At 64.1% G+C, this 55,981-nt stretch carries 58 protein-coding genes and 1 pseudogene (2 of these 59 only partly in view); 12 read left to right on the top strand and 47 right to left on the bottom strand.

Annotated features, from left to right (window positions below; all coding sequences use genetic code 11):
* Window positions 1-443, top strand: partial view of a class I SAM-dependent methyltransferase gene (locus ACWA13_RS07220; protein WP_463937464.1) — the 3' portion only. 172 nt of this gene lie to the left of the window's left edge; only the last 443 of its 615 coding nucleotides appear in the window; its start codon lies beyond the left edge, outside the window; the stop codon is at window positions 441-443.
* Here the strand turns inward: ACWA13_RS07220 and dapF are convergent.
* The 6 genes from dapF to ACWA13_RS07190 all read right to left on the bottom strand — a co-directional run bounded on the left by dapF (window position 424) and on the right by ACWA13_RS07190 (window position 6,054).
* Window positions 424-1,368, bottom strand: a complete 945-nt coding sequence (gene dapF / locus ACWA13_RS07215; protein ID WP_463937463.1) for a diaminopimelate epimerase — start codon at window positions 1,366-1,368, stop codon at window positions 424-426. The genes ACWA13_RS07220 and dapF overlap by 20 nt on opposite strands.
* Window positions 1,369-1,434: 66 nt before the next feature.
* Window positions 1,435-2,376 carry a tRNA (adenosine(37)-N6)-dimethylallyltransferase MiaA gene (gene miaA, locus ACWA13_RS07210; RefSeq protein WP_463937462.1) on the bottom strand — a complete coding sequence of 314 codons (942 nt, stop codon included), beginning with the start codon at window positions 2,374-2,376 and terminating at the stop codon, window positions 1,435-1,437.
* A gap of 5 nt (window positions 2,377-2,381) precedes the next feature.
* Window positions 2,382-3,953, bottom strand: a complete 1,572-nt coding sequence (gene miaB, locus ACWA13_RS07205; protein ID WP_463937461.1) for a tRNA (N6-isopentenyl adenosine(37)-C2)-methylthiotransferase MiaB — start codon at window positions 3,951-3,953, stop codon at window positions 2,382-2,384.
* Between the two features lie 61 nt (window positions 3,954-4,014).
* Window positions 4,015-4,494 carry a regulatory protein RecX gene (locus tag ACWA13_RS07200; protein WP_463937864.1) on the bottom strand — a complete coding sequence of 160 codons (480 nt, stop codon included), beginning with the start codon at window positions 4,492-4,494 and terminating at the stop codon, window positions 4,015-4,017.
* Between the two features lie 85 nt (window positions 4,495-4,579).
* Window positions 4,580-5,635, bottom strand: coding sequence for a recombinase RecA (gene recA / locus ACWA13_RS07195; RefSeq protein ID WP_463937460.1), 1,056 nt, complete (start codon window positions 5,633-5,635; stop codon window positions 4,580-4,582).
* A gap of 188 nt (window positions 5,636-5,823) precedes the next feature.
* The gene (locus tag ACWA13_RS07190) at window positions 5,824-6,054 is read right to left on the bottom strand and encodes a DUF3046 domain-containing protein (RefSeq protein WP_463937459.1); all 231 of its coding nucleotides are present in this window, start codon (window positions 6,052-6,054) and stop codon (window positions 5,824-5,826) included.
* A 66-nt stretch (window positions 6,055-6,120) separates the two neighbouring features.
* Between ACWA13_RS07190 and ACWA13_RS07185 the strand changes: the two genes are divergently transcribed.
* A complete protein-coding gene (locus ACWA13_RS07185; protein ID WP_463937458.1) occupies window positions 6,121-6,561 on the top strand; it encodes a MarR family winged helix-turn-helix transcriptional regulator in 441 nt (146 codons plus the stop codon).
* A gap of 100 nt (window positions 6,562-6,661) precedes the next feature.
* Here ACWA13_RS07185 and ACWA13_RS07180 read toward each other — a convergent pair whose 3' ends face one another.
* The 7 genes from ACWA13_RS07180 to ACWA13_RS07150 form a co-directional block, all read right to left on the bottom strand.
* Window positions 6,662-7,102, bottom strand: coding sequence for a helix-turn-helix domain-containing protein (locus ACWA13_RS07180; RefSeq protein WP_463937457.1), 441 nt, complete (start codon window positions 7,100-7,102; stop codon window positions 6,662-6,664).
* Between the two features lie 134 nt (window positions 7,103-7,236).
* Window positions 7,237-7,731, bottom strand: a complete 495-nt coding sequence (locus ACWA13_RS07175) for a CinA family protein (protein ID WP_463937456.1) — start codon at window positions 7,729-7,731, stop codon at window positions 7,237-7,239.
* Window positions 7,728-8,360 carry a CDP-diacylglycerol--glycerol-3-phosphate 3-phosphatidyltransferase gene (gene pgsA / locus ACWA13_RS07170; protein ID WP_463937455.1) on the bottom strand — a complete coding sequence of 211 codons (633 nt, stop codon included), beginning with the start codon at window positions 8,358-8,360 and terminating at the stop codon, window positions 7,728-7,730. Before pgsA ends, ACWA13_RS07175 begins: the two co-directional genes overlap by 4 nt.
* A 30-nt stretch (window positions 8,361-8,390) precedes the next feature.
* A complete protein-coding gene (locus tag ACWA13_RS07165; RefSeq protein ID WP_463937454.1) occupies window positions 8,391-11,252 on the bottom strand; it encodes an FtsK/SpoIIIE family DNA translocase in 2,862 nt (953 codons plus the stop codon).
* Between the two features lie 104 nt (window positions 11,253-11,356).
* Window positions 11,357-13,048 carry a ribonuclease J gene (locus tag ACWA13_RS07160; RefSeq protein ID WP_463937453.1) on the bottom strand — a complete coding sequence of 564 codons (1,692 nt, stop codon included), beginning with the start codon at window positions 13,046-13,048 and terminating at the stop codon, window positions 11,357-11,359.
* Between the two features lie 40 nt (window positions 13,049-13,088).
* Complete coding sequence (gene dapA, locus ACWA13_RS07155) at window positions 13,089-13,997, bottom strand: 4-hydroxy-tetrahydrodipicolinate synthase (RefSeq protein WP_463937452.1); 909 nt, start codon at window positions 13,995-13,997, stop codon at window positions 13,089-13,091.
* A 131-nt stretch (window positions 13,998-14,128) separates the two neighbouring features.
* The gene (locus ACWA13_RS07150; RefSeq protein WP_463937862.1) at window positions 14,129-14,473 is read right to left on the bottom strand and encodes a hypothetical protein; all 345 of its coding nucleotides are present in this window, start codon (window positions 14,471-14,473) and stop codon (window positions 14,129-14,131) included.
* Between the two features lie 221 nt (window positions 14,474-14,694).
* On the opposite strand from ACWA13_RS07150, the gene ACWA13_RS07145 reads away from it, so the two are divergent.
* The gene (locus ACWA13_RS07145; protein ID WP_463937451.1) at window positions 14,695-15,921 is read left to right on the top strand and encodes a heparan-alpha-glucosaminide N-acetyltransferase domain-containing protein; all 1,227 of its coding nucleotides are present in this window, start codon (window positions 14,695-14,697) and stop codon (window positions 15,919-15,921) included.
* 34 nt (window positions 15,922-15,955) lie between these two features.
* Here the strand turns inward: ACWA13_RS07145 and ACWA13_RS07140 are convergent, their stop codons facing one another.
* From ACWA13_RS07140 to ACWA13_RS07115, 6 genes are read right to left on the bottom strand one after another with little or no spacing between them, the layout of a single operon-like run.
* Window positions 15,956-16,438 (bottom strand): hypothetical protein, encoded by a 483-nt coding sequence (locus ACWA13_RS07140; RefSeq protein WP_463937450.1) that lies wholly within the window; start codon window positions 16,436-16,438, stop codon window positions 15,956-15,958.
* A gap of 2 nt (window positions 16,439-16,440) precedes the next feature.
* Window positions 16,441-17,199, bottom strand: coding sequence for a 4-hydroxy-tetrahydrodipicolinate reductase (dapB, locus tag ACWA13_RS07135; protein ID WP_463937449.1), 759 nt, complete (start codon window positions 17,197-17,199; stop codon window positions 16,441-16,443).
* 58 nt (window positions 17,200-17,257) lie between these two features.
* The gene (locus tag ACWA13_RS07130) at window positions 17,258-17,722 is read right to left on the bottom strand and encodes a molybdenum cofactor biosynthesis protein MoaE (RefSeq protein WP_463937448.1); all 465 of its coding nucleotides are present in this window, start codon (window positions 17,720-17,722) and stop codon (window positions 17,258-17,260) included.
* Window positions 17,712-18,242 (bottom strand): MogA/MoaB family molybdenum cofactor biosynthesis protein, encoded by a 531-nt coding sequence (locus tag ACWA13_RS07125; protein ID WP_463937447.1) that lies wholly within the window; start codon window positions 18,240-18,242, stop codon window positions 17,712-17,714. The genes ACWA13_RS07130 and ACWA13_RS07125 overlap by 11 nt, the downstream gene beginning before the upstream one ends.
* Complete coding sequence (gene moaC, locus ACWA13_RS07120) at window positions 18,239-18,763, bottom strand: cyclic pyranopterin monophosphate synthase MoaC (RefSeq protein WP_463937446.1); 525 nt, start codon at window positions 18,761-18,763, stop codon at window positions 18,239-18,241. Before moaC ends, ACWA13_RS07125 begins: the two co-directional genes overlap by 4 nt.
* Window positions 18,751-19,983 (bottom strand): molybdopterin molybdotransferase MoeA, encoded by a 1,233-nt coding sequence (locus ACWA13_RS07115; protein ID WP_463937445.1) that lies wholly within the window; start codon window positions 19,981-19,983, stop codon window positions 18,751-18,753. The genes moaC and ACWA13_RS07115 overlap by 13 nt, the downstream gene beginning before the upstream one ends.
* 136 nt (window positions 19,984-20,119) lie before the next feature.
* Between ACWA13_RS07115 and moaA the strand changes: the two genes are divergently transcribed.
* The 3 genes from moaA (at window position 20,120) to ACWA13_RS07100 (ending at window position 23,277) form a co-directional block, all read left to right on the top strand.
* Window positions 20,120-21,283, top strand: coding sequence for a GTP 3',8-cyclase MoaA (gene moaA / locus ACWA13_RS07110; RefSeq protein ID WP_463937444.1), 1,164 nt, complete (start codon window positions 20,120-20,122; stop codon window positions 21,281-21,283).
* Between the two features lie 5 nt (window positions 21,284-21,288).
* Complete coding sequence (locus ACWA13_RS07105) at window positions 21,289-21,555, top strand: MoaD/ThiS family protein (protein ID WP_463937443.1); 267 nt, start codon at window positions 21,289-21,291, stop codon at window positions 21,553-21,555.
* A 126-nt stretch (window positions 21,556-21,681) separates the two neighbouring features.
* Window positions 21,682-23,277 carry an ABC-F family ATP-binding cassette domain-containing protein gene (locus tag ACWA13_RS07100; protein ID WP_463937442.1) on the top strand — a complete coding sequence of 532 codons (1,596 nt, stop codon included), beginning with the start codon at window positions 21,682-21,684 and terminating at the stop codon, window positions 23,275-23,277.
* Between the two features lie 16 nt (window positions 23,278-23,293).
* Here ACWA13_RS07100 and ACWA13_RS07095 read toward each other — a convergent pair whose 3' ends face one another.
* The 7 genes from ACWA13_RS07095 to truB form a co-directional block, all read right to left on the bottom strand.
* Entirely contained in the window at window positions 23,294-24,637 is a 1,344-nt protein-coding gene (locus ACWA13_RS07095) for a M16 family metallopeptidase (RefSeq protein ID WP_463937441.1), read from the bottom strand.
* Window positions 24,638-24,749: 112 nt separating this feature from the next.
* Window positions 24,750-27,014, bottom strand: a complete 2,265-nt coding sequence (locus ACWA13_RS07090) for a polyribonucleotide nucleotidyltransferase (RefSeq protein WP_463937861.1) — start codon at window positions 27,012-27,014, stop codon at window positions 24,750-24,752.
* Window positions 27,015-27,260: 246 nt separating this feature from the next.
* A complete protein-coding gene (rpsO, locus tag ACWA13_RS07085) occupies window positions 27,261-27,530 on the bottom strand; it encodes a 30S ribosomal protein S15 (RefSeq protein ID WP_463937439.1) in 270 nt (89 codons plus the stop codon).
* Window positions 27,531-27,711: 181 nt separating this feature from the next.
* The gene (locus ACWA13_RS07080; RefSeq protein WP_463937438.1) at window positions 27,712-28,695 is read right to left on the bottom strand and encodes a bifunctional riboflavin kinase/FAD synthetase; all 984 of its coding nucleotides are present in this window, start codon (window positions 28,693-28,695) and stop codon (window positions 27,712-27,714) included.
* A gap of 194 nt (window positions 28,696-28,889) precedes the next feature.
* A complete protein-coding gene (locus tag ACWA13_RS07075) occupies window positions 28,890-29,339 on the bottom strand; it encodes a hypothetical protein (protein WP_463937437.1) in 450 nt (149 codons plus the stop codon).
* Window positions 29,340-29,378: 39 nt separating this feature from the next.
* Entirely contained in the window at window positions 29,379-29,732 is a 354-nt protein-coding gene (locus ACWA13_RS07070; RefSeq protein ID WP_463937436.1) for a hypothetical protein, read from the bottom strand.
* A gap of 2 nt (window positions 29,733-29,734) precedes the next feature.
* Window positions 29,735-30,667, bottom strand: a complete 933-nt coding sequence (gene truB / locus ACWA13_RS07065; protein ID WP_463937435.1) for a tRNA pseudouridine(55) synthase TruB — start codon at window positions 30,665-30,667, stop codon at window positions 29,735-29,737.
* A gap of 58 nt (window positions 30,668-30,725) precedes the next feature.
* Here truB and ACWA13_RS07060 point away from each other — a divergent pair, with 58 nt between their 5' ends.
* Window positions 30,726-31,889: a pyridoxal phosphate-dependent aminotransferase gene (locus ACWA13_RS07060; protein ID WP_463937434.1), complete on the top strand. Its 1,164-nt coding sequence runs from the start codon at window positions 30,726-30,728 to the stop codon at window positions 31,887-31,889.
* Between the two features lie 23 nt (window positions 31,890-31,912).
* Here ACWA13_RS07060 and ACWA13_RS07055 read toward each other — a convergent pair whose 3' ends face one another.
* The 6 genes from ACWA13_RS07055 to ACWA13_RS07030 form a co-directional block, all read right to left on the bottom strand.
* The gene (locus tag ACWA13_RS07055) at window positions 31,913-32,398 is read right to left on the bottom strand and encodes a nucleoside deaminase (protein WP_463937433.1); all 486 of its coding nucleotides are present in this window, start codon (window positions 32,396-32,398) and stop codon (window positions 31,913-31,915) included.
* 82 nt (window positions 32,399-32,480) lie between these two features.
* Window positions 32,481-32,936: a 30S ribosome-binding factor RbfA gene (gene rbfA / locus ACWA13_RS07050; RefSeq protein WP_463937432.1), complete on the bottom strand. Its 456-nt coding sequence runs from the start codon at window positions 32,934-32,936 to the stop codon at window positions 32,481-32,483.
* Between the two features lie 236 nt (window positions 32,937-33,172).
* On the bottom strand, window positions 33,173-36,103 hold the full coding sequence (infB, locus tag ACWA13_RS07045) for a translation initiation factor IF-2 (RefSeq protein ID WP_463937431.1): 2,931 nt from the start codon (window positions 36,101-36,103) through the stop codon (window positions 33,173-33,175).
* A 152-nt stretch (window positions 36,104-36,255) separates the two neighbouring features.
* Complete coding sequence (locus ACWA13_RS07040; RefSeq protein WP_463937860.1) at window positions 36,256-36,552, bottom strand: YlxR family protein; 297 nt, start codon at window positions 36,550-36,552, stop codon at window positions 36,256-36,258.
* A 237-nt stretch (window positions 36,553-36,789) separates the two neighbouring features.
* The gene (gene nusA, locus ACWA13_RS07035; protein WP_463937430.1) at window positions 36,790-37,779 is read right to left on the bottom strand and encodes a transcription termination factor NusA; all 990 of its coding nucleotides are present in this window, start codon (window positions 37,777-37,779) and stop codon (window positions 36,790-36,792) included.
* A complete protein-coding gene (locus ACWA13_RS07030) occupies window positions 37,779-38,396 on the bottom strand; it encodes a ribosome maturation factor RimP (protein ID WP_463937429.1) in 618 nt (205 codons plus the stop codon). The genes nusA and ACWA13_RS07030 overlap by 1 nt, the downstream gene beginning before the upstream one ends.
* Window positions 38,397-38,484: 88 nt before the next feature.
* Here ACWA13_RS07030 and ACWA13_RS07025 point away from each other — a divergent pair, with 88 nt between their 5' ends.
* Window positions 38,485-39,645 (top strand): DUF4439 domain-containing protein, encoded by a 1,161-nt coding sequence (locus tag ACWA13_RS07025; protein ID WP_463937428.1) that lies wholly within the window; start codon window positions 38,485-38,487, stop codon window positions 39,643-39,645.
* A gap of 118 nt (window positions 39,646-39,763) precedes the next feature.
* Window positions 39,764-40,782, top strand: a pseudogene (locus tag ACWA13_RS07020) (aminoglycoside phosphotransferase family protein).
* 34 nt (window positions 40,783-40,816) lie between these two features.
* Here the strand turns inward: ACWA13_RS07020 and ACWA13_RS07015 are convergent.
* Window positions 40,817-41,611, bottom strand: a complete 795-nt coding sequence (locus ACWA13_RS07015; RefSeq protein ID WP_463937427.1) for a sulfite exporter TauE/SafE family protein — start codon at window positions 41,609-41,611, stop codon at window positions 40,817-40,819.
* Entirely contained in the window at window positions 41,608-43,419 is a 1,812-nt protein-coding gene (locus ACWA13_RS07010) for a proline--tRNA ligase (RefSeq protein WP_463937426.1), read from the bottom strand. Before ACWA13_RS07010 ends, ACWA13_RS07015 begins: the two co-directional genes overlap by 4 nt.
* Before the next feature lie 204 nt (window positions 43,420-43,623).
* Here ACWA13_RS07010 and ACWA13_RS07005 point away from each other — a divergent pair, with 204 nt between their 5' ends.
* Genes ACWA13_RS07005 through ACWA13_RS06995 form a run of 3 tightly spaced genes read left to right on the top strand, consistent with a single transcriptional unit; the run spans window position 43,624 to window position 45,814 of the window.
* Window positions 43,624-44,424 (top strand): ABC transporter ATP-binding protein, encoded by an 801-nt coding sequence (locus ACWA13_RS07005; protein WP_463937425.1) that lies wholly within the window; start codon window positions 43,624-43,626, stop codon window positions 44,422-44,424.
* The gene (locus ACWA13_RS07000; protein WP_463937424.1) at window positions 44,421-45,176 is read left to right on the top strand and encodes an ABC transporter permease; all 756 of its coding nucleotides are present in this window, start codon (window positions 44,421-44,423) and stop codon (window positions 45,174-45,176) included. Before ACWA13_RS07005 ends, ACWA13_RS07000 begins: the two co-directional genes overlap by 4 nt.
* Entirely contained in the window at window positions 45,173-45,814 is a 642-nt protein-coding gene (locus ACWA13_RS06995; protein ID WP_463937423.1) for a TetR/AcrR family transcriptional regulator, read from the top strand. Before ACWA13_RS07000 ends, ACWA13_RS06995 begins: the two co-directional genes overlap by 4 nt.
* Window positions 45,815-45,835: 21 nt before the next feature.
* On the opposite strand, the gene ACWA13_RS06990 is transcribed toward ACWA13_RS06995, so the two are convergent.
* From ACWA13_RS06990 to ACWA13_RS06930, 13 genes are all read right to left on the bottom strand, one after another.
* Window positions 45,836-46,564, bottom strand: a complete 729-nt coding sequence (locus tag ACWA13_RS06990) for a hypothetical protein (RefSeq protein WP_463937422.1) — start codon at window positions 46,562-46,564, stop codon at window positions 45,836-45,838.
* 56 nt (window positions 46,565-46,620) lie between these two features.
* Window positions 46,621-47,511 carry a GNAT family N-acetyltransferase gene (locus ACWA13_RS06985; RefSeq protein WP_463937859.1) on the bottom strand — a complete coding sequence of 297 codons (891 nt, stop codon included), beginning with the start codon at window positions 47,509-47,511 and terminating at the stop codon, window positions 46,621-46,623.
* The gene (gene ispG, locus ACWA13_RS06980) at window positions 47,474-48,640 is read right to left on the bottom strand and encodes a flavodoxin-dependent (E)-4-hydroxy-3-methylbut-2-enyl-diphosphate synthase (RefSeq protein ID WP_463937421.1); all 1,167 of its coding nucleotides are present in this window, start codon (window positions 48,638-48,640) and stop codon (window positions 47,474-47,476) included. Before ispG ends, ACWA13_RS06985 begins: the two co-directional genes overlap by 38 nt.
* A 43-nt stretch (window positions 48,641-48,683) precedes the next feature.
* The gene (locus ACWA13_RS06975) at window positions 48,684-48,977 is read right to left on the bottom strand and encodes a YciI family protein (protein WP_463937420.1); all 294 of its coding nucleotides are present in this window, start codon (window positions 48,975-48,977) and stop codon (window positions 48,684-48,686) included.
* A 100-nt stretch (window positions 48,978-49,077) separates the two neighbouring features.
* Window positions 49,078-49,596 (bottom strand): hypothetical protein, encoded by a 519-nt coding sequence (locus ACWA13_RS06970; protein WP_463937419.1) that lies wholly within the window; start codon window positions 49,594-49,596, stop codon window positions 49,078-49,080.
* Complete coding sequence (locus ACWA13_RS06965) at window positions 49,596-50,291, bottom strand: MarR family transcriptional regulator (RefSeq protein WP_463937418.1); 696 nt, start codon at window positions 50,289-50,291, stop codon at window positions 49,596-49,598. Before ACWA13_RS06965 ends, ACWA13_RS06970 begins: the two co-directional genes overlap by 1 nt.
* 79 nt (window positions 50,292-50,370) lie before the next feature.
* Entirely contained in the window at window positions 50,371-51,702 is a 1,332-nt protein-coding gene (locus ACWA13_RS06960; RefSeq protein WP_463937417.1) for a M50 family metallopeptidase, read from the bottom strand.
* A gap of 19 nt (window positions 51,703-51,721) precedes the next feature.
* Window positions 51,722-52,906 (bottom strand): 1-deoxy-D-xylulose-5-phosphate reductoisomerase, encoded by a 1,185-nt coding sequence (dxr, locus tag ACWA13_RS06955; protein ID WP_463937416.1) that lies wholly within the window; start codon window positions 52,904-52,906, stop codon window positions 51,722-51,724.
* 35 nt (window positions 52,907-52,941) lie between these two features.
* On the bottom strand, window positions 52,942-53,796 hold the full coding sequence (locus tag ACWA13_RS06950; protein ID WP_463937415.1) for an HpcH/HpaI aldolase/citrate lyase family protein: 855 nt from the start codon (window positions 53,794-53,796) through the stop codon (window positions 52,942-52,944).
* Window positions 53,797-53,812: 16 nt separating this feature from the next.
* Window positions 53,813-54,304, bottom strand: a complete 492-nt coding sequence (locus ACWA13_RS06945) for a MaoC family dehydratase (RefSeq protein WP_463937414.1) — start codon at window positions 54,302-54,304, stop codon at window positions 53,813-53,815.
* The gene (locus ACWA13_RS06940; RefSeq protein ID WP_463937413.1) at window positions 54,301-55,053 is read right to left on the bottom strand and encodes a CoA transferase subunit B; all 753 of its coding nucleotides are present in this window, start codon (window positions 55,051-55,053) and stop codon (window positions 54,301-54,303) included. The genes ACWA13_RS06945 and ACWA13_RS06940 overlap by 4 nt, the downstream gene beginning before the upstream one ends.
* A gap of 2 nt (window positions 55,054-55,055) precedes the next feature.
* Entirely contained in the window at window positions 55,056-55,838 is a 783-nt protein-coding gene (locus ACWA13_RS06935) for a CoA transferase subunit A (RefSeq protein ID WP_463937412.1), read from the bottom strand.
* A gap of 46 nt (window positions 55,839-55,884) precedes the next feature.
* A protein-coding gene (locus ACWA13_RS06930) for an acyl-CoA dehydrogenase family protein (protein ID WP_463937411.1) crosses the window boundary here: on the bottom strand, window positions 55,885-55,981 show its final stretch. It continues 1,067 nt past the right edge of the window; only the last 97 of its 1,164 coding nucleotides appear in the window; its start codon lies beyond the right edge, outside the window; its stop codon occupies window positions 55,885-55,887.

Below are 55,981 nucleotides of genomic sequence, written 5' to 3'. Positions count from 1 at the left end.
CACCGACGGGCAACCTGCTGGACATCGGCTGTGGCTGGGGACCCATAGCCCTCACCATGGCCCTCCAGGCACCCCACGCCCGCGTCTATGCCGTAGACGTCAACGAACGCTGCGTCATCTTGACCAATGAGAACGCTGCACGGCTGGGCCTGGAAAACGTCATCGCAGGAACTCCGGAATCGGTGGACCCGGAGCTTCGCTTTGACACCATCTGGTCCAACCCACCGATCCGGATCGGCAAGGACGGCCTGCATGCCCTGCTCGTGCAATGGCTGCCCAGGCTCGCCCCAGGGGGCGCGGCCTGGCTGGTGGTCCAGAAGAATCTTGGTGCGGATTCACTGCAGCGCTGGCTGGCCGAGACCTTGGACGCCAGCTACTCCGTAACCCGGGAAAGCACGGCAAAATCGTTCCGCATCCTGCGGGTCAGGAAAGCTGCCCTCTAGCCACAATCACGGCAGGTCCGCTGAGTTCGACGTGTTCGTGCCCTTCGGGGCCGGCGAAGAACTTGACCCCTACAACTCCGCCCGGAACATGGACGTTCCAGGCGTCCGGTGCGCCCGCGCCTGCCCAGTGCCGAATGGCTACCGCTGCGGCGCAAGCACCCGTGCCGCAGGACTGCGTCTCCCCCACGCCGCGCTCATGGACACGCATGGTGATGCTGCCGACACCGTCGTGGACCAGTGGTTCCGAAGGCACCACGAACTCAACATTCGTGCCCTGGCCTGGAACAGGTTCAACAACGGGGGCCTCATACAGCCTGGTAGCGGACAGCTCTGCAAGTTCAGCCAGGGCAACCACGGTGTGCGGGTTTCCCATACTCACAGAAAGCGCTGGGCGGGGAACGGAAAGACCATCAGCCGTGACGGTCGAGTCCATGGCTTTAGCGGCAGCCTCGCCGGGGTAGATGAACGACCAGGGACCCATGTCCACCGCATAGTTCCCGCCGGTGCGCACGACAGTCTTGAGACCACCGCGGGTTCCGATGGTGATCGACTCCCCGTCGGCGAGACTGATGAAGCCCTCAGTCCGAAGGAAGTGTACGAATACCCGGACACCGTTGCCGCACATTTCGGAAAGCGAGCCGTCCCCGTTCCGGTAATCCATAAACCATTCCACGTGCGGGTTGGCAGCGAGCAATTCCTGCCCCTCGGGAAGGAACCGCGACGGGACGGCACGGATCAGGCCGTCAGCGCCAATCCCCCGGTGCCGGTCGCAAATCACGGCAACTTGCTCCGGGGTGATGGTCCGGGCACCGTCGGGATCTGCGATCAGCACAAAGTCGTTCCCGGTTCCGTGGCCCTTGGCGAAGTCAAGGCCCGCCAGCTGCGGCTTTACGGACTCACGGGTCACTGCGGCTGTTGCATCCATAATTCCAGCCTACCGGGGAGCCTGCACGTTGACTAAACGGCCGGGGGCACCCGGAACCGGCGGCACTTACCGTTGTTCCGGCGTCGGAAGTTCCTGGGTGGAGAGTTTCACGGCCGCTTCCAGAAGTGCGGGATGCTGCCAGTCCAACCAGGTGATCCGGTGGTCGGCGCGGAACCACGTGAGCTGCCGCCTGGCGAACTGCCTCGTTGCCACGATGGTTTCCTCCGCGGCGGCCGCCACGACAGACTCCCCGTCCAGGACACGCAGGAACTGGGCATAACCCAGCGCGCGTGCTGCGGTCCGGCCACGGCGCAGACCGGCCGCATCGAGGCGCTGGACTTCTTCGAGGAGTCCGGCTTCCACCATGCGATGCACCCGGTCCGCCAACCGTTGCCTGAGTTGCCCACGGTCTACTTCCAGTCCGATCTGGATCGCTGGACGGAAATACTCACGGGTGGGCATGAAGGAGCTGAAGGGCCGACCCGTCAGTTCGTGGACCTCCAGTGCGCGGACAATCCTCCGCTCATCACCCAAACGTGCGGCGGACACCGGATCGATCGTACGAAGGCGTTCCAGCAGGGTTGCAACGCCGTGGGCGGCCAGGTCCGATTCGATCCTGCCTCTGACGACCGGGTCGGTTCCTGGAAATTCCAATGTATCCAGTGCCGCGCGGACGTAGAGACCCGAACCGCCCACGAGGATGGCGCGTTTGCCGCGACGATGCATATCCTCCACGCAAGTTCGGGCCAGCTGCTGGAAATCCGCGACGCTGGCTTCCTCGGTAACATCCAGAATGTCCAGCAGGTGGTGCGGAACGCCGTGGCGTTCGGCAGGTGTAATTTTGGCGGTGCCGATGTCCATCCCGCGATAAAACTGCATGGCGTCGGCATTAATCACCTCACCACCCAGTGCCAGGGCAAGCCCTACGGCCAGGTCTGATTTCCCGGAACCGGTAGGGCCGACGACGGCGATCACCGGCGGATGGGGAACGTTTCCGTCAACTGCCACCCGGGTCAGCCCAAGCGGGGAGGCAGGGTGGGCATCCCCAGGGAAACGCCGGCTGTACCGCGCGCCTTGTTTGCTGCGCTGGCGTCCGATGCGGCCGGCACACCGCAGGAATCTGCCTGGGAACGATCCCAGGCGTCGCCGGCACGCGAGCGGCGCAGACTGTAGTCCGCAAGGTCCGGATCAGCCACCAGGTGGAAGGCTGCCGCTTCAGTGATGGTGACGGTGACGAGGTCTCCGGGGCGGGGGGCCTGCGCGCCTTCCGGCACCGAGAAATGAACCAGTCGCTGGTCCTGGGCACGGCCGGACAGGCGGTGAGTCTCCTCTGACTTCCGGCCTGACCGGGCGGTGACCATGACCTCAACCCGGCGTCCCAACTGTTTGGCGTTTTCCTCGGCAGCAATCCGGTCCTGCAGTCCGGTGAGGCGTTCAAAGCGCTCCTGGACTACGGCCTTCGGCAACTGCTCCGCCAGCTCGGCGGCCGGTGTACCAGGCCGCTTGGAGTACTGGAACGTGAAGGCGGTGGCGAACCTGGATCGGGACACAACGTCCAGGGTGGCTTGGAAGTCCTCTTCAGTCTCGCCAGGGAACCCGACAATGATGTCCGTGGAAATAGCCGCGTGGGGAATGCGCTCGCGGACCTTGTCCAGAATTCCCAGGAACTTGGTGGAGCGGTAGGAACGCTTCATTGCCTTGAGAATGGAATCGGACCCCGACTGCAAAGGCATGTGCAGCTGAGGCATCACGTTGGGCGTTTCGGCCATGGCATCAATGACGTCGTCCGTGAAGGCCGCCGGATGCGGGCTGGTGAACCGGACGCGTTCGAGGCCACGGATTTCTCCGCAGGCGCGCAGCAGCTTGGAAAAAGCCTGCCGGTCGCCAAATTCCACACCATAGGAGTTAACGTTCTGGCCCAGGAGGGTTACCTCGATGGCACCATCATCCACCAACGCCTGGACTTCAGCGAGGATATCGCCGGGCCGCCTGTCCTTCTCCTTGCCCCGGAGCGCCGGAACGATGCAGAAGGTGCAGGTGTTGTTGCAGCCGACGGAGATGGAAACCCAGCCCGAATACACCGAGTCCCGCTTGGTGGGCAACGTGGAAGGAAAGACGTCCAGGGATTCCAGGATCTCCAACTGGGCTTCATTGTTGTGCCGGGCACGTTCCAGCAAAGCGGGCAACGCACCGACATTGTGGGTTCCGAACACCGCGTCCACCCAGGGCGCCTTGCGGAGGATCGTGTCCCGGTCCTTCTGCGCGAGGCAGCCGCCGACAGCAATCTGCATGCCGGGGTTGGCTGCCTTGATCGGGGCAAGCATGCCCAGGTTGCCATAGAGTTTGTTGTCAGCATTCTCCCGGACGGCACAAGTGTTGAACACCACGACATCAGCGTGGGCACCTTCCGCGGGCACGAGTCCGGCGCCCTCCAGAAGCCCTGCCATGCGCTCGGAATCATGGACGTTCATCTGGCAGCCGAAGGTCCGCACCTGGTAGGTACGCGGCGGGACAGCTCCGGTTTTTTCCTCCCCGAACTCAGGGGAAGACGGGCTGGCTGCGGGGGAAGAAATGGTCAAACTCACCCATTAAGGGTAACGGCTCGCCGCCTTGGGCGCGTCCGATCAGCCCGCACCGGATTTACGGTCAGTCACCGGGCAGCAAATCAGCGACATCGAATTCTTCGCCCACGATCCTGAAGGCTAAAGAGGGCTGATAGCCCTTACGGGCTAGCATTCCCGCCAGCCGGCGGGTGACCTTTCCGCGTTCAGCCGGGTCTGTGGGCAGCGGTTTCCCGCGAAGCTTCTTGCGGACAAGGTCCCGTGCTGCGGATTCCTCGTCCGAATCGGAAAGCTGCGCCAGCGCTGTCTCCGCCTGCTCAGGGGCGATGCCTTTTTCGGACAGCTCACGCCGCAGCGCGCCCTTGGCCAGCTTCCGGCTCGAGGCACGGTTCCGGACCCACCCCTCAGCAAACTCTGCATCATCCACCAACCGGACTTCTTCGAAGCGGTCCAGGACAGCTTCCGCGACGTCCTCGGGGATCCCGCGTTCGGCCAGTTTGCGGGCAAGTTGCAGCCTGCTCTTGGCAGAAACAGTCAATTGCCGCAGCACAATGTTCCGTGCCATGGCGGCCGGATCTGCGTCCGGGTCCAGTTCCGGTGCAGGCCCGGACGCCGCCCCCCGCGGCCGTGATCCCGTCAAGCCTGCCATCCTAGAACCCGTCGACGGCCTTCAGCTTGGGAGTGTCTGCCTTTTCAGCTGCCGCGGCGGTCGCGCCCACTCCAAGTTTTTCCTTGATCAGGCGTTCCAGCTCAGCGGACAATTCCGGGTTGTCCCGCAGGAAACGCCTCGAGTTCTCCATGCCTTGGCCCAGCTGGTCACCGTCGTAGGTAAACCACGAGCCGGACTTTTTGATGATGCCGTGCTCCACGCCCATGTCGATGATGCCGCCCTCGCGGGAGATACCCTGACCATAGATGATGTCGAATTCGGCAACCTTGAAGGGCGGGGCCATCTTGTTCTTCACAATCTTGGCCTTGGTACGGTTGCCCACCGAATCCGAACCTTCCTTGAGCGTCTGGATACGGCGGACGTCAATACGGATGGATGCATAGAACTTCAGCGCTTTACCGCCGGTGGTGGTCTCCGGTGAGCCGAAGAACACACCGATCTTCTCGCGCAGCTGGTTGATGAAGATGGCGGTGGTCTTGGTCTGGCTGAGCCGGCCGGTGATCTTACGCAGTGCCTGGCTCATAAGCCTTGCCTGGAGGCCAACATGGCTGTCACCCATGTCGCCTTCGATTTCAGCGCGGGGCACCAGCGCAGCCACGGAGTCGATGACAATGACGTCAAGGGACCCGGAGCCAATCAGCATGTCCATGATTTCCAGGGCCTGCTCGCCGGTGTCCGGCTGGGAAACCAGCAGCGCATCCGTGTCCACGCCGAGCTTTGCAGCGTATTCAGGATCCAGGGCGTGCTCGGCGTCAATAAACGCCGCAATGCCGCCCTGCCGCTGCGCGTTGGCTACGGCGTGAAGCGCCACGGTGGTTTTACCGGAGGATTCAGGACCGTAAATCTCCACCACGCGGCCGCGGGGCAGGCCACCAATTCCCAGCGCAACATCCAGCGCGATGGAACCGGTAGGAATGATTTCGATCGGAGCACGGACTTCATCCCCCAGGCGCATCACCGATCCCTTGCCGAACTGCTTGTCGATCTGGGCCAATGCTGCTTCCAGCGCTTTTTCACGATCCGGGGCTGCCGCCATGGTTCACACCTCTAATTTTTCTCGCTGTGGAGCGGCCTCACCGGCCGACTGTCTGGTCATCTCTGACGCTAACGTCACCCTCTGACATTCACCCGGGATGGCTTTGCGTATGTGGATAAGTCTTGGGAAAATCATAGCTTTATCCGAACAGGTATTCGAACACTTTGCAGGGCGTGTCAGTCTGTCTGTCAGTCTTTGGGCTTGATGTCGCGGCCCAGCCGCCGCTCAGGAGGAACGTCCTGGATGTCGCAGACGGCAAGCCACACGTCCCGGGGATGGGCTCCTGCGGCAAGCGCCTCCTGCGCCGTCCGCCCCGCCACGCGGGCCCCTCCCGCCAAAACCAGGGATGAACCCAGCACGCGGGAATAGCCGGCACCGAATTCGTCGTCCATCAGGCGCCAAAAGTCACTGATCCTCACACAACGAGTCTCTCACGGGCCCCGGCCACGCCGGACTGCCGCCGGGCCGGAACTAGAATAGTTGCCATGAGCAACCGCGACCCGCATGACGAGGCATTGAACTCGGTCGAACACCAGCTGAGCCTTTTCTTTCGGCGGGCCCGGTCGGTCTCGGCGCAGCTTTCCCGCCAGGTGCATCCGGATATGGAACCGGCCGCCTACGGCCTGCTGAGCGTGTTACGGCGTGAAGGACCCATCCGGCTCACCGAACTGGCATCATGCCTGGGCGTGGGCAAGCCGTCAGTGAGCCGCCAGGTGGCCTTCCTGGAGAACATCGGGCTGGTGTACAAAGAAGCGGATCCGCTGGACGGCAGGGCCTCCTCCATCAGGCTTACCGCCGAAGGCGAGGCCAAGATCAGCGAGGTTCAGGACGCCCGCCGGCAGGCTTTCCGTGAGCGGCTCAATGAATGGCCGGATGAGGAACTGGAAACTCTTGCCGGCTTCCTCGCCCGGATTAATGAAATCTAGCTGGGAAGACAATCCTGGTCCTAACGCAAAGGAAGGGCCCCGCGCGCTGGTTTCCAGCAGGCGGAGGCCCTTCCGTTGACATTTACAGGGCTGTCCCGGTTTAGCGGGCTCCGGAGAGCAGACCCTTGGAGAGTTCGTCGTTCAGGTCCGTACCAAGGTCGCGGCCGTAGCGCTGTGCAAATTCCTGGGGAACGGTGTCAGGCACTGCGACACCTTCAGCGACAGCGACCCGATCGCTGACCTCGCGGAGCATGCTGGACAATGGCACGTCCAGTGCGGTGCAGATCGATGACAGCAGTTCGGAAGATGCTTCTTTCTGTCCACGCTCTACTTCGCTCAGGTAACCAAGCGAGACCCGGGCGCTGTGGGAAACTTCGCGGAGCGTGCGCCCCTGACGCTGGCGGACGTCGCGCAGGACATCACCGATTTCATGACGAAGTACAACCATTTTGCGCTCCTTCTGATCGCTCTTGCCCTGATTGGCGATGCCCACATCCTTCCAGCGGACAACGCCGTTTACGGATACGGGCTGCTTTACCATCTGTATCGCCTTGCTCCCTCTTCGATCCGGCACCGCTGGGGTAAACCGGTTGTTTAATCATCCTAGGCGCCCCGGTTGATCAGGGACGACACAAAGTAACAACTATTGGCCGCCATATTTTGTTCCCGGCAGCTTTACCTCTGGTAAAGAACGGAGCGGATTTCTGCCAGGAGCCGCTCCATCGCAGCCTCACAGGCCTGCGAACGGATGACGGGCCTGCTGCCGCTGAAGGCGTATTCAAAGGCTCTTGCACCCGTCGCACCGGCCACCCCGATGAAGACGGTTCCGACAGCTTTTCCATCATGCGGTTCAGGACCGGCGACGCCGGTGGTGGAAACACCTATGTCCGCGCCACAGGTATTCCGCGCACCGGCAGCCATGGCAGCGGCGACCTCGCCGTCTACTGATCCGGCACGGGCAAGCAGATCCTCCGGAACATCAAGCACCTCGGCTTTAACTGAGTTCCGGTAGGCCACTACGCCGCCCTGAAGCATTCCGGACGCTCCAGGAATGTCGGCGATTGCGGCCGAGACGAGTCCCGCGGTAAGTGATTCTGCGGTGCCAACCGTCAGCCCGGCGTCGAGCGCGGCCTGAACCACCTGCGCTGAGAGTTCGTGCAGCTTGCTCATGGCGCTTTGGTGCCCTTAGCTGCCCGCCCGGAATTACGGAGCTTCACGGCCTCCACCACATAATCGACGCCGGTCCAGACGGTGATTGCCACTGCGGCCAGCATCACGGCCAGGGCCACGGCGCCCAACCATGGGACAGAGACAGTGAACGGGAAAAGGTAGAGCAGGATGGCTGCTGTCTGCACAACGGTCTTGAGCTTGCCGCCCTTCGATGCGGGAATGACTCCGTACCGGATCACAAAGAAGCGCAGCGCCGTGATACCCCATTCGCGGACAAGGATCACAAGGGTGATCCACCACGGCAACTCACCCAATACCGACAGCATGACCAGAGCCGAGCCGGTCAGCAGCTTGTCCGCAATGGGGTCTGCGATTTTTCCGAAGTCAGTAACCAGTCCCCTGCTGCGGGCGATGTCGCCGTCGAGCTTGTCCGTGTAGATCGCGACGGCGAAGCAGGCGAAGGCCGCCCACCGCCAGAGTCCGGAGGTACTTTCCAGTCCGGGCGCGTCAAGGACCAGGAACCACACGAAGAACGGGACCAGGACGATGCGGAGCATGGTCAGGACATTGGGGAGGTTCCAGATGCCGGAGGCGCTGGAGCTGGAAGCGGTCACGTCGGAGCTAGTCACCTACCTAGGCTATCGCCTTCACCTGACACGCTAGCGCCCGGTGAGGGACCAGGCATCCTCCGAGCCGTCATCGTCGTCGTCTGGCGTGCCGTCTGCGCCGTCGTAATACTCAACACCCTGGGCGCGTCGGTCAAGATCGGCAGCCACAAGGTCCTCCGCGTACCCGCCCTGCGGAATGTTGGCGTTGGCGTTGTCGCTGAGTGCCGCCGTTTGTGAATCGGCAACGGCAGGACCTTCCTGGCCCTTCATGGCTGCCAGCACGGCAGCGAGGTCATCGGGCTTCACCAGCACGTCCCGGGCCTTGGAGCCTTCAGACGGACCCACCACTCCCCTGGACTCAAGAAGGTCCATGAGCCGGCCCGCCTTGGCAAAACCGACCCGGAGCTTGCGCTGCAGCATGGAGGTGGACCCGAACTGCGTGGTGACCACAAGTTCTGTGGCCTGCAACAGGACTTCGAGATCGTCCCCGATGTCGTCGTCGATCTGCTTCTTGGTGGCCTCGACTGCAACGTCCTCGCGGTAGACCGCCTGAAGCTGGCCCTTGACGTGCTCCACTACCTTGTGGATTTCCGATTCAGTGACCCAGGCACCCTGAACACGCATCGCCTTGTTGGCACCCATGGGCAGGAAAAGGGCGTCGCCTTGGCCGATCAGCTTTTCGGCTCCCGGCTGGTCCAGGACGACGCGGGAATCGGTGACGGACGAGGTTGCGAACGCCATGCGGGACGGCACGTTGGCCTTGATCAGGCCGGTGACGACGTCAACCGAAGGGCGCTGGGTGGCCAGCACCAAGTGGATGCCGGCGGCACGAGCCAGCTGGGTGATGCGGACAATGGAATCCTCGACGTCCCGGGGCGCCACCATCATGAGGTCGGCGAGCTCGTCCACAATCACCAACAGGTACGGGTAGGGCTTGATAACCCTCTTGGAATCCGGCGGCGGAACAACCTTGCCGGCCCGGACGGCCTTGTTGAAATCGTCAATGTGCTTGTAGCCGTAGTTGGCGAGATCGTCATAGCGGGCGTCCATCTCACGGACCACCCACTGCAGAGCCTCGGCGGCCTTCTTGGGGTTGGTGATGATGGGCGTGATCAGGTGCGGGACGCCCTCGTAGGCGGTTAATTCAACCCGTTTGGGGTCCACCATGACCATCCGGACCTCATCAGGGGTGGCCCGCATCAGGATGGAGGTGATCATGGAGTTCACGAACGAGGATTTACCGGCACCGGTGGCACCGGCCACCAGCAGGTGAGGCATCTTGGCAAGGTTGGCCACCACGTAACCGCCCTCCACGTCCTTGCCGACGCCCATGACCATAGGGTGGTCCGTGCGGCGGGCGTTCTGGCTGCGCAACACATCGCCGAGGGAGACCGTCTCACGGTCAGTGTTGGGGATCTCAATGCCAATGGCGGATTTCCCGGGAATGGGGCTCAGGATACGGACGTCGCTGGAGGCAACGGCGTAGGAAATGTTCTTGGACAACGCCGTAACCCGTTCCACCTTGGTGCCGGAGGAAAGCTCGATCTCGTAACGTGTCACGGTTGGTCCCCGGCTGAACCCCGTCACCGCGGCGTCCACGTTGAACTGCTGCAGGGTATCGGTCAGGGCGGCTACGACGGCGTCATTGGCTTCCGTGCGTTCCTTCGGGATGGATCCAGGAGTGAGGAAGTCCGAGGGTGGAAGCGTGTACGTCACGTCGCCGGCCAGGGACAGCTGTTCGGTCCGCTGCGGAATGGGTGTGGGCAGCGGGGCCGGCACCACCGGTTTGGCGGGAACGTAGGGCGCCGCGGCCGGTGCCGCAGGAGCGCTCAGGCCGGGCGTGACCAGCGGAATCGCCTCGGTCGCGCCTTCAGGGGCCTTGCCCAGGCCCTGGGCCGCCTTGATCTTCTCGACGGCGATCTCCGCCTGGGTAGGCCGGCGAACGCCCGGTGCGGGACTGCCACTGCCCGCCTCGGCAGCGTCGTCGTCAATGACGGCGTGCTCGAAGGCTTCGTCGCCAACATAGCCTTCGAGGCCCGGATCGCTGTCCTGGTCCTTACCGAACAGGCGACGCCGTTTTTTCCTGGGAGCCTGTGCCGCCCCGTTGCCCTCAAAGAGGTAGCTGCGGTCATGGGAGCTGCCGGCCTCACGGGGTTCCTGGAGATCCAGGCCCACGAGGTGCTCGTAGCCTCGGCGGAGCCGGCGCGGGATGGCTCCGAAGGGCGTGGCGGTGACGATCAGCAGGGATACAAAAGCCAGCAGCGAGTACAGCACGATGGGCACTGCGGGATGAATGGCGGCAAGCGGCGCAGCAGCCAGCAGGCCCAGCATGCCTCCGGCCTGCCGAAGGCCATCGAACCCTTCGGCAACCGTGGGCTGCCCACCGAGGACGTGACCGAGCGCGGATCCGGACCAGGCCATGATCAGGAAGCCGATGCCGACGCGGTTGTTTCCCCGGCTGTCGGCAGGCTGGCGGAAGAGGCGCAAGGCACAGATGCCCAGCATCAAGGGCAGCAAGAGTGATACCCAGCCGAATGTCCCGTTGACCACGCTGTAGACGGCGTCGGGGAACCACCCCGTGAAGCCCCACCAGGCGAACGTGGCGATAAAAACGGCCAGCACGAGGTTGAACAGCGCGGCACCATCCCGGCGGTCCTCGGGATCCAGGCCGCTGACATCGTGGCCAATGCGTCGCACACCACCGCCCACCAGATGTCCCAGCCCCTGCCACGCGCCGCCGATGACCCGGCCCAGCCACGGCTGGCGGTGTTCGACGGTGGGAAGCGGGCGGGTGCGGGCAGAACCTGACCCCGCCTTGGATGTCCGGGACGCGGTGGCTGAGGATCCCCGGGCAGAACCACCGGATTTACTGGTGGATCTGCCTTTGGGCGCGGAAGTAGTGCGTGTGGCCATACCGCCACGCTACCTCAGCCGAGCCGTAATTCCGCGGATTTCCGGGCCGGGGGCAGCTGTGTTCAGCACCCGCAGCGGCCGGGAAACCTACGGTTATGCAGTGCCTAAGCCTCGAGCACCACGGGGATGATCATGGGTTTGCGGCGCAGCTTGCGGTTGACCCAGGTACCTACGACGCGGCGGACAACCTGCTGCAGCTGGTGACTTGTGTGGTCCGCGTGATTCAGTACGGCTTCTTCCAGCGCAGCGTTGATCTTGGGGATGATCTCGTCAAAGACTGCGTCGTCCTCTGCCACACCACGGGCGTGGATCTCGGGGCCGGAGACCACCTTGCCGGTGGTGCGGTTGACCACAATGATGATCGAGATAAAGCCCTCATCGCCGAGGATCCGGCGGTCTTTGAGGTCAGCATCTGTGATTTCGCCGACGCTGGAACCGTCCACATAGACGAAACCGACTTCCACCTGGCCGACGATGTCCGCGCGGTGGTTCTTGAGGTCAACCACGGTGCCGTTGTCCGCGAGGATCACGCTGGCTTCCGGCACACCTGATTCGATCGCGATCTTGCCGTTGGCGATCAGGTGTCGGGTTTCGCCGTGGACCGGCATGGCGTTGAGCGGCTCAAGGATGTTGTAGCAGTACAGGAGTTCACCGGCGGCAGCGTGGCCGGAAACGTGCACCTTGGCGTTGCCCTTGTGGATGACGTCCGCGCCGAGCTTCAGCAGCCCGTTGATGATTCTGAAGACAGCATTTTCGTTGCCGGGAATCAGGCTGGAGGCCAGGATGACGGTGTCACCTTCGCCGACCACCACGCGGTGATCGCCGTTGGCCATCCGGGACAGTGCCGCCATGGGCTCGCCCTGGGAACCGGTGGACATCAGCACTACGCGGTTGTCCGCGAGCTGATCAATGTTCTTCAGGTCAACCAGCAGGCCGTCCGGCACGTCCAGGTAGCCCAGCTTGGCGGCGATGGCCATGTTTCGCACCATGGAGCGGCCCACGAAGGCCACCTTGCGGTTGTGCTTGGCCGCGGCGTCCAGCACCTGCTGGACACGGTGGACGTGGGAGGAAAAGGAAGCGACGATGATCCGTTTGCTTGCCTGGCCGAAGAGCCGCTCCAGAGTGGGGCCGATCTCCTTTTCAGCGGTGGTGAACCCGGGTACGTCGGCGTTGGTGGAGTCGGACATGAAGAGGTCGACGCCTTCTTCGCCCAACCGGGAGAAGTGCCGAAGGTCGGTGATGCGTCCGTCCAGGGGCAGCTGGTCCATCTTGAAGTCACCGGTGTGCAGCACAGTGCCGCCGGCGGTGCGGATGAACACCGCGAGGGCATCCGGGATCGAGTGGTTGACGGCCACGAATTCGCACTCAAACGGTCCGAATGACTCCGCCTGGCCCTCGGCAACGGTGAGGGTGTATGGGCGGATCCGGTGTTCCTGGAGCTTGGCTTCAATCAGTGCCAGCGTCAGTTGGGAGCCGATCAGCGGAATGTCGTTCCGGAGCCGAAGCAGGTACGGCACGGCACCGATGTGGTCTTCGTGGCCGTGAGTCAGGACGACGGCGACGATGTCCTGTACGCGGTCCTCGATGTAGGAGAAGTCCGGCAGGATCAAGTCAACGCCGGGCTGGGTCTCCTCGGGAAACAACACACCGCAGTCCACGATGAGCAGTTTTCCGGCGATCTCGAAGACGGCCATGTTGCGGCCGATCTCACCGAGGCCGCCAAGGGGCACGATCCGCAGGGTGTCCGGAGCGAGCCGGGGCGGAGTGGTGAGGCCGGGAAGGGCGGTTTGGGTCATAATGCACTACTTTCCAGGCGGAAGGGTGCCGGGATCACCTTCAGGAGAACACCAGCCCTGCTTCTGCCAAATCCTCGCGGATGATTTCGATCTCGGTTTCGTCCGGCTCCACGAGGGGCAAACGGACAATCGAGTTGGGCAGGACTTCCTGCCATTTAAGAATCTGTTTTGCCGCAACGGCACCCTGGACGCGGGTCATGGTGGCCCGGATCAACGGCTGCAGCTCGAAGTTGATCTTTCGGGCCGTGGCAAGATCATTCGCGTTGATGGCATCTACGAGCTCGCGGAACCGGCGGGTCGCAATGTGGGTAGTAACGCCCACCAGGCCTACCGCACCCAACGCCATCCACGGGAGGGTGAGGCCGTCATCGCCCGAGTAGAAGTCGAGGTCTGTCTCGGCCATGACCTGGGCGGCGGCCGCAAAATCGGCTTTGGCGTCCTTGACGGCGACGATATTCGGGTGGGCTGCCAGCCGGATAAGGGTCTCGGGGTTAATCGGAACAGCCGAGCGTCCAGGAATGTCATAGAGCATTACGGGAATGTCCGCCGCGGTAGCAATGGCCTCGAAGTGCGCGCGGATTCCCGACTGGCTGGGCTTGTTGTAATAGGGCGTAACCAGCAGAAGGCCGTCGACGCCAAGCGCCGCGGCCTGCCGGGACAGGTGCACTGAGTGGGCGGTGTCGTTAGTGCCCGTGCCGGCAATAATGGCAGCCCGGCTTCCCACTGCCTCCTTAACGGCGCGGAACATGCCCAGGTTCTCCTCGTCAGTGAGGGTGGACGTTTCGCCTGTGGTCCCGGTGACCACCAGGCCGTCACAACCGTCGTCCACGAGCTTGCTGGCCAGTTCCGCTGCCTGCTTGTAGTCCACGGCGCCGTCCTTGGTGAAGGGCGTGACCATCGCAGTCAGGAGCGTACCGAGAGCAGGAATGTGCGCGGAAGTTTCAGGCATGGAAAAAACGTTACCTTGTCAGTGGCTGGTTACAACAATGCCCCATGCGTGATCATCGTCAAACGGGGACTGGCAAGGCCCCTCCGACAGCCGTGGTAGGCACCGGTTCTGATACTGGACGGCGGAAACAGTCAGGTGTCAGTCACCGCCTGATCCTGGGCAAACGGACCGCGGTTTTCCCGGCGGTCCGGCCCGCAATCCATGTCCGGGGAACCTCCACCAGGCGCGCAGTACCTTTCCACCGCGGCTTCCCTCAGCCCTTCAGCCCAGGAGGCCAGCCGCTGCGCCGCCCTGACATAGTGGAACAACTCGACGGGCGTGAGGGCTTCAAGATCAGTTTCCGCGAGCCGCCGTGCGAGCTCGGCCCCGGCCGGTTGGGCCGAAAGGGTGATGCCCTCCCGCTGCCACTGGATGTCTTCCGCAGATTCACCGCTGACCAGCTGGCGAAAGAGATAATCGACCACGCCCGGGCTCATGGCCTTCATAACACCCGACGGCGGCCCGGTTTCCGGTGCCTGGCTGCCACGAGGGGATCCGTTATTGGATGCCTGATGCACTGGATGCTGGGCTGAAGGCCGCTGGGCTGTACCGGGAATCCTGCGCGATGGAGTCTGCATGCGGCAATCCTATTCGAACATATATTCGAATACAAGACGGGTCACAGCTGCGGCATAGGCGGATATGAGAGTATCGGCGCATGAGCGTCCACTCCCGGTCCTCCACCGCCAACAGCCTGGGCATCACGCCCAGGCTAACCGGCGTGGACGCAGCACGGGGGCTGGCGTTGCTCGGCATGATGGCCACACACCTGATGCCCACTTTCGAGCCAAACGCCGAGCTCACCCCCACCTGGGTGGGCCTCGCGTTCTCCGGACGTGCCTCTGCGTTATTTGCCGTGCTTGCCGGCGTTGGCCTGGCCCTTTCCACGGGCAGGGGTGTCCCGTTGACCGGACATCCCCTGAACCTGGCCCGGCGCGGAATAGCCATGCGGGCACTCGTGATCGCCGTCGCGGGCTTCACACTGGGCGGGCTGGACGTGAACGTGGCCATCATCCTGGTCCACTACGCCCTGCTGTTCCTCTGTGTGCTGCCGTTCCTGGGGCTGTCGTTGAAGCATCTCCTGGCCTGGGCGGGCGGCTGGATTCTGCTCTCACCGGTGGTGGCCTATTTGCTGCGCCCTTGGTTCCTCGCGGGGGAACCGCCGCTGCACCTGGGACATAATCCGTCCTGGGAAGACCTCTCCACAGCGGGGCCGCTGTTGGGTGATCTCTTCCTGACCGGCTACTATCCTGTCTTCCAGTGGCTCGCCTACCTGCTGGTGGGCCTGGCTGTCGGCCGGCTTCCACTGCACCGGCCACGGGTTGCCGGGATCCTGCTCCTCGCGGGGACAGCCGTGGCGGCCGCTACAAAGGCTCTGGGAAACGCGCTCATGGAGGACTGGGGTGGCCGGCAGGCCCTGGAAGCCGTCATCGGAGACCGCCGCTGGCCGCTGGAGAACCTTCTCCGGGTCAACCTGACAGGCGTTGAGCAGACGGGTTCCTGGTGGTGGCTTGCCACCGCGGCACCGCATTCCGGGACCACCCTGGACCTGCTGCATTCCTCCTCAGCGGCGGCTGCCGCCCTGGGCGCCTGTCTGCTGCTGGGCTCGCTGGGAACCTGGCTGAACCTTGACATATTGCTGCCACTGCGGGGAGCGGGAGCACTGACCTTGACGCTGTATACGGTTCACGTCTGGACACTCGCTGCCCTGTACGTTGACGGCCTCCCGGGAGGATGGACCGACGAAGGCATGTACGCGGCGCAGGCCCTTGCGTCTGTGGTTCTGGGGATGGTGTTCGCGGTCCTGCATTGGCGGGGTCCGCTGGAGCTATTGGCACACGCAGCCCACCGGCTGGGCGCGCGGCCACTGCCGGCCGTCCGCTAGATTCCCGGAGAGCCCGACGTCGGCACTGAACTTTTCAGCCGACGGCACCGGAATCGGCGCGGAACAGGCGCACGGCATCGCGCATTGAGGAGCGGGCCCGTTTCCGGTCCCCTGCGGCGTCGTAAGCACAGCTGAGCCGGAACCAGGAGCGCCAGTCTTCAGGAGCCGCTTCAGCCTCAAGGCGGTACTTCTCAAATTCCTGGTCTGCAGCGGAGCGGACGATACGCCCGGCCGGGGTGCGTGGAAGCTCATCAACGGGCAAACCGCCCTCGGCTTCCAGGATCCGGGCCAGTTGCTCCGTCCTGGCGCCGAACAGCAGTTCACGGATCATGGCCCAGGCGCCGATCATAGGCAGCACCAGATAGGCCGCGCCGAAGGCCTTTGCAATGGGATCCGGATCCGTAATCAGGAGCAGGGCACGCTGGAAAGTGACAACCAGGTAGAAAACGAGCAGGAGCGTAACAGCCCCTACCCAGATCTTGGTGCGGTTGCTGCCTTGGAAAGCCTTCACGGCCATGCTCAGATTCCCAGGTCCAGGTAGCCGTCAAGGCCTACCGTCAGCCCGGGATGGGCGGCGATATTCCGGACGCCCAGCAGGACGCCGGGCATGAAGGATGCGCGATCGAAGGAGTCATGGCGGATGGTCAACTGCTCGCCCGCGCCACCCAGCAGGACTTCCTGGTGGGCTACCAGGCCGCGGAGCCGGACGCTGTGGACGCGGATGCCGTCCACCTCGCAGCCCCGGGCGCCCTCCAGCTCCGTCTCCGTGGCATCAGGGCTTGCCGGAACGCCAGCTTCGGCACGCGCCGCAGCAATCAGCTGGGCCGTCCGCACAGCGGTGCCGGACGGCGCGTCGATCTTGTTGGGATGGTGGAGCTCCACCACTTCGACGGATTCGAAATACCTGGACGCGGTGGCCGCAAACGCGGAGGCAAGTACGGAGCCCAGGGCGAAGTTCGGAGCAATCAGCACGCCGGTTGCGGGGTTGGCTGCCAACAGTTCTTCCAGCCGCGCCAGCCGGTCAGCATCCCACCCGGTGGTTCCCACCACGGCGTGGATGCCGTGTTCAACAGCGAAGCGGACATTCTCCTCGGTGCTGCCGGGGACAGTCAGATCCACCACAACATCCGCGCCGGAACGGGCCAGGGTATCCAGGGAGTCGTTGCGGCCGAGGGCGGCTACAAGTTTGAGGTCCGGGGCGGCTTCGACGGCTTTGACGGCCTCGGCGCCCATGCGGCCGCCTGCGCCCAGCACGGCGACGTGGAGAAGTTCGGTCATGGCCTTAACCCTACAGTCGCCGAACACCCGGCTTTACAGCGCTGAAGCAAAGGCCGGGCTACTCGCCGGCGCCCACCCACTCCACGGTGCCGTCTGTGAAGAACTGTTGCTTCCAGATAGGCACCTGCTCCTTGATCCGGTCCACCAGTTCGGAACACAACGCGAAGGCCTGGCCACGGTGCGCGGCCGCAACAGCACAAACCAGTGCGGGATCGCCGATCTCCAGCGGACCTATCCGGTGCGCGGCCCAGATACGGACGGGCGCTTCCGAGGTGTCCTCCTCTCCGCCGTGGTCAGCCAGCAGTCCGGCGACCACGTCTGCCAGCACCTGTTCGGCGCTCGGATGAGCGGTGTAGCTCAGCCTCCGAACTGCCTTCCCGCCGTCATGATTGCGCACCACACCACTGAAACTGACCACCGCGCCTGCGGTATCAGACTCGACAGCGGCTATGGCCTGATCCACCGAAATTGGGCGGTCGCTCAGGACAGCGGCGACGACGTCGAACTTTGCCTCAGTGCCCATTGCCGCCTGCCAACTGTTCACACACGTGCCCGATGACTGGATCGAGGACAGCGAGGCCATCCATCACCCCTTGCGGGGAGCCCGGAAGGTTCACGATAAACGTGGTGCCCGCGGCACCGGCGTGGCCGCGGCTGAGCGTGGCCAGCGGGGTTTTGGCGGTGCCTGCGCGGCGCACGGCTTCCATAATGCCTGGGACTTCGCGGTCCAGCAGGGCCAGGGTGACCTCCGGTGTGCGGTCGTCGGGGCTGAGCCCGGTGCCACCGCTGGTGATGATGACTGCCGGATCCAGCATCAAGAGTGCACGGATCGCGGCGCCGACGGCATCGCCGTCGGGCACCACCACAGCCGGGAGGGTTTCGAAACCGTGCTCGGTAAGCCAGTCTGCAATCACCGGCCCGGTTTCGTCCTTGTAGACGCCCGCAGCGGCCCTGGTGGAGGCGATAACGACGCCGGCCTTGCCGCCTACGGGACCGTGCTGGTGCACCGGCGCGTTCGAACCATTTCCTGTTGGTGTGCTCATAGTGTCCAATCCCCGCTCTTGCCGCCGCTCTTGGCAAGCACGCGAATGTCCGTCAGGACTGCGTGCTTGTCCACTGCCTTGATCATGTCGTACACGCTCAGTGCCGCCACGCTCGCGGCGGTCAGCGCTTCCATCTCGACGCCGGTGACCCCTTTGGTCCGGACCGTTGCCAGGACCTCAACACTGTCCTCGCGCAACTCAAAATCCACAGTGATCCGGGACAGCGGCAGCGGGTGGCAGAGCGGAATGAGTTCAGGCGTCTTCTTGGCCGCGAGAATGCCCGCGACTCTGGCGACAGACAGGGCGTCCCCCTTGGGAAGCCCGCCGCTGCCCAGCAGTCCCAGCACTTCAGTGGTGCTGCGGACCGTAGCGGTGGCCGTGGCCTCGCGGGTGGTTTCGGGTTTTCCTGAGACATCCACCATGTGCGCGGTACCGTCCTGGCGCAGGTGGGTAAGACCGGACGGCCGGTTGTCTGTGTTTTGCTCGTTGGCGTCTGATGCTGGAGAAGTCACAACATCCATACTTCCACTTCTTCGCCCGCGGCGAGTGATGACGTCCCCGCGGGAACCTGGACCAGGGCGTTTGACAATGCCAGTGCGTGCACGAGATGGGACCCCTCACCGCCTTCGAGGCTTACGGTTCCGTCCGGAGCGAGGGTGCCGCGGCGGACCTGGTGCTTTCCTTCAGGGGAGGTGAGGGCGGTGGCCAGCCTCGCCATGGTCACCGGCCGGGGTTGCGGCGTACCAAACAATTCCGACAGGACCGGCCTCAGGAACATCTCAAAGGACACCAGCGAACTCACCGGGTTTCCGGGGAAGCCAAAAAACGGCACGCCGTTGACGGTGCCGATCCCCTGCGGACCGCCCGGCTGCATGCTGACGTGGCCGAAACTGACAGGCTGCCCTGCCAGTGCCTGCCGCACCACTTCGTAGGCGCCCTTGCTTACTCCGCCGGAAGTGACGATCAGGTCCACGCTGCCAAGGTGCTCCAGCAGGAGCGCTTCCAGCCTGGCTGGCTGGTCCGGAACGATGGCCGGATGGATGACCCGCAACCCGGCCTGCCGCATGGCAGAGCCCAGGAGGGTGGCGTTTGCGTCATAAATCCGGCCGGGGGCAAGATCCCGGCCCGGTTCCACCACTTCATCACCGGTGGTGATCAACAGGACGGTCAGCACCTGGTGGACGTGAACCGTGCTGATGCCAAGGGCGGCCAGTAGCCCCAGCGGGCCGGGACCAAGGAAGGTTCCCGCCCGCAGGGCAAGCTGCCCGGCTTCAATGTCACTGCCTGCCGGCCTGACGAACATGCCTGCCCCGGTCTTTGGCAGGTGGACCGTAGCGTGGGGGTCCGGGTCCGGGAACGCGTCCGGTTCTGCCCGTTCAATGGGGACGACGGCGTCCGCGCCGTCCGGAAGCATGGCTCCGGTCATAATCGGGGCGGCCGAGCCGGGCTCCAGTGGCGCCGGAGCCGTCCCCGCCGCAATGGCGGCGCTCACCTTGAACTGTGTGCCGCCGTCGTGGGTTTCCTTGCTGGCCACGGCGAACCCGTCCATTTGGGAATTAGCGAAAGGCGGAAGGTCAACCGGCGCCACGACGTCCGCTGCCAGGCCCCTGCCCAAAGCGTCTGCCAGCGGAACCTGTTCGATGGGGCGCTGTGCCAGTAGCTGGGCGAGCAATTTCCTGGCCCGGTCCCGGTGCCGGGCGGGAGTGGAACCCGAATGGTGCTGGTGTGAAGGGCTGTGCATGCGGGCCTTCCTGGGAACGGGGCTGGGCTTGGTGACGCGGCTGAAGCGTGCCGTAGTCGCTCAGCACCACTGTAATGGCGGACTGCATTTTGGACGGGGGATGATGCATGTGACCAACGTGGCGTAGCCTGAATTTATGACTGTTCAGCTGGGCATGCCGCAACCACGGGACGGTGATCCGGCGTCGTCGCATCCCGAAGCTCCCGGAGTCCCGCCTCGCCGCCCGGCGGAGGCCCCCGCAGGGCTGGCCGACCGCTATGGCCGCCGCGCCACGGACATGCGATTGTCCCTGACTGACAAATGCAACCTGCGCTGCACCTACTGCATGCCCGCCGAGGGCCTGGAATGGCTCGCCAAGCAGGCTGTCATGACTGCATCGGAAATTGAGCGGATTGTCCGGGTCGGTGTCGATGTCCTTGGTGTCCGGGAACTGCGGCTGACCGGCGGGGAACCATTGGTACGTGCTGACCTGGTGGAAATCATCGCCGGAATCCGACGCAACCACCCGGAGCTGCCGATTTCCTTGACTACCAATGGTGTCGGGTTGGACCGGAAAGCGGCAGCGCTTAAATCTGCCGGCCTCACGCGCATTAACGTTTCGATCGATTCGCTCCATGAGGAAACGTTCACCAAGCTGACCAGGCGGCCGTTCCTGGACCGGGTACTGGCCGGGGTTGACGCCGCCCGCGATGCCGGGCTGGGCCCCGTAAAGATCAACGCCGTCCTCATGCGCGGCATTAACGACCTTGAAGCGCCTGACCTGCTGGCCTGGGCGCTTGACCGTGACTACGAACTCCGGTTCATCGAACAGATGCCGTTGGACGCCGACCACGGCTGGACCCGACGGGACATGGTCACGGCCGCGGAAATCCGTTCATTGCTCTCCCGGGACTTCGTGCTGGGCCCCGATCCCCGGGCGCGCGATGGTGCCCCGGCAGAGCGGTTTGAAGTCCGACGGCGCGGCGGAGCGGCTCATGCTCATGCTCCTGCTCTTGCGGGCGATGCTGTTGGTCCCGTTCTGGGTACCGTGGGCATCATCGCCTCAGTGACCGAACCGTTTTGTTCCGACTGCCGCCGGACGCGCATCACCGCCGAGGGAAAAATCATGAGCTGCCTCTTCTCCCGGGAGGAGTTCGACCTGCTGGGCCTGCTCCGCGAAGGCGCGGATGACGACGAACTCGCACGCCGCTGGCAGGACGCCATGTGGGTCAAGCCCAAGGCACACGGTATGGACCACGTTGGCCTGGGCGCGCCTGACTTCGTCCAGCCCGACCGCAGCATGAGCGCCATCGGAGGCTGAATTCCTTGAACGTACGTTACTTCGCTGCTGCGCGCGCCGCGGCGGGCGCAGATGAAGAACGCTTCGACCTGCCCGAGGGCACTACCCTGGAAGACCTGATTGCCGCGGTCGTTGCGGTGGAACGGGCTGAGCCGCCCGCGGGGACGCCGCCGCTCCCCCGCATCCTGTCCCGCAGCAGCTTCCTGCTCAACGGCGTGGCGGCGCGGAACCCGTCAGTAAAGGTGGGCCCGGCGGATACTGTCGACGTCCTGCCGCCCTTCGCCGGCGGCTAAAGCTGCCGGCAGCCGGTCCCCGTAGAACCAGCCTAGTAGGATTGGCTGCGGCCGTTCGGCCACAGGACGGTACTGCCACACGAGGGCACTGCGCATCCGTACCCACCCCTTGATAGGACCGCACCCATGAGCTTGATCCGGCTGAACGACGTCAGTGTCCGCTTCGACAAGGTGCAGGTGCTCCGCGAGGCGTTCTTCCGGCTCGACGCCGGCGACCGGGTGGGCCTGATCGGCAAGAACGGCTCCGGCAAGTCCACCCTCCTTAAGATGGCCCTGGACCAGGTGGCCCCCGATTCCGGGACCGTCACGCTCGAACCGGGTACCAGGGTTGGCTATTTCTCCCAGTTCTCCGAACTCGACGGCAACGCCACCATTCTCGAGATATTGAACGGGCTGTTCGACGCCATAAAGGCCATTGAAGCGGAACTTGCGGAAATTGATGCCGCCATAGCAGCAGAACCGTCTGATCCAGAGGAACTCGACCGGCTGATCCATCGGCAGTCCGGATTGTTCGAAGACATGGACCGCCTGGACGGATGGGACTACCCCCGCACCATCGACAAGGTGCTGACCACCCTGGGCTTCGAGGAAGCCCACCGAAGCTGCGCGATCGATGACCTGTCCGGCGGTTGGCGCAACCGGGCCGCCCTGGCCAAGATCCTGCTGGAGGCACCGGACGTGCTGCTCCTGGATGAGCCCACCAACTATTTGGACGTGGCCGGCGTCGAATGGCTCGAGGGCTGGTTCCGTTCCTTTAAGGGCGCGGCCATCATCGTCTCGCACGACCGTCAGTTCCTCGATGCGGTGGTGACCCGGATCGTGGAGGTCGAAAACTTCCACCTGCACGAGTACCCGGGAAACTTCGCGGAGTACGTGACCGCTAAGCAATTCCGGCTCAAGACCCTGGAAAGCCAGTTCATGCACGAGGCCGAGCTTCTGGCCTTCGAGGCCGAGGGCATCTCGGATCGGCGCGAAGCGGCGAAGGCGGCCGGCAAAGGCCTGGGAAACCAGTTGGCGAAAATCAAGAAATCCCGTGCGCCGCGGCCGGTGGACCAAATCATCACCGAAATCTATGGCGGCCTGCACGTCAAGGACGTTCTGTGCCGGGTGGAATCACTGGGCAAGTCCTACGGAGACCGGGCCCTGTTCAGCGGCCTTAGCTTCGAGATCCGCCGCGGAAACCGGATCGTAATCCTCGGCTCCAACGGCAGTGGGAAGTCAACCCTGCTCCGTGCCCTGACCGGGGAGGAAGCCGCCGATACCGGCACCGTTGCCTGGGCCAAGGGCGCTGGAGTGGTGTCCTACAACCAGATCCTTGACGGGCTCGACGCCGATGACACCGTCTCCCATGCTGTCAACGCCATGCCGGACAGCCTGGCCCTACGGGCAACCAGGAAATCAGTGAACCGTTTCCTGGCGATGTTCCAGTTTTCCGAGGCCGATCTCAAACAGCGGATCGGCAACCTTTCGGGCGGACAGCGGGCCCGGGTGGCGCTGGCTCAGTGCCTGCTCTCCGGCGCGTCAACCCTGATCCTGGACGAACCCACCAACCATCTGGATGTCTCCAGCACCCAGGTCATGGAACGCGCTCTGCTGCACTTCCCCGGGGCCGTGGTGGTGGTCAGCCATGATCGCTTCTTCACGGACAACGTCGCCAACAAGAGGCTCGTCTTCGGCAGCGACGCCGGCAAACCCGCAGAAGTCCAGGTACGGGCCGCCTAGCGCCACGGCGGAAGAATCAGAGGCCGAACGTCTCGGTTTCCTCGAATGGACCCACAACAGTGACGGTGCGGGGAGCGGCAGCGAGTTCGCGTGCCAGCTCCTGGACCTGCTCTGCCGTGACCGCTTTGATCAAGCGCAGGGTCTCGTCGATGTCCTGGTATTCGCCGGACACGAGCTCAGCCCTTCCCAGCCGCGACATGCGTGAACCCGTGTCCTCCAGGGCCAGGACGATGCCGCCACACAGCTGGCCCACGGCCTTGCGCAGTTCATCGTCGGAAATACCATCGGCGGCGAGCTTGTCGAGCTCGACCCCCAGCAGCTGCAGCACCTGCTGGACCTTGGACGGTGTGCAGCCTGCGTACATGCCGAAGTACCCGGCGTCGGCGTACGAGGACGCAAACGAGTACGTCGAATAAACCAGGCCGCGCTTCTCGCGCACTTCCTGGAACAGCCTGGAAGACATTCCGCCGCCCAGGACGGCATTCAGGACGCTCATCACGAAACGCCGTTCGTCAGTGGCAACGATGGTGGGGCAGCCCATGATGATGTTGGCTTGTTCCACAGCGCGCTTGACCACCTTGAGCCCGGCCGTACCGGCGATGGGGGCCCGCTCGGTGGAACGCCGCGGGACCGGCTTCGCATCCGGCGCAAGGGACCAGCCGGCGGATTCAAGGGCGTCCACCACGAGGCGGCAGACGACGTCGTGGTCGAGCCCTCCGGCTGCCGTGACCACCAGCTCTTCCGGACGGTAGTAGCGGCGGTAATGTTCCCAGACAGAGTCCCTGGCAACAACCCTAATCGCAGCGGGAGTACCTCCGATGGGACGGCCCAGCGGATGCGCTCCCAGTACGTCAGCGACGAAGTGTTCGTGGGCAACGTCCGTAGGGTCGTCGCTGTCCATGGCTATCTCTTCCAGGATGACGTCGCGCTCCTGCTCCATCTCCACCGGATCCAGGACAGCGCCGGTGATCATGTCGGTAATGACATCGATCGCCATCGGCAGGTCCGTGTCCAGGACACGGGCGAAGTAGCAGGTACTCTCCTTGGCGGTAGCTGCATTGGACTCGCCACCCACCTCATCGAACGCCGAAGCGATTTCCAGTGCCGTCCGGCGCTTGGTTCCCTTGAACAGCAGGTGTTCCAGGAAATGCGTTGACCCGTGCTGGCCATCCGCCTCGTCACGGGAACCGACCCCTACCCAGAATCCAATCGTGGCGGAACGCTGGCCGGGCATGGCCTCGGTGAGGACCCGGACACCGCCGGGAAGAACCGAGCGCCGCACCTCGGCACCGCCGTCGGATCCGTGCACCAGCGAGTCGATGGAAGCGTTCTGCTCAAGCGGCAGGGGGACAACAGTCATGGAAGCCTTTCAGGTGCGGCAGCGGGATCTGGCTGCCATCGTAACAGCGGCGGGACCGGTGGAAATTCCACCGGTCCCGCCAGTTCGAGTGTGTGGTCACACCCGGGTTTTACTACTCGACGTCGGCGCCCTCTGCAGGGTCAGTCGGGTGCACGCGCTCTGTCTCCGGCTCGGCACCTTCTTCTTCAGCCACGACCGGGGCCAGCGACAGCTTTCCGCGGTCGTCGATCTTGGTGATTTCCACCTGGACCTTCTGGCCGACGGAGACTACATCCTCGACGTTGTCCACCCGCTTGCCGTTGGCAAGCTTGCGCAGCTCGGAGATGTGTAGGAGGCCGTCCTTGCCCGGAGTCAGCGAAACGAAGGCACCGAAGGTGGTGGTCTTGACGACCGTACCCAGGTAACGCTCGCCGATTTCCGGAACCTGCGGGTTCGCGATGGCGTTGATGGCGGACCGTGCTGCATCGGCAGACGGACCGTTGGTTGCGCCGATGTAGACCGTGCCGTCATCCTCGATGGAGATGTCAGCGCCGGTGTCTTCCTGGATCTGGTTGATCATCTTGCCCTTGGGGCCGATGACCTCGCCGATCTTATCCACGGGGATCTTGACGGCAATGACGCGCGGAGCGAACTCAGAAAGCTCGTCCGGGGTGTCGATAGCCGAGTTGAGGACCTCGAGGATGTGCAGGCGGGCTTCACGGGCCTGCTTCAGCGCTGCTGCCAGCACGGAAGCGGGGATGCCGTCGAGCTTGGTATCCAGCTGGATGGCTGTCACAAACTCTGCGGTACCGGCAACCTTGAAGTCCATGTCACCGAAGGCATCTTCGGCGCCGAGGATGTCAGTCAGCGCTGCGTAGCGGGTCTGGCCGTCAACCTGATCGGAGACCAGGCCCATGGCGATACCGGCGACGGCTGCCTTCAGGGGCACACCGGCGTTCAGCAGCGACAGGGTGGAGGCGCAAACGGAACCCATCGACGTCGAACCGTTGGAGCTGAGGGCTTCAGACACCTGGCGGATGGCGTAGGGGAACTCCTCACGGGAAGGCAGGACCGGAACGATTGCGCGTTCTGCAAGGGCACCGTGGCCGATTTCGCGGCGCTTCGGGGAGCCGACGCGGCCGGTCTCACCGGTGGAGTACGGCGGGAAGTTGTAGTTGTGCATGTAGCGCTTGCGCGTTACCGGCGACAACGAATCGATCTGCTGCTCCATCTTGAGCATGTTCAGCGTGGTGACACCCATGATCTGGGTCTCGCCGCGTTCGAAGATGGCCGAACCGTGGACGCGGGGCAGAACCTCAACCTCGGCGGTGAGCTGGCGGATGTCCGTCAGTCCACGGCCGTCGATGCGGATCTGGTCCTTCAGGATGCGCTGGCGCACAACCTGCTTGGTAACCGAGCGGAATGCTGCGGACAGTTCCTTTTCGCGGCCTTCGAATTGGCCGGCCAGGGCAGCGGTGACTTCATCCTTGAGTGCATCCGTTGCGTCGTTGCGCTCGGTCTTGTCAGCGATCTGGAAGACAGCGGCCAGCTTGTCGGCGGCAGCAGACTCCACAGCGGCGTAGACGTCGTCCTCGTAATCGAGGAAGACCGGGAATTCAACCGTGGGCTTGGCGGCGCGGGCAGCCAGGTCCGACTGGGCGTCGCACAGTGCCTTGATGAACGGCTTTGCAGCCTCGAGGCCCTCGGAAACAACCTCTTCGGTAGGGGCCGTGGCGCCCTGTTCCTTGATGAGGTTCCAGGAGTTGTCCGTGGCTTCGGCTTCGACCATCATGATGGCGACGTCGTCACCGGCAACACGGCCGGCGACGACCATGTTGAAGACCGAGTTTTCCAGCTGGGAGTGCTTCGGGAAAGCAACCCACTGTGAGCCGGTCTCGTCAGCAACCAGGGCAACGCGGACGCCGCCGATGGGGCCGGAGAACGGAAGGCCGGAAAGCTGCGTGGACATGGAGGAGGCGTTGATGGCCACCACGTCGTAGAGCTCGTCCGGGTTGATCGACAGGACGGTGACCACGATCTGGACCTCGTTACGCAGGCCCTTGACGAACGCGGGGCGCAGCGGACGGTCCATGAGGCGGCAGGCCAGGATGGCTTCGGTGGACGGGCGGCCTTCGCGGCGGAAGAACGAACCCGGAATACGGCCGGCAGCGTACATACGCTCCTCGACGTCGACCGTCAGCGGGAAGAAGTCGAAACCTTCGCGCGGGTGCTTGCCCGCAGTAGTAGCGGACAGCAGCGCGGTGTCATCGTCGATGTACACCATGGCTGCGCCGGCTGCCTGCTTGGCAAGGCGGCCGGTTTCGAAGCGGATTACACGCTTGCCAAAGCGGCCATTGTCAATAACTGCTTCTGAGAACTGGATTTCGGGACCCTCCAAGAGAGTCACCTCCGTTTCTTGATTCACGGAAGTCCAGCCGCATCAACCCAGGCCAGCATCTGTCTACTGGCCTGCACTGCACCCGGTCATCGATCGAGACCCACGGGCCAGGGCTTCAATCAAGGAAGCCGTTCCCGGGGATCACTACCGAGGACCGCGAATGCGTGATGCGGTTGATCCTCCTATTGAGTTTTCATTTGAAGAAAGCGACCCGTTCCGGGTGGGAACGGGCCGCTCCCGATACGACTAGCGGCGCAGGCCGAGGCGCTCGATGAGCGAACGGTAGCGTTCGATGTCGGTCTTCTTGAGGTAGCCAAGCATGCGCTTGCGACGACCAACCATGGCCAGCAAACCGCGCTGGGTGTGGAAGTCGTGCTTGTGCTCCTTCATGTGCTCAGTCAGATCCTTGATCCGCTGGGTCAGGACTGCAACCTGGACCTCGGGCGAACCGGTGTCGCCCTCGGACGTTGCGAAATCCTTGATGATGGACTGCTTTACAGCGGCGTCAAGTGCCACAATAACTCCTAGAGATGTGCCGTGTGGCCCGAATCAGCAGGTCGCTGCCGGGATCGCGCACGCCGGACTTCGGGACTAAACCAAAAGACCGTGCGCGCAACAGGAGCCAGCCGCCACGGACTGCAGCCGGATCCATCGTTTAGTTTACCGGCACGTCCGCAATCTTGTCGAAACAGCCGAATTAGCTGCCGCTCAGGATCGCGTGCGCCTGTACAACGTCCAGCTTCATCTGCTCGACCAGCGCATCGGGGCCGGTGTAGGCGACCATGCCGCGCAGACGCTCGACGAACTCCACCACAACGGTCTGGCCATAAAGGTCGAAGTCTTCCACGGCTTCGTCAGGCCGGTCGATGACGTGCGCTTCCACCTGGCGGCTTACGCCGTCGAATGTTGGATTGGAACCGACGGAGATTGCTGCCGGCCAGCGTGCGCCTGCCTGGTCCACCAGCCAACCGGCGTAAATGCCGTCAGCGGGGATGAGTCCGGTGGCCGTGCCGGCAAGGTTGGCGGTGGGGAAACCGAGGGCGCGTCCGCGGGCTGCCCCGTGGACCACTTCTCCGCGCATCCGGTGCGACCGGCCCAGGACGGCGGCAGCCGTAGAGACATCGCCGTCCCGCAGGGCCTCCCTCACCCAGGTGGAGGAACAGCGCCGGTCCGTGCCGGCGTCATCGTGCAGGGGGTAGCCTTCGGAACCGAATTCACTGATCACCTGGACCTCGAAGTCGAACTTCCGGCCGAGTTCCTTCATGGTTTCCAGGTCACCTGAGTTGCCGCGGCCGAATCGCGCATCATGGCCGATCACCACGTGGCGGGCATGCAGGGTGTCCACCAGGTACTGGCCCACGAACTGCTCGGCGGTGAGGCTGGCGAGGTCCAGCGAGTATTTGACCACCAGGACGGCGTCCAAGCCAAGCTCCCCCAGTGCCACAAGCTTGTCCTGGAGTCCCATGATCATCTCCGGAGCCGATTCCGGCCGGTGGATAAACGCCGGGTGGGGGTCGAAGGTGACCGCCACGGCCCGTGAACCGGTAAGACGCGCCGTACGAATGAGCTCTGAGAGAACCTGCTGGTGGCCGCGATGGACGCCGTCGAAGTTTCCGAAAGTAACAACGGAAGGACCGAAGTCCGCCGGGACCTCGGACGGATCGTTCCAGATGTGGACCATCACCCTCGCCTTTACGCCTTCATAAACAATATTCGATACTTCATTCGGTACTTCGGTGTTGCTGACTACTGGTTCAGTCGCCTGCTGCACTGTTTTCCGGAATTCCAGAGCACATCCAGCCCCGGAACCTTCTAAGGTTACCCGGAAACGGTGCCCCGGCTGCCCGGCCCAAAAGCGTGCAGGGTGCCCGGCCGCTAACGCGAAGGACGCCTGCGGTTGAGCCAGATCAGGCCAAGGATCGGCAGGAGCAGCGGAACGAACGCATAGCCCCGTCCGAACAGCGACCACACGGTCTCGTGCGGGAACTGGACGGAGTCAAAGATGCTCAACGCCCCCACGACGAGGACCCCTACGAGTTCCACCAGCACCGCGGCAACGGAGACACGAAACCACATGCGGCCCGGCTTCGCGAGGGACACCGTGGCAATGATGTAGACGACGGCGGCAAACGCCGAGAGCAGATACGCGAGGGGCGCTTCGCTGAACTTCGTCAGGATCTGATAACCGGCACGGGCAGTGGCGGAAATCGCGAAAACCGCGTACACCGCAATGAGCAGCCGGCCCGGGCCGGTGTTCCGGGTGTCGCGCGGCCGTGCAGACGTGCCCTCAGCGGAGGGCGCGGATGCCGACTGGTTCTTTTCCACCGGAGTGTTTCCTTCTTCCACTTCAATGCCGTTACAGGTTCAATACCAGATCTGGTTCATGCGGGCAGCCATGACGAGCGCCGTGACTCCAACGGCGGCCAGCACGAAATTGCTCCATCTGGTCCGTTCCAGGACAGACCAGTAGACAGCTGCCGGGGGCAGCAGCAGCGCCGTGGCCATGTAGCCCCAGAACTCCCAGGCCTCGCCGGCAATGGGCTCCCCCGTGATCACCCGGACAATGGATCCGACCAGGTAGACCAGCAGGGCAACTTCGACGCCAATGACCGAGAGGATAGTGGCATCGTTGGGTGCCTTCTTCAGAATGCCTGCGCCGAGGCACAGCAGCGTTGAGACCAATCCCACCACCAGGATGATGTAAAAGTATGCGTCCACTGCTAATCGACCGCTCCAGCTGTGTCAGGAGCGGTGTCGGGAGCGAAAACCACAACGGGTTTTGCCGAGGTACCGGAATCGGCGAGCAGGGCCACGAGCTGGCCGTCCGGGGCGAAAGCGGCAGCCGGACGCTCGACCGTGGCAGCCTCCGGCGTCCCGGCCGCAGGGCCTGGCGCGATCCGACGGCCAAAAGAAATCTCCCGGGTTTCCTCGTCGCTCAGCTCACGGTTGGGCATCAGGGCCCTGGCTGCCTGTGACATTTCCAGGACGTCCATGTGTTCTGCGAGCTGTTCCAAGGTGTGCGCCTGCTCCAGGGAGTACGGCCCGACATGCGTCCGGCGCAGCGCCGTGAGGTGGCCGCCGACCCCCAGCCCGGCGCCAAGATCACGGGCGAGGGCCCTGATATAGGTTCCGGACGAACATTCGACGGTAACGTCCAGGTCCAGCGCCTGGTTGTCGGCGGAGCGCCGGATAGCGGCCAGCTCGAAGCGGTGGATGGTAACGGGACGGGCGGCCAGTTTGACTTCTTCACCTGACCGGACACGGGCGTAAGCGCGTTCACCGTTGACTTTGATGGCGCTGACGCTGCTGGGAATCTGTTGGATCTCACCGGTGAGGGCCGCTATGCCTGCCCTGACCGCGGCATCCTCAACCCCGGCGGCGCTGACGGTGGTGACTACCTCGCCCTCGGCATCGTCCGTGATGGTGGACTGGCCGAGCCGGATCGTGGCGGTATAGGTCTTGGAGGTCCCCACGATGTAAGTCAGCAGGCGGGTGGCCTTGTTGATGCCGACCACGAGGACTCCCGTAGCCATGGGGTCCAGGGTTCCGGCGTGGCCCACCTTCCGGGTACCGGCAAGCCGCCGCATCCGGCCAACCACATCATGGCTGGTCCATCCCTGCGGTTTGTCCACTATCACCAGTCCAGAAAGCACGCCTCCCAGTATATGCGCGCGGGAAGGGTCGGCCGCCGCACGGCTTAGGATGGCTGCTATGCCCAAGCTCTCCGCCGCCGTCAGTGAGTTGCCTGTCAACCAGATCCGTGAGATTACCGAGCAGGCCTGGCAGACGCCCGGGGCGATAGTCCTGAGCATCGGCGAGCCGGGGTTTCCGCTCCCCCGCCACGTGCTCGATGCCGGAATGGCATGCCTTGAGCGGGATGAGACCAACTACACACCCAACGCCGGCATTCCGTCGCTGCGGGAAGCCTTCGCCGCACGGTTCCGGGAGCGCAGCGGGACAAGCATTGGGGCGGACCGCGTCTACGTGGTGGATGGCGCGCAACAGGGACTCCACTTCGCGATGAGCCTGCTGCTGGCCCCCGGCGACGAGGTCCTGATCCCCAATCCCGGCTATCCCACCTTCGTGATGACCGCCAGCCTGCTGCACGCGCTGCCTGTCCGTTATCCGCTCTATCCGGAGCACGGTTTCCAGCCGCGGATCAGCGACCTCGAGAAGCTGATCACGGAGCGGACCCGTGTACTTGTACTGAATTCCCCCTCCAATCCGCTGGGCGCCGTGCTCAGCGCAGAGCTGACCCGGGAGTTGGTGGCCCTGGCCCGCCGGCACGATCTCTGGATCATTTCGGACGAATGCTACGAAGCGTTCACCTACGACGTGCCGCATGTCAGTCCGGCCGTCTTCGACAGCGACGTTCCCGGGCAGGCGCGCGTCTTCACATCCCTGACGCTGTCCAAGACCTATGGCCTTACCGGGCTGCGGATCGGGGCACTGATCTGTCCTCCAGGACTGGAGAAGGTCATGAACAACGCGATGGAAGCGATCGTTTCCTGCGTCGCGTCGCCGTCGCAGTATGCTGCGCTGGCGGCGCTGACCGGGCCGCAGGATTACGTTTCCTCTGCCCACGGGCACTATCGCGCCAACCGGGATGCGGCGTCGGCGGTGCTGGATGCCCGGAATATCCCCTACCTCGGTGCGCAGGGAGCCTTTTACCTCTGGGCGGATGTTTCGCACGCCAGCGAAGGCGACGTCCGCGGCTGGGCCCGCCGGTTCCTGACTGACTCGGGGGTGGCCGTTGCTCCCGGTACCGCCTTCGGCTCAATCGGCGAGGGATGGATACGTATTGCCCTCTGCGGCTCACGGCAGGAACTGCTCGACGGCGTCAACAAGCTGCCGGCGCGGGCTAAACCTGCCTAAGCAGGCCGGGTTGCCGTCCCGGTTCAGTAGTCCGTGCGGGACACGTTGGCGCGCCACGCTTCAAAGGGAACGTCGGACGTCGGAACCTCTTCGTGTGCCACAGGAAGCAGTTCCGGACGGCTTCCGTCAAAGTAGTCGTAGAACACGGCGTCATCAAAGCCTGCCGCCGCGGCGCCGTGACGATCTGCCGCGAAGTACACTCGGTCGATCCTGGCCCAGAGCGCTGACGCGAGGCACAGCGGGCATGGCTCGCAGCTGGTATACAACACGGACCCGTGCAAGTCGAAGCTGGCCATCGAGGCGGCTGCGGTCCGGATAGCTACGACCTCGGCATGGGCTGTTGGATCATTGTCGCGGGTGACCCTGTTGGTTCCTTCAAATGCACGGCCATCTGGGGTTACCACCAAGGCACCAAACGGTCCGCCGCCGTCGGCAACGTTCCGGACCGCCAACTCGACGGCGCGCTCGAGGTATTGCTTGACGTCGCCTTCTTCATTCCCGTGGGTCATGCCTAAATCCTAACCAGATGATTGAAGGCCCGGACCATATGGTCCGGGCCTTCAATCATCTGGCGTCGTTTCGCCGATTTGTTTACTTGGCGCCGTCTTCGTCAGCTTCCTCATCGACGTCATCGGAGCTGCGGTACGGATCGGGATCACCAGCGTGTTTGGCTTTCTCCGCCAGCGCAGCAACTTCGGCATCGCGCCTCTTGGCTTCACGAAGCAGTTCCTCAAGGTTGGAAGCAACCTCGGGAATACGGTCCGCCACGAATTCGAGCGTAGGGGTCAGCCGGACCGTGATGTTGCGCCCGACTTCCTGGCGGAGAACGCCCTTGGCCTTCTCCAGCCCCTTGGCAGCATCAGCCTGAACGGCCTGGTCACCAAGGACGGTGTAGTAGATGGTGGCATGCTGCAGGTCGTTCGTCACGCGGGCATCGGTGACAGTGATGCCTTCCAGACGAGGATCCTTAACCTTCCGGCCCAGGGCCTCAGCGACAACAACCTTGATGCGCTGCGCCAACTTGGCAGCCCGTGCGGGATCAGCCATGAACAACTCCTAAAAATTTGGGGGGTACGACGGCGGCGGGATAGTTGGGCACTCAAATGCCTCTGGTGCCACGCGCCTCTATGGTGAGTCTAGAACGATGCCGGAGAGTTTTTGGGGCACCCGGGAGTGGCATCGGGCCTACCGGAGCTGGGCGGCACAGGATCGCAGATCCCGGGCCGCCCAGCGTAGGGGCGGGGCGCCCCCAAAAGTCGGAGGCTCCCCGCTACTGATACAACCTAGACGCGCGGCTTCTCGCGCATCTCGAAGGTCTCGATGATGTCGCCTTCGTTGATGTCGTTGTACGAGCCAAGACCGATACCACACTCGAAGTCCGTGCGGACCTCGGTGGCGTCGTCCTTGAAGCGCTTGAGCGTCTCAACGGTGAGGTTGTCACCGATGATCTTGCCGTCGCGGCTGATGCGTGCCTTCGTGTTGCGTCGGATAACACCCGAGCGAACGATGGAGCCTGCGATGTTGCCGAACTTGGAGGAACGGAATACTTCGCGGACTTCGGCGGTGCCCAGCTGGACTTCCTCGTACTCCGGCTTGAGCATGCCCTTGAGGGCCATCTCGATGTCATCGATTGCTGCGTAGATGACGGAGTAGAAGCGCATGTCCACGCCTTCACGGTCTGCCAGTTCGGCAACCCGCTCGGCGGGCTTGACGTTGAAGCCGATGATGACGGCGCTGTCCACTGTTGCCAGGTTGACGTCGTTCTGCGTAATGGCACCAACACCGCGGTGGATGACGCGCAGCTGCACGCCTTCGCCGACGTCGATCTTGAGCAGGGCGTCTTCGAGGGCTTCCACGGCACCGGACACGTCACCCTTGAGGATGAGGTTGAGGGTGTCGATCTTGCCATCGGCCACTGCCTGGTCGAAGTCTTCGAGGCTGATGCGCTTACGGCGCTTGGCCAGGGCGGCGTTGCGGTCGGCTGCTTCACGCTTCTCTGCGATCTGACGGGCGGTGCGCTCGTCAGCAGTTACGAAGAAGGTGTCGCCGGCGCGCGGCACGTTGGACAGACCCAGTACCTGCACGGGGCGGGACGGGCCGGCCTCGGTCAGGGCACTGCCGTCGTCGTCGAACATTGCACGGACGCGGCCGTGAGCCGTGCCGGCAACGATGGTGTCGCCGACGCGCAGCGTACCGGACTGCACCAGGACGGTAGCAACGGCACCGCGACCCTTGTCCAGGTTTGCTTCGATGGCAATACCGCGGGCGTCCTTGTTGGGGTTGGCGCGCATGTCCAGGGCGGCGTCTGCGGTGAGCAGGACTGCCTCGAGCAGTTCGTCAATGTTGAGGTTCTGGCGGGCAGAGACCTCAACGAACATGGTGTCGCCACCATATTCTTCGGGAACCAGGCCGTACTCGGTCAGCTGGCCACGGACCTTTTCAGGGTTGGCGCCTTCCTTGTCGATCTTGTTCACTGCAACCACGATCGGCACGTTGGCGGCCTGTGCGTGGTTGAGTGCTTCAACGGTCTGGGGCATGACGCCGTCATCCGCTGCAACAACCAGGATGGCGATGTCCGTGACCTTGGCACCACGGGCACGCATAGCGGTGAACGCCTCGTGGCCAGGGGTATCAATGAACGTGATCTTGCGGTCTTCACCCTCGTGGTGGTGGGCGACCTGGTAAGCACCGATGTGCTGCGTGATACCGCCGTGCTCGCCCGCCATGACGTCGGACTTGCGGATGGCGTCAAGCAGACGGGTCTTACCGTGGTCAACGTGACCCATGACGGTGACAACCGGAGGACGTGACTCGAGTTCCTCGTCGCCTTCGGCTTCCAGCTCGGCGTCGAAGTCGATGTCGAACCCGGAGAGCAGCTCGCGCTCCTCGTCCTCCGGCGACACAACCTGAAGCTTGTAGCCGAGTTCTTCGCCCAGCAGCGCGAAGGTTTCCTCGTCCAGCGACTGCGTGGCCGTTGCCATTTCACCGAGGTGGAACAGCACAGTTACCAGTGCGGCGGGGTTTGCCTCTATCTTGTCAGCGAAGTCCGTGATGGAGGAGCCGCGACGCAGGCGGATAACAGTGTTTCCGTCGCCGCGGGGTACGCTCACGCCACCCAGCGACGGGGCACTCATCTGCTCAAGTTCCTGGCGCTTTGCACGCTTGGACTTGCGCTGCTTGCCACGACCGGCGCCGCCCTTGCCGAAGGCACCCTGGGTGCCGCCGCGACCGCGGCCGCCCTTACCAAAGCCACCACCGGCGGGAGCTCCGCCACCGGCACCTGGTGCACCACCGGTACCGGGAGCGCCACCGGGACGGCCGGGACCGCGCCCTGCGCCACCCGGACGGCCAGCACCTGCACCAGCGGGCGCGGGACGCTCAGTGCGGTTGGGCATCATGCCCGGAGTAGGACGGTTTCCGCCGGCTCCCGCGGCACGCGGACCAGCACTGGTACCCGGACGGGGGCTGCCCGGACGGGCTCCGCCTGCACCGGCTGCGGGACGCGGACCACCGGGACGGGGGCCACCGGCACCGGCCGCGGGACGCGGACCACCGGGACGCTCGCCTTCAGTGCGGCTGCCACCGGGGCGGGGCATGCCCTGGGACGGCGCGAAAGGGTTGTTGCCGGGACGGGGAGGACGCTCTCCGTCGCCGCCACGGCCGCGGGGCATGCCCTGGGACGTAGCGAAGGGGTTGTTGCCCGGACGGGGACCGCCTGGACGGGCACCCGATCCACCCTGGCGGGCGGGGGCCGCTGGCGTTTCGGCCCGCGGAGCGGGACGAGCACCAGGCTTGGCGCCAGTGGAGGGAGCAGTTGCTGATGGAACGCTTGCAGCGGGTGCTGCGGGGGCGCCGGTTGAAGGTGCTGCCGGAGCAGGAGGTGCCGACGGAGCAGCAGCGGCAGGTGCCGACGGTGCAGCCGGGGCGGCAGGTGCCGACGGTGCAGCAGCTGCAGGAGCCTCAGTCTTGGGGGCCGGAGCCTGGGGTGCTGCCGGCCGCGTTGGTGCCGGGGCAGGCGCCTTGGGCGCAGCTGCCGGCGCTGCGGACTTTGCCGCGGCGTCGGGGAAGGCGTTGCGCAGTTTACGCACAACGGGGGCCTCAATGGTGGAAGAGGCGGAGCGAACGAATTCGCCCAGTTCCTGCAGTTTTGTCACTGCATCTTTGGAAGTAATACCGAGCTCTTTGGCGAGCTCATGTACGCGGACCTTGGCCACATTTCTCCTGTCTCGGTCCGCACCGAGCCAGGCACGAACCGTCTACTTCTTACTGCGGGCCTCCGCCGCAAATACAGCTGGAAGGCCCATTGCAGAGCGCAACAAAGTTGTCATCGTTACGCACTCATCGCTGGGAACTCATCGGGTTTCCATCAGATTTCAGACCCGCTTTCAGGTTGGACGGTTGGTTCTGCGGGCACCGGGGTGTCCGCAGTGGCCGTGCCTGCCAGGATCCGCCGTTCGACGTCGGCAATCCGGTGGGCGCCATTAAGCGCCCTTCCGAAGGCCCGCCGTTTGACGGCCAATGCAAGGCACGGTTCGCTGGGGTGCAGCCAAGCACCCCGGCCAGCCATCCGGCGTCGTTCATCCACTACAACTGTGACGGGGTCACTGCGTGAGGCGACAAGCCGGATCAGCTCTGACCGCAACCCTTGTTTCCGGCATCCGATGCATGTGCGTTGGGGAGAATTTTCGCGGTTCGACTGCTCACTGACTGCGATGGTTCTTCCTGACGTACCAGGTGCCGCCTACGGTTGGACGGCACACGAATACCGGCCCTTGGGCGCGGTTACCTTCTATTCTAGCCCCTTCAGGCCTCGTCTTGACGAACCTCCGGGGCGCGGAGCGTCGCGACACCGGATGCGGCCGACTTGGGCCGGCCACGTCCGGAGTCGCGGGCAGCGGCGTTACGCCTCGCGCTGGGCGTTCTTCGGCACGGCATCGGAGACGATATCGATGCGCCAGCCCGTGAGCTTAGCGGCCAGGCGGGCGTTCTGCCCTTCCTTGCCGATGGCCAGCGAGAGCTGGTAATCAGGCACGACAACACGCGCTGAGCGGGCAGCTTCATCCAGGACCGTGACAGAATTCACACGCGACGGCGACAGTGCGCTAGCGATGAACGTAGCGGGGTCCTCGTTGAAATCAACGATGTCGATCTTTTCGTCGTTCAACTCCGTCATGACCGCCCGGACGCGGCTGCCCATTTCACCGATGCAGGCACCCTTGGCGTTAACACCAGGGATGTTCGCCTTAACAGCAATCTTGGTTCGGTGCCCGGCTTCCCTGGCCAGAGCCACGATCTCCACGGAGCGGTCGGCGATTTCCGGAACCTCCAGCTCAAAAAGCTTCCGCACCAGGCCCGGGTGCGAGCGGGACAGCGTGATGGAGGGACCCTTGGTGCCGCGGTGGACGTCCACCACGAAGGCACGCAGTCGCTGCCCGTGTATGTACTTCTCGCCCGGAACCTGTTCGGGCGGCGGCAGGAGCGCCTCCACTGATCCGAGGTTGACCTGGATCATGTGCGGGTTGTTGCCCTGCTGGATCATGCCGGCAACAAGCTCGCCTTCACGTCCCTTGAATTCGCCGAGAACGTTGTCGTCCTCAACATCCCGCAGACGCTGCAGGATGATCTGGCGTGCGGTGCTTGCCGCGATGCGGCCGAACCCGGCCGGGGTGTCCTCGAACTCACCGATCGGGGCGCCGTCGTCGTCGATTTCGACTGCCCAGATGGTCACCTTGCCGCTCTTGCGGTCAAGTTCAGCCCGGGCCTTTTCAAAGGCTCCCGGAGACTTGTGGTAGGCCACCAGCAGCGCCTGCTCGATGGTGGGAATCAGAAGATCCAGCGGAATTTCGCGCTCACGCTCCAGAAGTCTCAGCGCGCTCATGTCAATATCCATCAGGCCTCCTCAGAAGGTCCATTGTGCTCATTGTCCAGACCAGCCTCATCGAGGTGGCTGAATTCGATCTCGACTTTTCCATTGCGGATCCTGTCGAAAGGAAGTTTGATGGCGTCGCCCTGCCGCGGCTTCATGCCTTTTTTGACGGCTATCTCCGGGATCAACGTGACGCCGGAATCGTCCACTGACTGGATTCGTCCGGTCACGTTGTCGCCCTGGCTGACGTTGACCCTGACCATGCGGCCTCGTGCCCGGTGCCAGTGGCGCGCTTCCGTCAGCGGCCGGCCAACGCCGGGTGAGGACACCTCGAGGTCGTAGGGGCGGCCGTCCGACGCCGGATCGTTGTCCAGGATGTCCGAAAGGGCATGCGAAATCTCCGCGATGACATCAAGATTCACTCCCCCGGTTTCCTCCTGCGGCAAATCCACGACGACGTGGACGGTGCGGTGGGACCCGGCTACAGTGATGGCCACGTCCTCCAGGTACAGCCGGCTGGCCTCCACTGCGGGCTCGAAAAGGGCGCGCAGGCGCGCTGCCTCCGGGTTATATGCGGGTGCGGCATCAGCCTTACCCGATCCGGTAGGGTCCGATGAAGCCGTGGCTTCTGCATTACTCACGATGCCGGCCGCCTTCCGATAGATGATGTTGTGTGTACTAGCGTAGCGATTTTCCGGGAACCTTGGTGCACCGGGCTGCCTTCCCAACGTGACAACATGGGATGTTGTGAGAAGCAAAGCCAGGAAAACGAACCCCCGGGAAAGACTTCTCCGTGCCGGGATCCTGGTGGCTACGTGCGCGGTGATCCTCAGCAGCGGAATGGTGCTAACACTGCAGGAACCTGCGCCACCACCGGCACCGACATTCTCCGAGCAAGCGCTGGCGGATGCCTATGCGGCCACTGAGCGACTGCGTTCGGCGGGGACCGTCCTGGCGAGTGAGGCCACCGCGGAGTCGGCCGGAACCGCGCAGCTGGGCAGGACTGTGACTTTGCTGACTGTGCAGGGTCAGGCCCTCTACCGCCCGCTTCCGGTAGCAACGGACAAGCCCTTTTCCGGCCCCGCCCCCAGTTCCGCCCCGGCGCCGGCACCAACAACTCCGGCGCCTGCGTCGATTCCGGCATTCCTGGCAGAGCTGGTAGCCAGCGCAGGCGAGCGGCTCAGCGATGCGCAAGCAGCCGACGGCGGGACAGCGCGGCTGCTGGTTGCCACCGGTACCGGCCAGCTGCTGGAGGCGGAATCACTGGCAGCAGAGTCCGGCGTCCCCCTTCCCGGCCTTGAGGTGCCTGAGCCCGGCCAGACCCCGGGAAAGCCCACGGACGGCTCAGACGCGGCTCCCACTGGCGGCGCAACAGCAATACCTTCGGCGCAATGCCGGGCTCCGGCGTCGTCCGGCATGCCGGCCGCATTGGCCGCCGTCCTCGAAAGTGAACGCCAGGGCGATTACGGCTACCAGGTGGCCCTGCCGCGGCTCGCCGGAGACGCCGCAATCCTTGCGGCAGACGCCTTGTCACGCCACCGGGACCTGGCCGAAGATGCCGCCTCGCTCCTGGCCGCGTATTGCCTGGAAGTGACCCCGGCAGCTCCCGGCTACGCGCTGGGCGGAGAATTTCTCGCCGCTCCCACCAACGGGCTCGGCTCATTGGAGGCCGGCGCCTTGCCCGTCTACGGCGACCTCGTAGCCTTCAGCGACGGACCCACCCGCGAATGGGCCGTTCAGGCGCTGCTGGAGACGGCGCAGCGGGCGGAGCGTTGGGGCGCGGATGCCGGAGCGCTCCCGGGCCTGGCCGTCGATGCCTCTGCCCTGCCTCCGGTTCCCGCTGGCGCAACCCCAACCGAGGGAACCCCCACCAGCGGTCCCACCCGCTGACCGCGACCGCTCGCCCGCCCGGCGGTGTCGATGTTTGCTAACGCCATACGTTCTTCCAGGCAGGAGAACCGCCGACAGCTACGCAAGGATTACTCCGGGACCGATTACGCTGGGACCGATGAGCCAGCCTGCCTACGTGCCGATCCCACCCGACCTCACTGCGCGCTACAGCCGCAGCCGCGAGGGGCGTGCCTGGCTGGCCGCCCTGCCCGGGCTCCTCGAAGAGTGCGTGGAGCGGTGGGAGCTAACCCCGGATCTGGCTCCCGGCGCCGTGCCGTGGAACGGCCACGGCGGCCTGGTGCTGCCGGTGCTCCGTCAGGACGGGACACCAGCCGCGCTTAAAATCGCGTTCCCGCACGACGAAGCGCAGGTTGAACGCCACGCATTGGTGCTGTGGAACGGGCAGGGCGCTGCACGCCTTCTCGAATCCGACGCCCAAAGCTGTTCCATGGTTCTTGAACGCCTGGATGCTGAACGGTCATTGCAGCCTGTTCCCATGGACAGCGCAGTTCCTGTATGGGGCGCATTGATGCGGCAGCTGTGCCTTGTTCCCGACGAACGGCCGCAATGGCAGGAACTGGACCATATTGCTGTCCGCGCCGAACAATGGAGCGATGAGATGCCGGCGGAGTGGGAAAGGCTGAGCCGCCCCTTTCCACGATGGCTGCTTGAAGCCGCCCTCGAGGTCTGCCAGACGCGGGGCGCCGTTGGCCGGCGGTCAGCACACGATGTCCTGGTCAACGCGGACTTCCACTTCCTCAATGTGCTGGGCCGCCTCGACAGCGAGGGCTACGCTGTCATCGATCCCCAGCCCATGATCGGCGAGGCAGAATTTGCGGTTGCCCCGTTGCTGTGGAACCGCCTAAGCGAACTTCCCCGGGACAACCCTGAAGTAGGGCTGCTGGAACGCTGCCGGGACTTCAGCTCAGCGGCGGGCCTCGATGCCGACGTGGCCAGGCAATGGGGTATCGCGAGAGAGGTGGACAACGCGCTTGGCTATGCTCCCAGCCCGCACCATCAGGGGGATTTCCTCCGCTCACTGTGGGTGGCCAGCACACTGGCGGGACGAACCCTTGATGGCCTTTTCCTGCACCACAGTCGCTCCCGGAACCCGGTGAAGAGCAATCCATCCCCTGACAGCCGGCAGCCAGCCTTCTCCCGGACCAGAACGTCAGGCGAAATTCTCCACCCACATGTCATAGCCGAGCTTCAGGATGAGCGCGGCGACCACAGCCAGGAAAACCAGCCGGATGAAGCGGCTCCCCTGCTTAACAGCTGTGCGGGCACCCAGGTAGCCGCCCGCCATGTTCGCCGCGCCCAGGACCAGCCCCACTCCCCACAGCAGCGAGCCATGGGGCAGGAAAAACAGCAACGCCCCTGCATTGGTGGCCATGTTCACGATTTTGGCTTTGGCGCTGGCTTCCAGGAAGGCATACCCCATGGCAGACACCAGCGCTATGACGAGGAAGGATCCGGTACCAGGGCCGATCAGGCCATCGTAGAAACCGATGACCGCACCGATCAGGCAGGCAACCACATAATGGCGCTTGCCGTCGTGGCGCAGCAGCGTAATGTCGCCGACGTCGGGCTTCAATGCGGTGAAGACGGCCACCACCACCAGCGCCACGACAATGATGGGCTTGAAGACGCTGGCGGGCAGCTGGGCAGCCAGGATGGCGCCGCCGAAACTTCCCGCAAGGGCGATCACAGCCATGGGTACCGCGGTCCAGAGATCGGGCTTCACCCTGCCGTAGTAGGTCACGGCACTCGTGGTGGTACCGAAAATCGATCCCATCTTGTTCGTGGCCAGCGCCTGGACCGGGGTAATACCCGGTACCAGCAGCAGGGCCGGAAGCTGGAGAAGCCCGCCGCCACCCACTACTGCATCTATCCAGCCCGCGGCGAGGCCGGCCACCACAATCAACAGGAGGGTGGCCGGCTCAATCGCCTCGAACCCGGAAATCACCGGCCGCGGACGGCGGCCAGGACGTAATCGACAGCCTGGTCCACCGCAATGTTCTCTGCTTCGCCGGTGCGACGGTCCTTGATTTCGACTACGCCGTCAGCCAGGCCCCGGCCCACGGCCAGGATGGTGGGAACGCCCACCAGTTCGGCGTCGCCGAACTTCACGCCCGGGGATACCTTCGGGCGGTCATCGAAGATGACGTCCAGTCCGGCGGCATCGAGTTCGGCGGACAGCTTTTCCGCGGCGGCGAAAATGTCCTCACCACGGCCGACGGCTACAACATGGACATCAGCGGGTGCCACCTGGCGCGGCCAAACGAGTCCGCGGTCGTCATGGTTGGCTTCCGCCAAGGCAGCCACAGCGCGGGTTACGCCAACGCCGTAGGAGCCCATGGTGACCACCACCTGCTTGCCGTTCTGGTCCAGGACCTTCAGGTCCAAAGCCTCGGCGTACTTGCGGCCGAGCTGGAAGACGTGCCCCATTTCGATACCGCGGGCGATTTCCAGCGGGCCGGAGCCGTCCGGAGCGGGGTCGCCGGCGCGCACATCCGTGCACTCGATGACGCCGTCCCAGGTGAAATCGCGTCCTGCCACCAGGCCGAACACATGTTTGCCGTTCTCGTTTGCGCCGGTTACCCAGCTGGTTCCGGAAACCACACGCGGATCCACCAGGTAAAGCAGCTTGCTGGCGCTATCCAGGCCCAGCAGCGGCTCCTCCGGCGTCAGTCCGGGGCCCAGGTAACCCTTAACAATCAGCGGGTTCTTTTTGAGGTCGTCTTCTCCTGCAGCCTCCAGGCCGATCTCGCCGGCGACGGGCAGGAAGGAACCAATGTTCGCCTCGACGCGCTTCAGGTCCACGGCGCGATCGCCAGGAAGGCCAATGACGACGATCTGGCGCTCGCCGGTAGGCAGGGTAACGGCCAGGACGACGTTCTTGAGGGTATCCGCCGCAGTCCAGGCACCGCCGTCGGCCTCGCTGCGAGGGGCCAACTGGTTGGCTGCGGCGACCAGGGTCTCGATGGTGGGAGTGTCCGGGGTGTCCACGACCTGCGCGGCCGGAAGATTCGTGAAATCGATATCCTCCGGGACCACGGTGGTGACGGCCTCGACGTTTGCCGCGTAACCGCCGGCGGACCGGACGAAGGTGTCTTCGCCGATCTCGGTGGGGTGCAGGAATTCCTCGCTCTTGGAACCACCCATGGCGCCGGCAGTAGCGGCAACGGGGACAACTTCAAGGCCGAGCCGGGCGAAGATCTTCACATAGGCTGCGCGGTGCGCGGCGTAGCTGGCGTCCAGGCCGGCGTCATCGACGTCGAAGGAGTAGGAGTCCTTCATGATGAACTCGCGGCCGCGGAGCAGGCCCGCGCGGGGACGCGCCTCGTCACGGTACTTGTTCTGGATCTGGTAAAGGCTCAGGGGCAGATCCTTGTAGGACGAGTACAGGTCCTTGACCAGCAGGGTGAACATTTCCTCATGCGTGGGTGCCAGCAGGTAGTCGGCACCCTTGCGGTCCTGGAGACGGAACAGGCCTTCGCCGTACTCCACCCAGCGGTTGGTGGCCTCATACGGCTCCCGGGGCAAGAGTGCCGGAAAGTGCACTTCCTGGGCGCCGATGGCATTCATTTCCTCGCGGACAATCTGCTCAACCTTGCGGAGCACGCTCAGGCCCAGCGGCAACCAGGTGTAAATGCCGGGTGCCGCCCGGCGGATGTAGCCGGCGCGAACCAGCAGCCGGTGGCTGGCCACCTCCGCGTCAACGGGATCTTCACGCAGCGTGCGCAGGAAAAGGTGGGACAGTCTTGTGACCACGGGTGGATATCCATTTCTGGGGAATGCTGCGGAAGGCAGCGCCGGCGTTTCTTCTGGGTACTAATCTACCGGCAAACCGGCCCCGCAGCAGCCCGCTGCAGACCCGGCAGAACTGCCTACCGCCCGCCCCTTGACGCTGTTGTCCGTCCGTTCTAACTTTAATTCATCACTTGATGAATTATTCTCCTGATAGAGAAGGTGGCCATGGCCCGCTCGGCACCGCTTCCCTCCAATCCACCCGGAGACGCCGTGGAAGTGCGTAACCTGCAGGTTAACCGCGGCCGCTCCACGGTCCTTGACGGGCTGGACTTCACGGTCCCGGGCGGCATGATTACCGGCCTCCTGGGACCATCAGGCAGCGGCAAAACCACGCTGATGCGTGCCATAGTCGGCGTGCAGAAAGTCAATGGCGGCACAGTGCGGGTGCTGGGCAGGCCGGCAGGCCATCCCGCGTTGCGCCACCAGGTCGGCTACGTCACCCAGGCACCCAGCGTGTACCCGGACCTCAGCGTCCAGGCGAACGTACGCTACTTCGGCGCCATGCATGGCAAAAACCGCGCCGATACCGCAGAGGCGATTGCCGCCGTCGGACTCGAAAAACAGTCGGCACAGAAGACTGCCGACCTTTCCGGCGGCCAGCTGAGCCGGGTGTCCCTCGCCTGCGCCCTGGTGGCCAGACCGCAGCTGCTGGTACTGGACGAACCGACTGTGGGACTGGATCCGGTACTGCGCGCGGAGCTCTGGGACCGCTTCCAGACCATGGCCGACGCCGGGACAACGCTCGTGGTCTCCAGTCACGTGATGGAGGAGGCAAGTCACTGCGCTTCCCTGTTGCTTCTGCGTGAGGGCAGGCTCCTGGCCCAGCTGACGCCCGTGGAGTTGAGCAGGCGCGGCGGCAGCCAGGACCTCGAGCGGGCGTTCCTGAACATTATCCTCAACCCGTCGCTCGCAGCCGGCGTGTCCGGTCAAGCATTCGGTTCTGAAGTGACGGGGGCGCAGCCATGAACGTGCACGTGATGTTGGCCACCGCACGCCGGGTGCTGGAGCAACTCAGGCATGACCACCGCAGCATAGCCCTGATCCTGGTGGTTCCCGCGTTGCTGCTGACGGCCGTCTACTACCTGTTCGAGAACGAGGTGCTGCCGCCCGGTGCACCCCGCACTTTCGACCGGGTGGGCCTGATGATGCTGGCCATCTTCCCGTTTGTGGTGATGTTCCTGGTCACCTCCATCACTATGCTGCGCGAACGGACGTCCGGCACCCTGGAACGGCTGCTCACCACTCCCATCCACAAGGCCGACCTGTTGTTCGGCTACGGCCTTGCCTTCTCCATGATGGCCGCACTGCAGTCCCTGATGGCTACCGCCGTGGCCTACTGGATCTTCAACCTGGACATTGAAGGCAGCCCGGCGCTGGTGGTGATGATTGCTGTCATCAATTCCGTCCTGGGAGTTGCGCTGGGCCTGCTGTGTTCGGCCTTCGCACGGACGGAGTTCCAGGCCGTGCAGTTTATGCCGGTGGTGGTGGTGCCCCAGATCCTTCTTTGCGGCTTGTTTGTTGCACGCGATCACATGAACGAGGTTCTGGAATCAATCTCGAACGTTCTTCCGCTGACGTTCTCGGTGGATGCCCTGACGGAAATCGCCATGAACAGTAATGCAACCGGGACTATGTGGATCGATGCTGGAATCATGATCGCCATTGTCCTGGTGGTGCTGGTCCTGGCGTCCCTGACCCTTAGGCGGCGCACCTCATGACGCAACGAGATGCCCTCGCCGCAGGAGCCCGCCGCGGACGCCGGAACCGAAATCCCGGAAGCGCAGATTCCCGGGATGACATCCTCGCCGCGGCAGGCAGACTGTTTGCCGAGCACGGCTACGACGGCACCAGCCTGCGGCAGATCGCCAGGGAAGCCGGCGTGGATCCGGGCATGGTTCATCACTTCTTCAAGGGCAAGGAGGAGCTCTTCGCCCAGTGTGTGGCCCTTCCTGCCGATCCTGCCGAGGTGCTGCGCGGTGTCAGCGAACACGACCCTGCTGTCCGGGCAGAAGCGGTGGTCCGGGCAATTGTGCGGCTGTGGGAAAGCCCTGCCCAACACGGGCTCATCGCTTTCTTCCGCGGCACGATCGGCTCCCGTACCCGGACCCTTCTGCTGCGTGAAACTGTCACCAGGACCATCCTCTCCCGGGTCATGGCAGGGGTGCCGGGAAGTCCGGCTGAGGTGGCGCTGCGCGGAAACCTCGTGGCCAGCCAGATGGTGGGGCTGATGATGGCGCGGTACATTGTCCGCCTCGAACCGATGGCCTCGCTCACCCCGGAAGAGGTGGTGGCGCTGCTCTCCCCCACTATCCAGAGATACCTGACCGGGGAACTCCCGACGGCGGCGCAACAGTAGTGCGGTCCGCGTTCGGGCGGGCTACTTGAGGAGTGCCACAGCCAGGTCCATCAGCTCTGCCGTTCGTCGCACGGCGTCCTCTTGGCTTGCGCCACCAGTTGCGACGGCGGAAATCAATACACCCTTGTGGACGGCTTGCGACATGATCATGGACATTTGGCCAGCCGCTGATTGGGCGTCTGCCCTGTAGGTCCGGGCACCCGGAAGCGATGTTAGGTTATCCACAATCTGGATGTGGGTGGATGCCGAGGTACCCGCTATATCGACTGTCAAGTCTTCGCAGATGGCAAGGGCTTGAAGGTCGTCCAATTTAGCCTGCGCGGCAGCCCCGTCCACTCCGGAAGCCAGGGTCAACGCCGTCGAGGAGACGGGCTCGGCCGTCTCCGATATACCCAGCGCTAGCGCAGTTCCCTCCGGAAGGTTATCCGCAACCGCAAATTGAGCGCACTGCGACGGCTCTACAGTCATGGTTTTCATCACCGATTTCATCTGCGCCTGCTGGGCCAGGATGTCCGCCTCTGGCATTACTGTCATCGCCCGGCCGGATTCGTCCGCAACTTGGCTGACGATTTCCGACAGTTGCGCAGACGTGTACACGGCAACCGGGGCGCGGGACGGTTCGGGAACATGCTGTGCGGCGGTGCTGGAGGCCGGCGCAGGATCGGGCTCCACTGCGCCCGTTGGCCCGCTGCAGGACGTTACACCAAGAAGGAGTGCTGCCGAGATTCCCAGGACGCCCTTGACACGCATATTTCCCCCAATACTGTTGCCGCCGGCAGGGCCTTTCCTGCTTTACAGCTGAGCAACTAGAAGAGAACTGTAGCGAACGTGCCCACCGCGCGGAAACCGACCCTCTGGTACACGGCGCGTGCCCGGAAGTTGTAGTCGTTGACGTAGAGGCTGGTCACGGGGGCTACTTTTTGCGCCAGCTCCACCACGGCGGCCATGTAGGCGGCGCCGAGCCCGCGGCCGCGGTATTGCGGATTCATCCACACACCCTGGACCTGCGTGACTTCAGCCGTCACGGCGCCAAGTTCCGCCTTGAAAACCACTTCACCGGCCGGACCCATCAGCACCATGGAATGCCCCTGCCGGATGAGGCCTTCGACCCGGCGGCCGTAGAAATCGCGGCCGCCGAGGAACGGGGAGTAACCCACTTCTTCTTCAAACATCGCAGCGCACGCCGGCAGGATGCGATCAAAGTCGGCCATGGTCCCCAGCCGGACCGCGGGGTCGGCAGCAACGAGGGGCGGACCTTCAATGATCATGAGGGGCTGCTCTGCCCGCACCTCATGGGAGGTATGTCCCAGTTCGTGCAGGCCCTCATGGATTGCCAGGACAGCAGGGGCAGGGCCGAAAGCTGACGCAAAACGCCGCCCTGACCGGCCGGCGGCGGAAGCGATGAGTGGCGCCATCTCAGGAGCCAGCTCGACGGGCACGATGTTCGCGCCCGACCAGCACGCGCCCACCAGGGTGCCGGCGTCGAACACTCCAAAGATGGAGGCCCCGCCGCTGGTGGGGGCAGCCGTACCTATTGCTGCCAAATGCGCCAGGATGAAGACATTGGCCACCGGATCCCGGCCGGCCAACTCCCCCAACGCTGCGGTGTCCCCGTCTCCCAGGACGCGTACGACGGCGCCTCCCGGCGCCGCTCCGCCCCTACGAGACGCTGACCACGGGGCCGCCCTTGACAGCATCTTCGCCATCGGACTCCCCCATCTCCTCCGCCAGCCGCATTGCCTCTTCGATCAGTGTCTCAACGATCTGGCTTTCAGGCACAGTCTTGATGACTTCGCCCTTCACAAAGATCTGGCCCTTGCCATTGCCGGACGCGACGCCGAGGTCCGCTTCCCTGGCTTCGCCTGGTCCGTTCACTACGCAGCCCATCACGGCTACGCGCAACGGGACTTCCATGCCTTCCAGCCCGGCAGTGACCTGCTCGGCCAGGGAGTAGACGTCAACCTGGGCACGGCCACAGGACGGACAGGAGACAATCTCAAGCTTGCGCGGACGCAGGTTCAGCGACTGCAGGATCTGATTGCCTACCTTGATTTCCTCTACGGGCGGGGCGGACAGCGAAACGCGGATGGTGTCACCGATGCCCCGGGACAGCAGGGCTCCGAAGGCCGTGGCCGACTTGATGGTGCCCTGGAAGGCCGGGCCCGCCTCGGTGACGCCAAGGTGCAGCGGCCAGTCGCCCTGCTCAGCGAGCATTTCGTAGGCGGCGACCATGATCACGGGGTCGTTGTGCTTGACGGAAATCTTGAAATCGTGGAAACCATGCTCTTCAAACAAGGAGGCTTCCCAGACAGCCGACTCAACGAGGGCCTCGGGCGTGGCCTTGCCGTACTTCTTCATGATGCCGGGCTCCAGTGAGCCTGCATTCACGCCAATACGGATGGAGGTGCCATGGTCGCGGGCCGCGGCGGCGATTTCCTTGACCTGATCATCAAACTTCCGGATGTTGCCCGGGTTGACGCGGACAGCTGCGCAGCCTGCCTCGATGGCGGCAAAAACATACTTGGGCTGGAAATGGATGTCAGCGATCACGGGGATCTGGGACTTCCGGGCGATGATCGGCAGTGCTTCAGCGTCATCTGCCGATGGACAGGCAACGCGGACAATATCGCAACCCGAGGCCGTCAGTTCGGCGATCTGCTGAAGGGTGGCGTTGATATCGGTGGTGGGCGTCGTTGTCATGGACTGGACGCTGATCGGCGAATCGGAACCAACACCGACCGAACCAACCTTGATCTGCCGCGTCTTGCGGCGGGGGGCGAGAACGGGTGGCGGGGCTGCCGGCATTCCCAGGCTGACCGAGGTCACGTGGACTCCTTGATTGGTGAAACGGTTGGAAGAAGATTCGGCTTTAGGAAGCGTGCGGGGCCAGCAGGCCGATGACCGGCTTCCATTCTGTGGTCCGGATGCCTGCAATGACACCGGCGCCCGCGAAGGGATCCTGCTTCAGGAGTTCGGTCAACTCCGATTCACCGGCCGCCTTGAAGATGAGCAGCGCCCCGGCGCCGTCCCCATACGGGCCGCTGGTGAGCAGCTGCCCCTCGGTTTCCAAGCCAGCCAGCCACTCCCGGTGAGCCGGACGCGCCTCATCTCGGGCTGCTGCGGAATCGGCGGTGTACACATACTCAACGGCAAAAACAGTCATATGGATACCCTAACGCCCCGGCGCCCCCTCCGCCGATCCGGACCGGCTGCGCCGACGCTCCGGCGCGTGCGGGCAACCCCTGCTGCAGCTACCGCACGGATCAACCCAGGACAACGACTTTGACCACCGCGGCCACACCGGCAGCCCACAGCATGGAGGTCAGCGTGCCAATAATGAACCGTTCTGCGGCCGCCGGCGTTGCCTTCAGTTCGGCGAATCTGCCCAACCCCTTGATAGCCACGACGTAGGCAATGGCCACCGGCTGCCCGCCCAGGATTGCGAGTGCGACGGCAAGCCGTTCCAGAACCCCGATGATGGCGCCGCCCCGGAGGATGGTTTTAGTTACTGGCACGGCAGGCGGCAGTTCGATTGAAGGCTTGCTGACGTCTTCGGGCCCGGCGGATCCGCTACGACCGGCGCGTTCAGCATCGACAGTGACGTCAGCCGCAGGATCATCCATTCCGGCTGATGTATCTGGTACTGCCGGCAGGGGCTCGTCGGTTTTCTCATCGATAGTCCGTGCCAGCCGGAAAACCAGGACGGTCACCGGCCAGCCTGCAAAGCCCGCTGCCAGGAGCGCACCGGTAACCCAGAAGGCATCGAGCCACGCTGCATCCATCAGTTCCTCCCGGCCGCAGCAATGGTGCTGAGCACTGCCTGGTGGGCGAAATCGAGCAACCGGGCAGCCGCCGGACGTGCCGCCTTCTCTTCCTGCCACCCGGACCGGAGCAGGGTGCGGCTGACGGACTGCACAGTGACCCCCAGCCGTTCCGCGGCCTGTTTCTGGACAGCGTGGGACGTAACAGCCTCCAACTCCTGCATGGTGTCCACTACTTTCCACTGCGCGGCAGTGCGCTCGTGACGGAGTTTTCCAATCAGCCTCAACACCGCCTGGGCATCGGCGCAGGCCTCCTCCGCCGATGTAGCCGCACCCTTCACCACTTTCGTTTCCCCTTCCGTCGTCCGGGCCAGTATGCCTGCCACCACTGACAACGGAACGTGACTGCCTGCCGCCTTGGCGAGTTCGACTGCCTTGCGTGCGGCAACAAAGGCGGGCCCGATCCCCTCACGGGGGCTTCCGCCGTCGGGCACTACTGCCTCACCGAGGCCGATCCCCACGTACCAGCGGCCACTCCGGAGGGCGTGGAAGGCAATATCTGCAGCGTCAGCGGCCGCGTCGACAACGCCTTGGAGTTCGTCGCCTACTGACCGTTCAAAACCGGGGTACCCCAGTTGTTCCAGCTCTGACAGTAAGCCCGGAACACGGTCCCGGTCCGATCTGCTGCCGCGTTGGTCAATAGTTAGAACGTACATGGATCAACCGTAGGCGGCTTATCTCAGACAATCAATCAAATACGGCTGATTGGTGGGAATCAATCAAGATAGCCTCGAATCACCCGAACAGGCTGATCGGCTTCACTATGTCTGCGTAGATCAGCAGCGCGCTCAGCCCCATCAGGAGCACTGCCACAACGTACGTCAACGGCAGCAGCCGGGCAATGTCAAAAGCGCCGGGATCCGGCTTGCCGAACAGCCGGGCCACCAGCCGACGCGCGCCCTCATACAGGGCACCGGCCACGTGTCCGCCGTCCAGCGGCAGCAGCGGCACCAGGTTGAACACAGCGAGTGCAAAGTTGAGTCCGGCCAGCAGTCCCACCAGCGTTGCGACCCTGGCGTCCACGGGAATTTCCTCCATGGCGGCGACTTCTCCGGCCACCCGGCCAACGCCTACCACGCTGATCGGCCCGTTGGGGTCACGGGGTTCAGAGCTGAAGGCGGCCTGCGCCACGCCCACCACCCGGGCCGGAAGGTTCAGGATCACGCCCGCCACCTGCCGGATGTTCTCGCCCGCCATGGGCAGAACGGTCGACGCCGGCTGGGGAACCAGTTCACTCTTCGCACCTATTCCCAGGAAGCCGACGTCCTGGTACAGCGGCTGCCCGGCGTCGTCCTGGGCCTGCAGTCCGTCCGGACCCACCACGGGGCGTGACGAAAGTACCGGCGTCACCATGGTGGAAATCTCTGTTCCTGCCCGATCCACGGTAATGGCCACTTCCCGGCCGGCAGCTGCGCGGATCCACTCAGTGAGCTGGCTCCACTCGGCGACGGGCTTGCCGTCAAAGGAGGTAACGACGTCGTTGGGCAGCAGTCCAGCGGCAGCGGCCGGGGTTGGCCGGCAGTCAGCAGAGTCCGGGTCCACCGTCTGCCCCTCCGCCACCTGGCACTTGGACACATTCGAAATGGTGGTGGTGGCCGTGGCCGCACCGAAGCCCATTAGCAGCACAGCCGTCAGCGCCACGCCGATGATCAGGTTCATGGCCGGGCCGCCCAGCATCACGATGATCTTCTTCCAGACCGGAAGCTTGTAGAAGACGCGGTTCCCGTCCGCCGGGCCGACTTCTTCATGAGCCACCGAACGGGCTTCGGAGGCAAGCGTCTGGAACATTCCGGTACTGGAGGGCCGGACGCCGCCGTCGTCCTGGTTGGGCGGATACATGCCGATCATGGACACGTAGCCACCCAGCGGAATGGCCTTGATGCCGTACTCGGTTTCGCCCCTGCGGCGGGACCACAGCGTGGGTCCGAAACCGATCATGTATTTGGTAACCCGCACCTTGAACAGCTTGGCTGGCAGCAGGTGGCCCACCTCGTGCAGGGCGATGGACACGGCAATGCCGATGGCCACAAAGACCACGCCGAGGATAAAAAGAAGAACCGGGGTCATAAGTTGTTCTGCTGCTTCCTTAGAGACTGCTGAGGGCTAAACGTTCCTGGGCCCGCGAGCGTGCCCACTTCTCAGCATTCAGTACTGATTCCACCGTCAACCCGGAGGAACCTGTGTGCTCGCTGAGGATGGCATCGATGGTGTTTACGATTTCCGTGAACCTGATCCGGCCGTCGTGGAAGGCCAGGACGGCTTCCTCATTTGCGGCGTTGAAGACCGCGGGAAAGGTACTCCCCTGCTTCGCCGCATCCTTGGCGAGCCCCACGGCGGGGAAAGCCACGGCATCGAGCGGCTCAAAAGTCCAGGTGGCAGCCTTGGTCCAGTCGCACGCCTTAGCAGCCTTGGGCACGCGGTCCGGCCAGCCCAGCCCCAGGGCGATCGGCAGCCGCATGTCCGGCGGCGAGGCCTGGGCAATGATGGAGCCGTCCACGAACTGCACCATGGAGTGAACCACCGACTGCGGGTGGACCACAACGTCGATCCGGTCCAGGGGAATATCGAACAGCAGGTGCGCCTCAATGACTTCCAGGCCCTTGTTTACCAGGGTCGCCGAATTGGTGGTGACCATGGGACCCATGTCCCAGGTGGGATGTGCCAGCGCTTCGGCCGGCGAAACATCATGCAGCTCTGAGCGGGTGCGGCCCCGGAAGGGCCCGCCGGATGCTGTGAGGATCAGCTTCTCCACCTCGTCGGCGCGGCCTGAGCGCAGGCACTGGGCAATTGCCGAGTGCTCCGAATCCACAGGCACGATCTGGCCGGGTGCCGCGGCGGCGGTAACCAGTGAGCCGCCGACGATCAGGGACTCCTTGTTGGCCAGCGCCAGCACGGCACCGGACTTGAGCGCTGCGAGGGTTGGCGCCAGGCCGATGGAACCGGTAATTCCGTTGAGTACCACGTCTGCCGGAACAGCTGCGACCCTGGCCGCAGCATCAGGGCCAACGATGATCTCGGGACGATAGCCGGACAAGCCAGCGGCCGCCGCCGCTTCCTTGATCAGTTGGGAGAGCCGGCCGGCGTCGCCGCCGGCCATGCCGACTACTGTGGCGTGCGTATGGACAGCCTGCCTGGCCAGGAGTTCGGGCTTCCCGCCTCCGGCACTGAGTGCCACTACCTCGAAAAGATGCGGGGCGCCGTCGACGACGTCAAGGGCCTGGGTGCCGATGGAGCCGGTGGATCCGAGAAGGACAATTCTGCGTGGCTGCATTGACTAAGTATCCCGTATTTACCGGGACGCCGCCGTCACTGCCCCAGTGGCGGTACCTGGCCGGCGGCCCGCCTCAGGGTTGCCTCGGCATGCTTGAGGACAGGTCCGTCAACCATCCGGCCCTGGTACTGGAAGACCCCCGAGCCTGCGGTCCGGGCAGCGTCCAGGAGTCCGGCTGCCGCGGCTACTTCCGCTTCCGATGGGGCATAGGCGGCCCGGATTACCGCCACCTGGGTGGGGTGGATGCAGGCCTTGGAACCAAAACCGGAGGCGACGGCGTCTGCGGCTTCTGTCGCAAGTCCGGTGAGGTCCGGGATATCCACATAGACCGAGTCCACGGCTTCCTTGCCATGGGCGCGGGCTGCCAGCAGCACGGCGGAGCGGGCGTGCAGGGCCACATCCCGGTAACCGCCGGAGGCCTGCCTGCTGGAAGTGCCTCCCAGGGAGGCCAGGAGGTCTTCGGCGCCCCACATCAGGGCCACCACGTTGGGCGCGGCGGCAATCGCCGGGGCGTTGAGGATGCCCGCGGCAGTCTCGCACAACGCAATCACGTGGTAGCCCTCCAGCCGGGCCAGCTGTGCCGGATCCTCGGTTTTGGCCAGCATGACTGTGCGGTAGGGCGTGTGCGCGAGGCAGTGCAGATCCTTCTCAAACTCTTCGGTGCCGGCCGGATTGACCCGGATGATGGTGCGGCTTGGCTCAAGCTCGGGGCTTTCTCCTGTAGTTCCCAGCTGCGCCAGAATGGCGCCGCGCGCCCGTTTCTTGTCCGCGGGGGCCACGGCATCCTCCAAATCCAGGATGACGGCGTCCGCCCGTTCGGCAGCCTTGCGGAACCGTTCCGGCCGGTCGGCGGGGCAGAAAAGCAGTGCGGGTCCCATCAGAAACGTCATAACTGTATTGTGCCCCTCATCCGCCGGCAGCTTCACGATGCGCCGCCTCAGTCCACATCAGGCAGCTCCGGGTTGCCAACGCCACCACCTCGCCGTCCTGGTTTCGGCCCGTGTGCTGGAAGGTGACCACGCCCTGGCCGGGCCGGGATGCTGACGGCCGCTTTTGGGTGACAACTGATTCTGTGTAGAGGGTGTCCCCGAGGTACAGCGGATGCGGGAAGGACACGTCAGTGAGCCCCAGCTGGGCAATGATGGTTCCCTGGGTCAGCTGCGTGACGGATTGGCCGACGACAGTGGCAAGGGTGAACATCGAGTTGACCAGCCGCTGCCCGAACGGCTGCCCGGCGCTCCAGGCAGCATCCAGGTGCAGCCCCTGGGTGTTCATGGTCATGGTGGTGAACAGCATATTGTCCGCATCAGTCACCGTCCGTCCCGGCCGGTGCGCATAAACGACGCCCTCCTCCAATTCTTCGAAGTAGAGGCCACGCTGTTCTATGACGCGCTTCATACGGTCAGCTCGTGGTCTTCTTCGAAGAGTTCGGCACCGGTGGCTGCCACAACTTCCTCGAGCGTCACGTTCGGGGCCAGTTCACGGAGCACCAGCCGGGAGCCGGAGGGGTCGGTGACGACGTCGATCACGGCGAGATCGGTAATGATCCGGTCCACGCAGCCCTTGCCGGTGAGGGGCAGTGTGCAACGCTGCACGATTTTAGGGTTGCCGTTACGGTCCACGTGTTCCATCATGACGATCACCTTGCCGGCACCAAACACCAGATCCATGGCGCCGCCCATCCCCTTGACCATCTTGCCGGGAATCATCCAGTTGGCCAGGTCGCCGTTTTCTGCCACCTCCATGGCGCCCAGGACGGCAACGTCCACATGGCCGCCGCGGATCATGCCGAAGGAGGTGGCCGAATCAAAGAACGCCGCCCCCTTATTCACCGTCACAGTTTCTTTCCCGGCATTGATGAGGTCAGGATCGACGGCGTCTTCCGTGGGATAGGGCCCAACGCCGAGGATCCCGTTCTCCGAGTGGAGCACCACTTCGACGCCGTCGGGGATGTAATTGGGAATCAGGGTAGGCATCCCGATTCCCAGGTTCACGTACTGTCCGTTGCGCAGTTCCGTGGCCACCCGCGCGGCAAGTTCGTTGCGCGACCAGCCTTTCTTTTCCTCATCGGCTGCCTGGGCGCGCCGGTATTCGTGCCGCACCGACTCCGGCCGGCCTGGCTGCACGTTCTGATCCGGGAGAGTCATGGTTATGCTCCTGCCTCGGTTGTGCTGGCGGTTTGCGCCATAGCGACCGTCCGCTTTTCAACCCTTTTTTCGGTGCCGGCCGCCAGGACCACGCGCTGGACGAAGATCCCCGGGATATGGACATGTTCAGGATCCAGTTCGCCGGGTTCCACCAACTCCTCAACCTCTGCGATGGTAATTTTCCCGGCCATGGCACACAGCGGATTAAAGTTCATCGCGGTGGCGTGGAACACCAGGTTGCCGTGCCGGTCCCCTTTCCAGGCATGGACGAGCCCAAAATCCGGAGTCAGGGATTCCTCCAGGACGTAATCGATACCGTTGAACGTCCTGACCTCCTTGGGGGCCGAGGCAACAGCAATCCCGCCGTTGGAGTCGTACTTCTGCGGCAGGCCGCCCTCGGATACCTGGGTGCCCACCCCAGCCTTGGTGTAGAAAGCGGGGATGCCGGCACCGCCCGCCCGGAGCTTCTCCGCCAGGGTCCCCTGCGGGGTGAGGACCACTTCGAGCTCACCGCTGAGGTACTGCCGCGCAAACTCCTTGTTCTCCCCCACGTAGGAACTGATGGTCCGCCGGATCCTGCCCTCTTTGAGCAGGATGCCCAAGCCCCAATCGTCCACGCCGCAGTTGTTGCTGACGGTTTCCAAATCCTTGGTACCGCGGCTGTACAGGGCATCGATCAGCGTGACGGGAATCCCGCAGAGGCCAAATCCGCCCACCGCCAGCGAAGCGCCGTCGGGAATGTCCGCGACGGCTTCCTCGGCACTTGCAACAACCTTGTTAATCATTGTTGTTCCTTTCGAGGGTCTCGACAGGCTCGACCACCGGATCCACCTAGAGACCCAGCTCGCGGGCGATCAGCATCAGCTGGACTTCCGTGGTGCCTTCACCGATCTCCAGGATCTTTGAATCCCGGTAATGGCGGGCCACG

This window comes from Pseudarthrobacter sp. TRD_SC_9 (assembly GCF_055361265.1).
The sequence above is the reverse complement of the archived record's forward strand: the minus strand, read 5'-3'. Positions and strand labels throughout refer to the sequence as shown.

Excerpts from the sequence above, each read along its gene's own strand:
- dapF (WP_463937463.1), bottom strand. The coding sequence starts at position 1,368 with ATGGATGCAACAGCCGCAGTGACCCGTGAGTCCGTAAAGCCGCAGCTG.
- ACWA13_RS07200 (WP_463937864.1), bottom strand. The coding sequence starts at position 4,494 with ATGGCACGGAACATTGTGCTGCGGCAATTGACTGTTTCTGCCAAGAGC.
- recA (WP_463937460.1), bottom strand. The coding sequence starts at position 5,635 with ATGGCGGCAGCCCCGGATCGTGAAAAAGCGCTGGAAGCAGCATTGGCC.
- ACWA13_RS07185 (WP_463937458.1), top strand. The coding sequence starts at position 6,121 with ATGAGCAACCGCGACCCGCATGACGAGGCATTGAACTCGGTCGAACAC.
- ACWA13_RS07180 (WP_463937457.1), bottom strand. The coding sequence starts at position 7,102 with ATGGTAAAGCAGCCCGTATCCGTAAACGGCGTTGTCCGCTGGAAGGAT.
- ACWA13_RS07175 (WP_463937456.1), bottom strand. The coding sequence starts at position 7,731 with ATGAGCAAGCTGCACGAACTCTCAGCGCAGGTGGTTCAGGCCGCGCTC.
- ACWA13_RS07165 (WP_463937454.1), bottom strand. The coding sequence starts at position 11,252 with ATGGCCACACGCACTACTTCCGCGCCCAAAGGCAGATCCACCAGTAAA.
- ACWA13_RS07160 (WP_463937453.1), bottom strand. The coding sequence starts at position 13,048 with ATGACCCAAACCGCCCTTCCCGGCCTCACCACTCCGCCCCGGCTCGCT.
- dapA (WP_463937452.1), bottom strand. The coding sequence starts at position 13,997 with ATGCCTGAAACTTCCGCGCACATTCCTGCTCTCGGTACGCTCCTGACT.
- ACWA13_RS07150 (WP_463937862.1), bottom strand. The coding sequence starts at position 14,473 with ATGAGCCCGGGCGTGGTCGATTATCTCTTTCGCCAGCTGGTCAGCGGT.
- ACWA13_RS07145 (WP_463937451.1), top strand. The coding sequence starts at position 14,695 with ATGAGCGTCCACTCCCGGTCCTCCACCGCCAACAGCCTGGGCATCACG.
- ACWA13_RS07140 (WP_463937450.1), bottom strand. The coding sequence starts at position 16,438 with ATGGCCGTGAAGGCTTTCCAAGGCAGCAACCGCACCAAGATCTGGGTA.
- dapB (WP_463937449.1), bottom strand. The coding sequence starts at position 17,199 with ATGACCGAACTTCTCCACGTCGCCGTGCTGGGCGCAGGCGGCCGCATG.
- ACWA13_RS07130 (WP_463937448.1), bottom strand. The coding sequence starts at position 17,722 with ATGGGCACTGAGGCAAAGTTCGACGTCGTCGCCGCTGTCCTGAGCGAC.
- ACWA13_RS07125 (WP_463937447.1), bottom strand. The coding sequence starts at position 18,242 with ATGAGCACACCAACAGGAAATGGTTCGAACGCGCCGGTGCACCAGCAC.
- moaC (WP_463937446.1), bottom strand. The coding sequence starts at position 18,763 with ATGGATGTTGTGACTTCTCCAGCATCAGACGCCAACGAGCAAAACACA.
- ACWA13_RS07115 (WP_463937445.1), bottom strand. The coding sequence starts at position 19,983 with ATGCACAGCCCTTCACACCAGCACCATTCGGGTTCCACTCCCGCCCGG.
- moaA (WP_463937444.1), top strand. The coding sequence starts at position 20,120 with ATGACTGTTCAGCTGGGCATGCCGCAACCACGGGACGGTGATCCGGCG.
- ACWA13_RS07100 (WP_463937442.1), top strand. The coding sequence starts at position 21,682 with ATGAGCTTGATCCGGCTGAACGACGTCAGTGTCCGCTTCGACAAGGTG.
- ACWA13_RS07095 (WP_463937441.1), bottom strand. The coding sequence starts at position 24,637 with ATGACTGTTGTCCCCCTGCCGCTTGAGCAGAACGCTTCCATCGACTCG.
- ACWA13_RS07080 (WP_463937438.1), bottom strand. The coding sequence starts at position 28,695 with ATGGTCCACATCTGGAACGATCCGTCCGAGGTCCCGGCGGACTTCGGT.
- ACWA13_RS07060 (WP_463937434.1), top strand. The coding sequence starts at position 30,726 with ATGCCCAAGCTCTCCGCCGCCGTCAGTGAGTTGCCTGTCAACCAGATC.
- ACWA13_RS07055 (WP_463937433.1), bottom strand. The coding sequence starts at position 32,398 with ATGACCCACGGGAATGAAGAAGGCGACGTCAAGCAATACCTCGAGCGC.
- rbfA (WP_463937432.1), bottom strand. The coding sequence starts at position 32,936 with ATGGCTGATCCCGCACGGGCTGCCAAGTTGGCGCAGCGCATCAAGGTT.
- nusA (WP_463937430.1), bottom strand. The coding sequence starts at position 37,779 with ATGGATATTGACATGAGCGCGCTGAGACTTCTGGAGCGTGAGCGCGAA.
- ACWA13_RS07005 (WP_463937425.1), top strand. The coding sequence starts at position 43,624 with ATGGCCCGCTCGGCACCGCTTCCCTCCAATCCACCCGGAGACGCCGTG.
- ACWA13_RS07000 (WP_463937424.1), top strand. The coding sequence starts at position 44,421 with ATGAACGTGCACGTGATGTTGGCCACCGCACGCCGGGTGCTGGAGCAA.
- ACWA13_RS06995 (WP_463937423.1), top strand. The coding sequence starts at position 45,173 with ATGACGCAACGAGATGCCCTCGCCGCAGGAGCCCGCCGCGGACGCCGG.
- ACWA13_RS06990 (WP_463937422.1), bottom strand. The coding sequence starts at position 46,564 with ATGCGTGTCAAGGGCGTCCTGGGAATCTCGGCAGCACTCCTTCTTGGT.
- ACWA13_RS06985 (WP_463937859.1), bottom strand. The coding sequence starts at position 47,511 with ATGCTGTCAAGGGCGGCCCCGTGGTCAGCGTCTCGTAGGGGCGGAGCG.
- ACWA13_RS06975 (WP_463937420.1), bottom strand. The coding sequence starts at position 48,977 with ATGACTGTTTTTGCCGTTGAGTATGTGTACACCGCCGATTCCGCAGCA.
- ACWA13_RS06970 (WP_463937419.1), bottom strand. The coding sequence starts at position 49,596 with ATGGATGCAGCGTGGCTCGATGCCTTCTGGGTTACCGGTGCGCTCCTG.
- ACWA13_RS06965 (WP_463937418.1), bottom strand. The coding sequence starts at position 50,291 with ATGTACGTTCTAACTATTGACCAACGCGGCAGCAGATCGGACCGGGAC.
- ACWA13_RS06960 (WP_463937417.1), bottom strand. The coding sequence starts at position 51,702 with ATGACCCCGGTTCTTCTTTTTATCCTCGGCGTGGTCTTTGTGGCCATC.
- dxr (WP_463937416.1), bottom strand. The coding sequence starts at position 52,906 with ATGCAGCCACGCAGAATTGTCCTTCTCGGATCCACCGGCTCCATCGGC.
- ACWA13_RS06950 (WP_463937415.1), bottom strand. The coding sequence starts at position 53,796 with ATGACGTTTCTGATGGGACCCGCACTGCTTTTCTGCCCCGCCGACCGG.
- ACWA13_RS06945 (WP_463937414.1), bottom strand. The coding sequence starts at position 54,304 with ATGAAGCGCGTCATAGAACAGCGTGGCCTCTACTTCGAAGAATTGGAG.
- ACWA13_RS06940 (WP_463937413.1), bottom strand. The coding sequence starts at position 55,053 with ATGACTCTCCCGGATCAGAACGTGCAGCCAGGCCGGCCGGAGTCGGTG.
- ACWA13_RS06935 (WP_463937412.1), bottom strand. The coding sequence starts at position 55,838 with ATGATTAACAAGGTTGTTGCAAGTGCCGAGGAAGCCGTCGCGGACATT.